The 57,671-nt window shown below is 40.8% G+C and carries 56 protein-coding genes, 1 rRNA gene and 3 pseudogenes (1 of these 60 running past the window's edge); 29 read left to right on the top strand and 31 right to left on the bottom strand.

The window, feature by feature from the left end; genetic code table 11:
* Together phoR and CDG59_RS03050 are read left to right on the top strand one after the other, a co-directional pair.
* Positions 1 to 695: the 3' portion of a phosphate regulon sensor histidine kinase PhoR gene (gene phoR / locus CDG59_RS03055; protein ID WP_004659791.1), read on the top strand. The gene continues 664 nt to the left of window position 1, outside the view; the window shows 695 of its 1,359 coding nt (coding positions 665–1,359); its start codon lies off the left edge, out of view; the stop codon is at positions 693 to 695.
* A 122-nt stretch (positions 696 to 817) separates the two neighbouring features.
* Positions 818 to 1,282, top strand: a complete 465-nt coding sequence (locus tag CDG59_RS03050; RefSeq protein WP_087543538.1) for a DUF2147 domain-containing protein — start codon at positions 818 to 820, stop codon at positions 1,280 to 1,282.
* Between the two features lie 141 nt (positions 1,283 to 1,423).
* On the opposite strand, the pseudogene CDG59_RS03045 reads toward CDG59_RS03050, so the two are convergent.
* A pseudogene (locus tag CDG59_RS03045) lies at positions 1,424 to 1,564 on the bottom strand (chlorhexidine efflux transporter); the annotation flags it as partial.
* On the opposite strand from CDG59_RS03045, the pseudogene CDG59_RS03040 reads away from it, so the two are divergent.
* Positions 1,559 to 1,888, top strand: a pseudogene (locus tag CDG59_RS03040) (LysR substrate-binding domain-containing protein); the annotation flags it as partial. The pseudogenes CDG59_RS03045 and CDG59_RS03040 overlap by 6 nt on opposite strands.
* Positions 1,889 to 2,706: 818 nt before the next feature.
* On the opposite strand, the gene asd reads toward CDG59_RS03040, so the two are convergent.
* The 3 genes from asd to pncB form a co-directional block, all read right to left on the bottom strand.
* Positions 2,707 to 3,558, bottom strand: coding sequence for an archaetidylserine decarboxylase (gene asd / locus CDG59_RS03030; protein WP_087543536.1), 852 nt, complete (start codon positions 3,556 to 3,558; stop codon positions 2,707 to 2,709).
* A complete protein-coding gene (locus CDG59_RS03025; RefSeq protein WP_087543534.1) occupies positions 3,555 to 4,403 on the bottom strand; it encodes a sulfurtransferase in 849 nt (282 codons plus the stop codon). Before CDG59_RS03025 ends, asd begins: the two co-directional genes overlap by 4 nt.
* Before the next feature lie 101 nt (positions 4,404 to 4,504).
* Positions 4,505 to 5,710: a nicotinate phosphoribosyltransferase gene (pncB, locus tag CDG59_RS03020; RefSeq protein ID WP_087543533.1), complete on the bottom strand. Its 1,206-nt coding sequence runs from the start codon at positions 5,708 to 5,710 to the stop codon at positions 4,505 to 4,507.
* Positions 5,711 to 5,861: 151 nt separating this feature from the next.
* Here pncB and dtd point away from each other — a divergent pair, with 151 nt between their 5' ends.
* Positions 5,862 to 6,302, top strand: a complete 441-nt coding sequence (gene dtd, locus CDG59_RS03015) for a D-aminoacyl-tRNA deacylase (RefSeq protein ID WP_087543531.1) — start codon at positions 5,862 to 5,864, stop codon at positions 6,300 to 6,302.
* A 47-nt stretch (positions 6,303 to 6,349) separates the two neighbouring features.
* Here dtd and CDG59_RS03010 read toward each other — a convergent pair whose 3' ends face one another.
* The 3 genes from CDG59_RS03010 to serB form a co-directional block, all read right to left on the bottom strand.
* A complete protein-coding gene (locus CDG59_RS03010) occupies positions 6,350 to 6,829 on the bottom strand; it encodes a hypothetical protein (protein ID WP_004659770.1) in 480 nt (159 codons plus the stop codon).
* 148 nt (positions 6,830 to 6,977) lie between these two features.
* Complete coding sequence (gene aciT, locus CDG59_RS03005; protein ID WP_005157022.1) at positions 6,978 to 7,313, bottom strand: ciprofloxacin tolerance protein AciT; 336 nt, start codon at positions 7,311 to 7,313, stop codon at positions 6,978 to 6,980.
* 426 nt (positions 7,314 to 7,739) lie between these two features.
* On the bottom strand, positions 7,740 to 8,960 hold the full coding sequence (gene serB, locus CDG59_RS03000; RefSeq protein WP_004659767.1) for a phosphoserine phosphatase SerB: 1,221 nt from the start codon (positions 8,958 to 8,960) through the stop codon (positions 7,740 to 7,742).
* A gap of 97 nt (positions 8,961 to 9,057) precedes the next feature.
* Here serB and CDG59_RS02995 point away from each other — a divergent pair, with 97 nt between their 5' ends.
* The 8 genes from CDG59_RS02995 to glmS all read left to right on the top strand — a co-directional run bounded on the left by CDG59_RS02995 (position 9,058) and on the right by glmS (position 17,274).
* The gene (locus CDG59_RS02995) at positions 9,058 to 10,338 is read left to right on the top strand and encodes a hypothetical protein (RefSeq protein WP_087543529.1); all 1,281 of its coding nucleotides are present in this window, start codon (positions 9,058 to 9,060) and stop codon (positions 10,336 to 10,338) included.
* A 210-nt stretch (positions 10,339 to 10,548) separates the two neighbouring features.
* Complete coding sequence (gene ribBA / locus CDG59_RS02990) at positions 10,549 to 11,670, top strand: bifunctional 3,4-dihydroxy-2-butanone-4-phosphate synthase/GTP cyclohydrolase II (protein ID WP_087543527.1); 1,122 nt, start codon at positions 10,549 to 10,551, stop codon at positions 11,668 to 11,670.
* 11 nt (positions 11,671 to 11,681) lie between these two features.
* Positions 11,682 to 12,152 (top strand): 6,7-dimethyl-8-ribityllumazine synthase, encoded by a 471-nt coding sequence (ribE, locus tag CDG59_RS02985; protein ID WP_004659764.1) that lies wholly within the window; start codon positions 11,682 to 11,684, stop codon positions 12,150 to 12,152.
* 3 nt (positions 12,153 to 12,155) lie between these two features.
* Entirely contained in the window at positions 12,156 to 12,605 is a 450-nt protein-coding gene (gene nusB, locus CDG59_RS02980) for a transcription antitermination factor NusB (protein ID WP_004659763.1), read from the top strand.
* Between the two features lie 15 nt (positions 12,606 to 12,620).
* The gene (thiL, locus tag CDG59_RS02975) at positions 12,621 to 13,538 is read left to right on the top strand and encodes a thiamine-phosphate kinase (RefSeq protein WP_087543525.1); all 918 of its coding nucleotides are present in this window, start codon (positions 12,621 to 12,623) and stop codon (positions 13,536 to 13,538) included.
* Positions 13,516 to 14,037, top strand: coding sequence for a phosphatidylglycerophosphatase A (locus CDG59_RS02970; protein WP_087543523.1), 522 nt, complete (start codon positions 13,516 to 13,518; stop codon positions 14,035 to 14,037). Before thiL ends, CDG59_RS02970 begins: the two co-directional genes overlap by 23 nt.
* Positions 14,038 to 14,058: 21 nt before the next feature.
* Positions 14,059 to 15,423 (top strand): bifunctional UDP-N-acetylglucosamine diphosphorylase/glucosamine-1-phosphate N-acetyltransferase GlmU, encoded by a 1,365-nt coding sequence (gene glmU, locus CDG59_RS02965; RefSeq protein ID WP_087543521.1) that lies wholly within the window; start codon positions 14,059 to 14,061, stop codon positions 15,421 to 15,423.
* Positions 15,424 to 15,435: 12 nt separating this feature from the next.
* On the top strand, positions 15,436 to 17,274 hold the full coding sequence (gene glmS / locus CDG59_RS02960; RefSeq protein ID WP_087543519.1) for a glutamine--fructose-6-phosphate transaminase (isomerizing): 1,839 nt from the start codon (positions 15,436 to 15,438) through the stop codon (positions 17,272 to 17,274).
* Between the two features lie 60 nt (positions 17,275 to 17,334).
* On the opposite strand, the gene CDG59_RS02955 is transcribed toward glmS, so the two are convergent.
* From CDG59_RS02955 to pncA, 3 genes are all read right to left on the bottom strand, one after another.
* Entirely contained in the window at positions 17,335 to 17,973 is a 639-nt protein-coding gene (locus tag CDG59_RS02955; protein ID WP_087543517.1) for a YitT family protein, read from the bottom strand.
* A 214-nt stretch (positions 17,974 to 18,187) separates the two neighbouring features.
* Positions 18,188 to 18,652: an Lrp/AsnC family transcriptional regulator gene (locus CDG59_RS02950; protein ID WP_087537270.1), complete on the bottom strand. Its 465-nt coding sequence runs from the start codon at positions 18,650 to 18,652 to the stop codon at positions 18,188 to 18,190.
* 91 nt (positions 18,653 to 18,743) lie between these two features.
* The gene (gene pncA, locus CDG59_RS02945; RefSeq protein ID WP_087543515.1) at positions 18,744 to 19,376 is read right to left on the bottom strand and encodes a bifunctional nicotinamidase/pyrazinamidase; all 633 of its coding nucleotides are present in this window, start codon (positions 19,374 to 19,376) and stop codon (positions 18,744 to 18,746) included.
* 290 nt (positions 19,377 to 19,666) lie between these two features.
* Here pncA and dapA point away from each other — a divergent pair, with 290 nt between their 5' ends.
* From dapA to purC, 3 genes are read left to right on the top strand one after another with little or no spacing between them, the layout of a single operon-like run.
* Positions 19,667 to 20,560 carry a 4-hydroxy-tetrahydrodipicolinate synthase gene (gene dapA / locus CDG59_RS02940; protein ID WP_087543514.1) on the top strand — a complete coding sequence of 298 codons (894 nt, stop codon included), beginning with the start codon at positions 19,667 to 19,669 and terminating at the stop codon, positions 20,558 to 20,560.
* Between the two features lie 15 nt (positions 20,561 to 20,575).
* On the top strand, positions 20,576 to 21,178 hold the full coding sequence (locus CDG59_RS02935; protein WP_087543512.1) for a lipoprotein-34 precursor (NlpB): 603 nt from the start codon (positions 20,576 to 20,578) through the stop codon (positions 21,176 to 21,178).
* A gap of 36 nt (positions 21,179 to 21,214) precedes the next feature.
* Positions 21,215 to 21,934: a phosphoribosylaminoimidazolesuccinocarboxamide synthase gene (gene purC / locus CDG59_RS02930; RefSeq protein ID WP_087543510.1), complete on the top strand. Its 720-nt coding sequence runs from the start codon at positions 21,215 to 21,217 to the stop codon at positions 21,932 to 21,934.
* Between the two features lie 98 nt (positions 21,935 to 22,032).
* Here purC and CDG59_RS02925 read toward each other — a convergent pair.
* From CDG59_RS02925 to CDG59_RS02905, 5 genes and pseudogenes are all read right to left on the bottom strand, one after another.
* A pseudogene (locus tag CDG59_RS02925) lies at positions 22,033 to 22,397 on the bottom strand (amidohydrolase family protein); the annotation flags it as partial.
* A gap of 23 nt (positions 22,398 to 22,420) precedes the next feature.
* Positions 22,421 to 23,539 (bottom strand): acyltransferase family protein, encoded by a 1,119-nt coding sequence (locus tag CDG59_RS02920; protein ID WP_087543508.1) that lies wholly within the window; start codon positions 23,537 to 23,539, stop codon positions 22,421 to 22,423.
* A gap of 131 nt (positions 23,540 to 23,670) precedes the next feature.
* Positions 23,671 to 24,945, bottom strand: coding sequence for a replication-associated recombination protein A (locus tag CDG59_RS02915; RefSeq protein WP_171294979.1), 1,275 nt, complete (start codon positions 24,943 to 24,945; stop codon positions 23,671 to 23,673).
* 82 nt (positions 24,946 to 25,027) lie between these two features.
* Positions 25,028 to 26,194 carry a class C beta-lactamase gene (gene ampC / locus CDG59_RS02910; protein WP_227519102.1) on the bottom strand — a complete coding sequence of 389 codons (1,167 nt, stop codon included), beginning with the start codon at positions 26,192 to 26,194 and terminating at the stop codon, positions 25,028 to 25,030.
* Between the two features lie 152 nt (positions 26,195 to 26,346).
* Positions 26,347 to 26,799 (bottom strand): YcgN family cysteine cluster protein, encoded by a 453-nt coding sequence (locus CDG59_RS02905; RefSeq protein ID WP_087543735.1) that lies wholly within the window; start codon positions 26,797 to 26,799, stop codon positions 26,347 to 26,349.
* 189 nt (positions 26,800 to 26,988) lie between these two features.
* Between CDG59_RS02905 and CDG59_RS02900 the strand changes: the two genes are divergently transcribed.
* The 7 genes from CDG59_RS02900 to ahr all read left to right on the top strand — a co-directional run bounded on the left by CDG59_RS02900 (position 26,989) and on the right by ahr (position 31,725).
* The gene (locus CDG59_RS02900; protein WP_004878181.1) at positions 26,989 to 27,147 is read left to right on the top strand and encodes a DUF1328 domain-containing protein; all 159 of its coding nucleotides are present in this window, start codon (positions 26,989 to 26,991) and stop codon (positions 27,145 to 27,147) included.
* Between the two features lie 169 nt (positions 27,148 to 27,316).
* A complete protein-coding gene (locus CDG59_RS02895; protein ID WP_087543503.1) occupies positions 27,317 to 28,054 on the top strand; it encodes a dienelactone hydrolase family protein in 738 nt (245 codons plus the stop codon).
* A 151-nt stretch (positions 28,055 to 28,205) separates the two neighbouring features.
* On the top strand, positions 28,206 to 29,252 hold the full coding sequence (gene mutY / locus CDG59_RS02890; RefSeq protein ID WP_087543501.1) for an A/G-specific adenine glycosylase: 1,047 nt from the start codon (positions 28,206 to 28,208) through the stop codon (positions 29,250 to 29,252).
* Positions 29,253 to 29,283: 31 nt separating this feature from the next.
* Positions 29,284 to 29,820, top strand: coding sequence for a M23 family metallopeptidase (locus CDG59_RS02885; RefSeq protein WP_087543499.1), 537 nt, complete (start codon positions 29,284 to 29,286; stop codon positions 29,818 to 29,820).
* 9 nt (positions 29,821 to 29,829) lie between these two features.
* Positions 29,830 to 30,078: a hypothetical protein gene (locus tag CDG59_RS02880; protein WP_087543497.1), complete on the top strand. Its 249-nt coding sequence runs from the start codon at positions 29,830 to 29,832 to the stop codon at positions 30,076 to 30,078.
* A gap of 32 nt (positions 30,079 to 30,110) precedes the next feature.
* Entirely contained in the window at positions 30,111 to 30,665 is a 555-nt protein-coding gene (locus tag CDG59_RS02875; RefSeq protein ID WP_087543495.1) for a DNA-3-methyladenine glycosylase I, read from the top strand.
* Positions 30,666 to 30,699: 34 nt separating this feature from the next.
* Positions 30,700 to 31,725, top strand: coding sequence for an NADPH-dependent aldehyde reductase Ahr (gene ahr / locus CDG59_RS02870; RefSeq protein ID WP_087543493.1), 1,026 nt, complete (start codon positions 30,700 to 30,702; stop codon positions 31,723 to 31,725).
* Here the strand turns inward: ahr and CDG59_RS15270 are convergent.
* The gene (locus CDG59_RS15270; RefSeq protein WP_171294975.1) at positions 31,722 to 31,913 is read right to left on the bottom strand and encodes a hypothetical protein; all 192 of its coding nucleotides are present in this window, start codon (positions 31,911 to 31,913) and stop codon (positions 31,722 to 31,724) included. The two genes, ahr and CDG59_RS15270, sit on opposite strands and share 4 nt — an antisense overlap.
* Between CDG59_RS15270 and CDG59_RS02865 the strand changes: the two genes are divergently transcribed.
* Positions 31,898 to 32,143 (top strand): hypothetical protein, encoded by a 246-nt coding sequence (locus CDG59_RS02865; RefSeq protein WP_227519101.1) that lies wholly within the window; start codon positions 31,898 to 31,900, stop codon positions 32,141 to 32,143. The two genes, CDG59_RS15270 and CDG59_RS02865, sit on opposite strands and share 16 nt — an antisense overlap.
* On the opposite strand, the gene CDG59_RS02860 is transcribed toward CDG59_RS02865, so the two are convergent.
* The 7 genes from CDG59_RS02860 to CDG59_RS02830 all read right to left on the bottom strand — a co-directional run bounded on the left by CDG59_RS02860 (position 32,091) and on the right by CDG59_RS02830 (position 40,973).
* A complete protein-coding gene (locus tag CDG59_RS02860) occupies positions 32,091 to 32,993 on the bottom strand; it encodes a LysR substrate-binding domain-containing protein (RefSeq protein ID WP_087543489.1) in 903 nt (300 codons plus the stop codon). The genes CDG59_RS02865 and CDG59_RS02860 overlap by 53 nt on opposite strands.
* Before the next feature lie 296 nt (positions 32,994 to 33,289).
* Complete coding sequence (locus CDG59_RS02855) at positions 33,290 to 33,937, bottom strand: START domain-containing protein (protein ID WP_087543487.1); 648 nt, start codon at positions 33,935 to 33,937, stop codon at positions 33,290 to 33,292.
* A gap of 97 nt (positions 33,938 to 34,034) precedes the next feature.
* Positions 34,035 to 34,856: a 4-hydroxy-tetrahydrodipicolinate reductase gene (gene dapB / locus CDG59_RS02850; protein ID WP_087543485.1), complete on the bottom strand. Its 822-nt coding sequence runs from the start codon at positions 34,854 to 34,856 to the stop codon at positions 34,035 to 34,037.
* A gap of 113 nt (positions 34,857 to 34,969) precedes the next feature.
* A complete protein-coding gene (gene dnaJ / locus CDG59_RS02845) occupies positions 34,970 to 36,088 on the bottom strand; it encodes a molecular chaperone DnaJ (protein ID WP_005157098.1) in 1,119 nt (372 codons plus the stop codon).
* A gap of 143 nt (positions 36,089 to 36,231) precedes the next feature.
* Positions 36,232 to 36,609 (bottom strand): hypothetical protein, encoded by a 378-nt coding sequence (locus CDG59_RS02840; RefSeq protein ID WP_087543483.1) that lies wholly within the window; start codon positions 36,607 to 36,609, stop codon positions 36,232 to 36,234.
* 132 nt (positions 36,610 to 36,741) lie between these two features.
* Positions 36,742 to 39,870: an efflux RND transporter permease subunit gene (locus CDG59_RS02835; protein WP_087543481.1), complete on the bottom strand. Its 3,129-nt coding sequence runs from the start codon at positions 39,868 to 39,870 to the stop codon at positions 36,742 to 36,744.
* A gap of 2 nt (positions 39,871 to 39,872) precedes the next feature.
* The gene (locus CDG59_RS02830) at positions 39,873 to 40,973 is read right to left on the bottom strand and encodes an efflux RND transporter periplasmic adaptor subunit (protein ID WP_087543479.1); all 1,101 of its coding nucleotides are present in this window, start codon (positions 40,971 to 40,973) and stop codon (positions 39,873 to 39,875) included.
* Between the two features lie 153 nt (positions 40,974 to 41,126).
* On the opposite strand from CDG59_RS02830, the gene CDG59_RS02825 reads away from it, so the two are divergent.
* The 3 genes from CDG59_RS02825 to CDG59_RS02815 all read left to right on the top strand — a co-directional run bounded on the left by CDG59_RS02825 (position 41,127) and on the right by CDG59_RS02815 (position 46,106).
* Positions 41,127 to 41,750, top strand: a complete 624-nt coding sequence (locus tag CDG59_RS02825; RefSeq protein ID WP_087543477.1) for a TetR/AcrR family transcriptional regulator — start codon at positions 41,127 to 41,129, stop codon at positions 41,748 to 41,750.
* A gap of 84 nt (positions 41,751 to 41,834) precedes the next feature.
* Positions 41,835 to 44,516, top strand: a complete 2,682-nt coding sequence (ppc, locus tag CDG59_RS02820) for a phosphoenolpyruvate carboxylase (protein WP_087543475.1) — start codon at positions 41,835 to 41,837, stop codon at positions 44,514 to 44,516.
* Positions 44,517 to 44,810: 294 nt separating this feature from the next.
* Positions 44,811 to 46,106, top strand: coding sequence for a solute carrier family 23 protein (locus tag CDG59_RS02815; RefSeq protein WP_087543473.1), 1,296 nt, complete (start codon positions 44,811 to 44,813; stop codon positions 46,104 to 46,106).
* Positions 46,107 to 46,136: 30 nt separating this feature from the next.
* Here the strand turns inward: CDG59_RS02815 and CDG59_RS02810 are convergent, their stop codons facing one another.
* Both CDG59_RS02810 and ilvD read right to left on the bottom strand, forming a co-directional pair.
* Entirely contained in the window at positions 46,137 to 47,423 is a 1,287-nt protein-coding gene (locus tag CDG59_RS02810; RefSeq protein WP_087543471.1) for a hypothetical protein, read from the bottom strand.
* 164 nt (positions 47,424 to 47,587) lie between these two features.
* A complete protein-coding gene (gene ilvD, locus CDG59_RS02805) occupies positions 47,588 to 49,417 on the bottom strand; it encodes a dihydroxy-acid dehydratase (RefSeq protein WP_087543469.1) in 1,830 nt (609 codons plus the stop codon).
* 210 nt (positions 49,418 to 49,627) lie between these two features.
* Between ilvD and fmt the strand changes: the two genes are divergently transcribed.
* Positions 49,628 to 50,590 (top strand): methionyl-tRNA formyltransferase, encoded by a 963-nt coding sequence (fmt, locus tag CDG59_RS02800; RefSeq protein ID WP_087543467.1) that lies wholly within the window; start codon positions 49,628 to 49,630, stop codon positions 50,588 to 50,590.
* Positions 50,587 to 51,894, top strand: a complete 1,308-nt coding sequence (gene rsmB, locus CDG59_RS02795; RefSeq protein ID WP_087543465.1) for a 16S rRNA (cytosine(967)-C(5))-methyltransferase RsmB — start codon at positions 50,587 to 50,589, stop codon at positions 51,892 to 51,894. Before fmt ends, rsmB begins: the two co-directional genes overlap by 4 nt.
* 46 nt (positions 51,895 to 51,940) lie before the next feature.
* Here the strand turns inward: rsmB and CDG59_RS02790 are convergent, their stop codons facing one another.
* The 3 genes from CDG59_RS02790 to CDG59_RS02780 all read right to left on the bottom strand — a co-directional run bounded on the left by CDG59_RS02790 (position 51,941) and on the right by CDG59_RS02780 (position 55,389).
* Positions 51,941 to 52,084, bottom strand: a complete 144-nt coding sequence (locus tag CDG59_RS02790) for a methionine/alanine import family NSS transporter small subunit (protein WP_004659683.1) — start codon at positions 52,082 to 52,084, stop codon at positions 51,941 to 51,943.
* 10 nt (positions 52,085 to 52,094) lie between these two features.
* Entirely contained in the window at positions 52,095 to 53,573 is a 1,479-nt protein-coding gene (locus CDG59_RS02785; protein WP_087537380.1) for a sodium-dependent transporter, read from the bottom strand.
* Positions 53,574 to 53,946: 373 nt separating this feature from the next.
* The gene (locus CDG59_RS02780; RefSeq protein ID WP_087543463.1) at positions 53,947 to 55,389 is read right to left on the bottom strand and encodes an aldehyde dehydrogenase family protein; all 1,443 of its coding nucleotides are present in this window, start codon (positions 55,387 to 55,389) and stop codon (positions 53,947 to 53,949) included.
* A 132-nt stretch (positions 55,390 to 55,521) separates the two neighbouring features.
* Here CDG59_RS02780 and CDG59_RS02775 point away from each other — a divergent pair, with 132 nt between their 5' ends.
* A complete protein-coding gene (locus tag CDG59_RS02775) occupies positions 55,522 to 56,217 on the top strand; it encodes a TIGR04219 family outer membrane beta-barrel protein (RefSeq protein ID WP_087543461.1) in 696 nt (231 codons plus the stop codon).
* A gap of 292 nt (positions 56,218 to 56,509) precedes the next feature.
* Here the strand turns inward: CDG59_RS02775 and CDG59_RS02770 are convergent, their stop codons facing one another.
* From CDG59_RS02770 to rrf, 3 genes are all read right to left on the bottom strand, one after another.
* Complete coding sequence (locus CDG59_RS02770; protein ID WP_087543459.1) at positions 56,510 to 56,821, bottom strand: ankyrin repeat domain-containing protein; 312 nt, start codon at positions 56,819 to 56,821, stop codon at positions 56,510 to 56,512.
* Between the two features lie 33 nt (positions 56,822 to 56,854).
* Complete coding sequence (locus tag CDG59_RS02765) at positions 56,855 to 57,244, bottom strand: hypothetical protein (protein WP_227519100.1); 390 nt, start codon at positions 57,242 to 57,244, stop codon at positions 56,855 to 56,857.
* A gap of 298 nt (positions 57,245 to 57,542) precedes the next feature.
* Positions 57,543 to 57,657: ribosomal RNA gene (rrf, locus tag CDG59_RS02760) — 5S ribosomal RNA — on the bottom strand.
* Positions 57,658 to 57,671 lie beyond the last annotated feature (14 nt).

The raw sequence follows: 57,671 nt of genomic DNA, 5'->3' as shown, positions 1-57,671 counted from the left end.
AACAAATGCGTAAAGACTTCGTGGACAACATTTCTCATGAATTACGTACACCACTCACCGTATTGAGTGGTTATATCGAAACATTTATCGATCAAGATGACATTACTCCTCGCTGGAAACGTGCTTTCACTCAAATGCAATCACAAACCAAACGCATGAATGCATTGGTGAATGATTTATTGCTTTTATCCAATTTAGAAAACAATAAAAAAGTTGCTAAAAATCAAATTATTGACATGGCAAATTTGATGAATCAATTATTTGATGATGCGCGTGCTTATAATCTCGATTATGGTCATACTTTAAATTTAGATATCGACAGTCATTGTGATTTAATCGGCTCTGATATGGAAATTGCCAGTGCGTTTAGTAATTTAATCACCAATGCAATTAAATACACACCGAAAGGCGGCATTATTACGATTGGCTGGCATGAAGATGGCGATCACGCTTACTTTACCGTACAAGATAATGGGATTGGCATTAATCCAAAACATCTACCCCGTTTAACTGAGCGCTTCTATCGTGTTGACAGCGCACGTAGCCGTCAGACAGGAGGGACAGGTTTAGGCTTAGCAATTGTCAAACATGTGTTAATGCAACATGGTGCGCATTTAGAAATTAGCTCCAAAGAAAACGAAGGCTCAACCTTTACCGCTGTCTTTCCCAAAGAACGTTTGTATCGTATAGGTTAAAATAGAGGGAGCTAAAATTGCTCCCTAAATATTTGATATTACAATTTAATTACAATAATAATATAATAATATTTTGATTAATTTCACCGCTCACACATTTCTCTTTAGACGTAATATATTTTATGAATTCTCATTTCTTTCGTAGTTTCGCCTTTCTCCTAGGCTTAAGTAGTTCATTTTCAGCGATCGCCATGCCTACTGATCCATTGATCGGTACTTGGAAAGTGGTAGATGAACGGAGTGGTTCTTATCTATCTGATATTGTGATCAGACGTAATTCTAAAACTGAACAATACAGTGCTGTCATTGTGAAAATGTATCCTCAAGGCAAAGATGCGATTCCTACACTATGCACCCCTTGTACTGGTGCTTTAAAAAATCAGCCGATTATTGGTATGGAAGTACTGAGTAATCTTAAAATGCTGAATTTAAATGAAGAATTTGGACAAGGTGTATGGATCAATCCTTATGATGGATATAAATATAGTTTGAATGCACGTTTAAGCAAAACAGGTAAAATGCTCACGGTAAATGCGAAAAACCCGAATAATAATACGTTTAGAAATATGACGTGGATTCGTCTCTAAATTAGAAATCTCTCTTTCAGAATTAGATTAAAAATCCATCAAAAAAAAGAGCGTATATAAATACGCTCTTTTTTCAAGTAATTCTATGATTTTGAGATCAATAACACATAGATAAAAATACATTTCAAATGAAGGAATGACTTAAACAGATACAGGTTTCGACTCTACCAAATGACTGGGTAAACCAAAAATATGGTCGAAAAGATAATTATAAACAAAGGTATAACAAGGTATCAGAACCATCAGGCTGAAATCTAACAAAAATGCTTTTATTAAACTGATCTACATGATCCTAGACAAATTATTGTCGCGAGTAAACATTATGCTTTACCCGATCCACGCATTCTGGTTTCTGAAACTGATTGGATGACTGATAATTTGTCGATGGCAATTCAGATGGTCGAGCAAGGATTGGGCTGGGGAAATTTTCCCCTTTCTGTTGTGAAAGCGCATTTTAACCAGCAAAGTTTAGCTCGTTTAGCATTTAGTGATACGACCAATCGGTTAGATATGCCAATTCATGCGATTTGGCCAAGCTACAAATCGCTCAGCCAATCTCTGCAATTTCTTATTGAGTTTTGGGCAAAACAAATTCAAATCGAATAAAAAAAAGCCCGACATCCTGTCGGGCTTTTTCGTATTTCGCACTTTAGGTATAACTCCTGTCCTACCTCACGTCCTGATGCTCAAACTTATCATTCTTGTTTTATGTTTTGGAACTTCCTGTTCCTGATGAGCCCATATTAGGTGATTTAGATGGGTACGGATATGGGTCATTGACTGGAATTGGTGTAAGAAAAAGCGTACATGGTTAATTTTATACTTGGTAAAAAATATCAAAACTGCTCAAAAAGAAGCCAACTTATTTCTGTGTCTGCTTTTTGGTGTTTTTTTAGGTTATGTTAAATTTATAAAAAAATTGATTTAATTAAAATAATTAAGATTTATTTCGGATACCGCCTATTATGTTAAATGGAGGGAGGAGGAGCAGAATAATTAAGCTTCTCTTTATGAAAGTACTTCTTTCCGTCAAAGGATAGATACGATGTGTAATCAGTATCAATCATCAGAATAAGTGGTTTTTCATCTACACGTATTTTATAGAAAAAATTCTGTTCTTTATGAGTTCTAGCCTGAATTATTATTCCATTGGATAGGATAGCTTTAGCAGCATCCAAATCTGTTTTATATTTATATATATCAATACTTTATTTATTTTCCCACCATGAAATTAAATCTTCAAGATCGTTAAAATCGCTGTACCAAAGAACTTCTATTGCCCCTTCATCAACCCATACAGGTATTATTAATGACATTCTGAGTACCTATTATTTATTTTCTCTAAAAATTAACATAATACGCCTTATGCGAAATACGTAAAACAAAAAGCCCCTATCTATAGGGGCTTTTTATAATTTTATCGATTAAATCGAATGACCTAAACGCTCACCCATCACCACAGTCGAGTTCGCTTTAAACTGCTCTTCCCATACCATTTTATCTTTTTCAAATAAAACCACAGCAGTAGAACCTAAGTAGAAACGACCTAACTCAGCACCTTTATCTAACTGCATTTGATGATGCTGTAATTCAACTTTACCTGAAGGTTTTACCTTACCTGTCGCAACAGTTTCAATCCCAGCCACAATCATCGCACCAACTAAAACCACCGCCATACGACCAAGTTCTGTATCAAACAAACATACCATACGCTCGTTACGTGCAAACAAACCTGGTACATTTTCAGCTGTAGTTTGGTTGACTGAGAACAACTCACCTGGAATATATAACGTTTCAGTCAACGTGCCCGCCAATGGCATATGTACACGATGATAATCTTTCGGTGACAAATAAACCGTTGCAAACTGACCATCAATAAATGGTTTTGCCAGTTGTGGATCGCCAATTAATTTCTCAACAGAAAAGCTTTGACCTTTGGCCTGAAAAATGTCACCTGCTTCAATTTTACCCAACTGTGAAATCGCACCATCCGCAGGGCAAACAATACTATCCGCTTGTTCATCTACACCACGCACGCCATCTTTAAGCGCACGAGTAAAAAATTCATTAAATGATTTATATTGATTTGGATTCGTTTGTTCGGCAATGCTCATATCAATGCCGTATTTTGCTTTGAACGCTTGAATCACAGCAGTTTTCACCAAAACGTTTTCACTTGCTGCAACTTTGCCAATAACACGGCTCAGTTGATGTTGCGGTACTAAATTTTGTGCTTTGATAAAAAGTTGTTTTTTTAAATCTGCTGAAAAACTCAAGACGGTGACTCCCCTGAAATAATAGGACTATCGAGGCGATTGCCCCATTCACTCCACGCACCATCGTAGGCTCTGACTTGCCAATTGAGCAATCTAGCCAATATATACGCCAAACCCGAACGATGATGTGACTGACAATACACCACCACAGGTTGTTGTAAATTAAAGCCTAATTGTTCTAAACGTTGTTGAGTGCGTTCAAGCGGGTGTAATTTTAGATGATTTTCACGGTTTAGGGCAGTACTCCATTCAAAATGCAATGCATTTGGGATGTGACCACCGCGTCGCGCAGCTAAACGTAGTCCAGTATATTCTTCATTAGTGCGGCAATCCCAGAGCTGAATATTCTGTTGTTGAACCTGCTGAAGCAATTCATTGTATTCAACTCGATACTGTTGCACGCTATTCAAATTAACTTGCACAAGCTCGCTCACAGGGATGACTTTATCTATATCTGCTGTGGTTGGTAAGCCTGCCCCCAGCCAAGCATGAATCCCACCATTAATCAAACTGGTGCGGTTAAAACCAAGACAATGTAAATTCCAGATTAAACGCCCTGCCCACGCCCCACCTTCATCGTCATAAACGACAATATGATGTTGAGATGAAATATTTAATTTTTCGATGAGAGCTTGTAAACCTGCTAGATCAGGTAATACCCCAGTGGCTTGTTCATGCTGTGCAACCAAGAATTTAGGCTGTAAATGAATGGCATGAGGAATATGCAATTGTTCATAAACCGATGCTCGGCTTAAATCAACGACACGAATCAGCTCATGTCCTAAATAAGGTATAAGTTCTTCAGGCTCAATCAGTAAACCCAGTTTAAAATCTACATCAGTCATTTTTATGCTATTTTCTATCCGCATTGAATCAATTTTAACATAGCCGACTTTTTATCTTTGTCTGATTTTTTGCATTCAATTAGCAGAAAATCAGCTATAGATTAGCTGACCTCTTCGATCTCAAACACCTGTCTTAAATATGCAAGGAAAGTTTCATTGTCAGTCATGGTTTTGCCCGAACTATCGGAAATTTTTGCCACCGATTGACCATTACACTCCACTAACTTCAATACAATATTCAGAGGCTTTTGCCCCATATCATTGGTCAGATTTGTCCCAATGCCAAAACTGACTTGAAAACGATCTTTAAAATATTGATGCAATAACCATGCTTTTTCTAAATTGAGACCATCACTAAAGGTCAGCATTTTAGTCTTGGTATCAATCTTTAATTTGCGGTAGTGCGCATAAGCCTTGTCCCCCCATGCATAAGGATCGCCACTGTCATGACGTAAGCCATCAAACAGCTTGGCAAAATACAGGTCAAAATCACGCAGGAACGCATCCATTCCAACCACATCGGTCAAAGCAATGCCTAAATCGCCACGATATTCTTGTACCCATGCTTCTAGAGCCGCTTTTTGAAAATTACGTAATCGGACATCTAAAGCTTGAAACGCTTGTAAAAACTCATGTGCCATCGTCCCGATTGGGCTAATACCCAGCTCTTTAGCAAGTAGAACATTACTGGTTCCACGAAACACTTGCGGTGCAGCCTCATGAAACGCCTGCACTACATGCTTTTGCCAGTCAAAACTATAACGGCGGCGAGTACCAAAATCCGAAACTAAAAATGGTGGATCACTCTCTTTTTGTTCTTTTGCATATTGTTCTAACTGAAGTAATTTCTGTTGTAAGCGACGCTCACCTTCCGCCAATACCTCATCGTTACGGATACGTCGGAAATACAACTCATTGACGATCGCCAATACAAAAATCTCAAACATCATGGCCTGAACCATCGGCCCTTCAATCCGAATATCCAACCGACCCGATTCATCAATACTGGCTTGGATAAAACGTCTTTTTAACTGGAATAATTCAAGGTAATCAACAAAATCACTTTTAATGAAACGTAAAGAACGAAGATATTGCAACTCATCTTCAGCAAAACGCAATTCACAGAGTAAATCAAGCTGATGATTTAGATCTTCTAGAATCTCAACCAAAGGATAAACCGTATCTTCTAAGTTTCGACAGCGAAATAAATACACGCTATGCGTCTGTGGAAATTGATGCAGCACCACTTGTAGCATGGTGAATTTATACAGGTCGGTGTCGAGTAAAGATTGAATAATGGCAGACATAGCGGATGGTTATAACCGATTCTTTTGCATAATAGCTATTGTTATACAATCAATTGACTCTTATTGAATAGTAGACTTTTGCTGCACAACTCATTTTTATATGCGGTGTCTGTTACACTGCCTCACTCTATTTCACCTATTTTTTAATCTTATGCGCGCATTAATTCAACGAGTTCTACAAGCTAAAGTCGTGGTTGAGGGCCAAACCACTGGCGAAATTCAGCACGGCTTACTCGTATTCTTAGGTCTAGGTAAAAGCGATACTTTAGAGCAAGGACAAAAGCTCATTGATAAGATTCTAAAATATCGAATATTTGATGATGAACAAGGCAAAATGGGGTGGAATCTAAGCCAAGCTCAGGGTGGACTCTTATTGGTTTCACAATTTACTTTGATGGCGCAAACACAAAAAGGCTTACGCCCTGACTTTGGACCTGCCATGCCGCCAGCCGAAGCGAAAGCTTTGTATGAGCAATTGGTTGAGTATGCACGTCAACAATTTGCTCATGTCCAAACAGGTATTTTTGCTGCTGATATGAAAGTTCATTTAATTAATGATGGGCCTGTGACTTTTAATTTAGAAATTGAATAAATGAGACATAAAAAAACTCCCTTTTAGGGAGTTTTTTTCAGGTTGGTTTATTTACCTGTTTTTTCTTTAATAAATGCACGTGCTTGGCGAATTTTTTCTTTTACTGGTTTTGGCACTTTCGGTGGAATCAATTTAGCTGCTTGGTTAAACCAAACTAACAAGCTGAAGTCACCTTCCATTTTAATGCTGCCATCTTGCATACCTGTCATAAATGCAGTTGGATCACCCTTCACCAAAGTTTTTACGCCTTGCTCACTTGAAGCAAATTGCAAAATAAAATCAGCTTTTTCAGGACTACCCGCAACCGTATCAATTTTGCCACGGTTCACAATAATCTGACGTGCCAAACCTAAATCTGTACCAATTTGAATACGAAATTCACGATCATGGACCAATTCAATAAACTTTGGGCTCGTACGTGCCAATTGCTTCATACGTAACGCCAAACCTGCCACTAATAGATCAAGTGGGTCAGTGCTTACATCAACGATCGGTAACTGAATCACAGGTAAAGAAGAAAGCTTCATGACATTTATGCCTACAGTATAATGATGAAAATTAAGACAACCGTATCCTAGCACAATTGTCGATAGGTCTGTAAAAGCTTTGTTGCAGAAAGTTAGCACAAAAAAGGCATGCTGAGCATGCCTTTGATGTAGTTCAAATTATTATAAATTATCGGCTAGAACATTGTTGTTGGTCGTCCTTATAGACTGGCGTATGTTCAATATACTGACGTTTCGCCAATTGCTTTTGTGTTTGTTTGTCTTCACGTAAAAGTATGAATGTAACCGTTACCATCGCAAGGCTTAAGGCTGTCAAATAACTATAGGCGACCGACATTTCGAACATGGTTTGCATACCAAAGCGCACCGCTTCTAATAATCCCCAACTCAACATACCCGCTAGCATAAAGCCTAACCAACGACGATAAGGAGAAAAGAAAACAGCAATAACTGCGACAGCGATTAAGCCAAATCCAACCCACATGGTGAAATTCGCTGCTTCCATAGAAACCTCCGTCTTTAAAAGGTGGTTTGGATCGTGTCCAAACCTCATATTTGTTCTGTAATCTCTAAACAATATTCAGTGTTGCATTAACGTCTTTATGCATTATGGAGGGTTTTTTATAGAAAAAAAGAGCTTGAAATTAACCATACGACACAAGGTGTCGCAATATGCTTTTGTCATTACATTTTTTAAAATTACAAAAGTCTCAAAGTGCTATATAGCATCAATTACGGCGTGTCATTACAAAAAAATATCGATCTTTTTAATCATTCAGAAACTTTTTTCAGAATTTTTTTATTGTTGTTTTTCTATACATTTAGACATAAATATGACGGAATTGTGACGTATTTAAAATAAAAAATGCCGCTTGAAAAACGGCATTGGATAAAGCTCAAACAATTTGGGCATTTTTAGAACAATCCGTCTTTAAGCACGGTTCAGGTCCTTGTCATGCATTCCCAGCAAGTACAGGACACCATCCAGACCGACACTTGAAATTGCCTGATTGGCATTTTGACGCACCAGTGGTTTAGCGCGGAACGCCACGCCTAAACCTGCGATTGATAGCATTGGTAGATCATTAGCACCATCACCAACAGCCATCGCCTGCTCTAATGAGATTCCCATTTTGTCTGCCAATTGACGCAATAATTCAGCCTTACGTGCGCCATCCACGATCGCACCTTTGACTTCACCTGTCACCAACCCGTCTTGTACATCTAAAATATTGGCATGTACCTCATCAATACCGAGCTTTGCTTGTAAATATTCAGCAAAATACTGGAAACCACCCGATAAGATTGCCGTTTTATATCCCAATGCTTTCAGAGTCGAGATTAAACGTTCCGCCCCTTCCGTCACGGTTAAACGTTCTGCAATTTTAGGTAATACAGAAGCATCCAAGCCTTTTAATAATGCAACACGTGCACGAAAACTTTGTTGGAAATCGAGTTCACCTTGCATGGCACGCTCAGTAATTTCAGCGACCTGTTCACCGACACCTGCTTCTAGCGCCAACTCATCAATCACCTCTTGTTCAATCAAGGTTGAGTCCATATCGAAACAAACCAAACGACGATTACGCCGGTAAGCATTATCTTCTTGTACCGCCACATCAATATTCAGTTCACCTGACAAACTCAAACATGCAGCTCGCATCGCTTGTGCATCCAACATTTGTCCACTTAAACCAAACTGAACACAGGCACGACGTGGAAATTGGCTTTCTGCATCGAGATCTAAACGACCAGATAAGCGTGTTACTGTTTCAATATTGAAGCCCTGACTCGATACAATTTTAGTGACTGCCTGCAAATGCGCAGCGGTAAGCTCTGGTGCAAGTGCCGTCACGATATAACGGGTACGCCCACCTTCACTCACCCATTGATCATATTCTGCGTTGGAGATTGGTTTAAATCGCACAGTTAAGCCAATATCATGTGCTAAAATCAAAATCTCTTTCATTGCTAATGCTGTTGCAGTCTCATTATCCGAAGCAACAACAATTCCTAAAGTGAGTTGATTATGGATAACAGCCTGACCCACATCGAGTATTTGCAAAGAATGCACGGAAAGTACCTGCATTAATCGAGTAAACTGATTCGGTTGATCTGGTCCTAAAAAGGATATAAGAATGATTTCACGCATGAATTGACTCGTGTTTGAGCGACAACTATTGTATGTAAGAATCATAACATAACCTGACCTGAATCTATTTGACTCTTATTTATCTTGGAAGTTTAACTTGAATGCGCCACGCCAAGGGCTATTTGCTAGCCTGCTGATCGTAAGTTTTGCACTGCATACCTTTTTACTGGTGATTGCAACGACACATCAACTCAATGAAAACCGCACCAGTCAGGGACAACTGATGACCAGTCAGCTTGTGGCAGATAGCCTTTCAGAACTGGAACCTGCCAACACGGTCTCATTGGCACTGGTGGCCAACCGTTATGCAACCAACCCAAGTGTCGCATCCATTCGTATCCTCGATGCCAATAAACAAGTCCTTGCAACCAGTGGTATGGCAAAGACGCGTCAAGGTGAAGTCTTTGTTCGAGATGCGCTACAAAATGAAAAGAAAGTTGGAACGGTTGAAATTACGCTTATCCAACCAAGTATTGGTGAAATCTTACGCACGCAGTGGCTGGCGATTTTGGCATCTTTATTTATTCATGGGTTGATCTGGTTGGCGTATCGTGCCATTGCACGTCCAACACGTAGTGAATATTTAGCTCGTATTAACCAAGAAAATCATCTTAAACATGAAATTCAACGTTTAACTCAGGCTCTCGCACTTGAGAAGCAAAATACGGTCACGTTAGTTGCACAAGCACAGCAACAGGCAAAAGCTCAACCAAAATCACGTATTGAAAAAGCTTCAACAACAGATCAACAAGTCAATTTAGATCATCAAACCGTCGCACTGAATATCCAGTTTTATGATCCAAAACAACTGTTGAGCAGTGTCAACCAATCCGTTTCTGTGCCTTATTTTAAACTCTGTCAATTATTCTTGGATAAAAGCATTGATCTCTGTGCGAAGCATTACCAACTCGACGCTGCACAAATGAACGTCGTTCAAGAATTTAATGCTGAAGGCGCAACCTTGTCGACGACATCAGAACATCCCCATGCATTAGAATGTCTGATGATGATTGGTGCTGTTTTCCAGTTATTGGCAGATGTTTTATATAAGCGTTATCGTGAAGATAAACGTTTTGCACTACAAACACGCGGTGCTGTGGCTAGTGCTGTAGAAGCGATGCAACTAGATGCGATTGAGGCAGCCAAGCGCTTAACTCAACACTTACATGCCAAGGAAGCAGCTTTACACCTCAATCATGAGCAACTCAAAACGGTTCAAAACAGTTATGAATTAGTTGTGATGCCAAATCCGAGTAGTATTATGACTCGTCATGCCTTTATGATTAATGGGATGAATGAGCAATGTGCCACCGTAGCACAAAACCTGCGCACTGAAATTTTGATGGGTAAAAAAGTAAAAGCCCCGACTGAATCTTAGCTCGATCGAATGTATCGATTCAAATTCAAAATGCAACGCTCCCTTACAGAGCTATAAATGCCCATTAGGATAAAGCGTTGCTTTATTATTTGCTTGATTCACTTTTTTAATTGATAAAGAAGCACAGGCGAAATTTATTAAAATACGGTAAACTACACCAGATTTATCGAATACTAGTGCCCTAAAAGGCAGCATAAAAGGTGAAAGCGAATGCCGCTGAGTCGTGTTGAAGAGCTTGTCGCAGATATTCGTGCAGGCAAAATGGTCATCCTAATGGATGATGAAGATCGTGAAAATGAAGGTGACTTAGTCATCGCTGCAACGCATGTTCGCCCTGAAGATATTAACTTCATGATTACGCATGCGCGCGGCCTAGTTTGCCTAACTTTGAGCCGTGATCGCTGTAAACAGCTTAATTTACCATTAATGGTAGATCAAAACGGTGCACAACATGCCACTAACTTCACGCTGTCGATTGAAGCAGCTGAAGGGATCAGTACCGGTATCTCCGCTGCTGAACGCGCGCATACAATTCGCACCGCAGTTGCAGCACATGCTAAACCAAGCGATATCGTTCAACCTGGTCATATTTTTCCATTGATGGCTCAACCAGGCGGTGTATTGCACCGTGCAGGTCATACGGAAGCAGGGTGCGACCTCACCCGTTTAGCAGGTCTAGAGCCTGCCTCTGTTATCTGTGAAATTATTAATGAAGACGGTACCATGGCACGCCGTCCAGACTTAGAAGTTTTTGCAGAAAAACATGGTTTAAAAATCGGTACAATTGCGGATCTGATCCATTACCGCATGACCAATGAACAAACTGTTGAACGTTTGTCTCAAGAAACCATTGATACTGAATACGGTACATTTGAACTGTATAAATATCGTGAAATTGGTAATCCAGATATCCATTTAGCTTTAGTAAAAGGCGAACCGAAACAAGGCGTGACCACTGTTCGTGTCCATGGTTTCAACCCTGTTCGTGATCTTTTAAAGCTTAATAAAGCCGATGGTTCTCCAGCATGGAATCTTGATCTTGCAATGAAAACGATTGCTGCAAGTGACCGTGGTGTATTGGTTTGGATTGGACAAGATCACTTGGAAGATTTAGGTCATGCCATTCATCATTTGAACCAACCAAAACCACTGAAATCAAATGCAGCTCTATCGCAGCAATATCAAACAATTGGTGTCGGTGCACAGATTCTACGTGATCTTGGTGTTGAGAAAATGAAGTTGTTGAGTTCTCCACTTCGTTTCAATGCTTTATCAGGATTTCATTTAGAGGTAGTGGAATATATCACTGCCGATCAAATCACAGCAAAATAATCGAGGTTGCTATGGCAATTCGCCGAATTGAAGGTTTATTACATCTCGCAAGCGAAGGTCGTTATGCGATCTTAGTAGGACGTTTCAACAGCTTCGTAGTTGAACATTTACTTGAAGGCGCGATCGACACTTTAAAACGTCATGGCGTTTCAGAAGATGCGATTACTGTTATTCACGCACCAGGTGCGTGGGAACTTCCTATCGTTGCAAAAAAATTAGCGGCTTCAAACAAATTTGATGCCATCATTGCACTCGGTGCAGTGATCCGTGGTAGTACACCACATTTTGATTTTGTTGCAGGTGAATGTGCGAAAGGTTTAGGTGTAGTTGCACTTGAAAGCACAATGCCTGTGATCAATGGTGTCTTAACCACAGACAGCATTGAACAGGCAATCGAACGTTCAGGTACGAAAGCAGGAAACAAAGGTAGCGAAGCTGCATTGACTGCAATCGAAATGGTTAACTTATTAAAGGCAATTTAAAGCATGTCGCAAACACTTCAGGCCGCTTATGCAGCGAAACGCAAAGCACGTCGTTTTGCTGTACAAGGGATTTATGAATGGCAAATGAGTCATAACCCTGTCCATGAAATTGAAGCACGTACACGTGTAGAAAATGCGATGCACAAAGTTGACCTTAACTATTACCATGAATTACTCACTCAAGTGGTTGCTCAACATGAAGCTTTAGATGAGTTACTCATCCCTGTACTTGATCGTGAGTTAACTGCACTAGATGGTGTAGAACTTGCAACCTTACGACTTGGTGCTTATGAATTACGAGATCATCTCGAAGTTCCATACCGCGTTGTACTTGATGAAGCAATTGAGCTAGCAAAACACTTTGGTGGTGCAGACAGCCATAAATACATCAATGGTGTATTAGACCGTCTTTCATCAAAGCTTCGTGAAGCTGAAAAACAACAAGCAAAATAATAGGCTTGATGTTGCATGGCTGAGTTTTCAATTATTGAGCGGTACTTTAAACGTACATCAAAATCTGATGTCAGTTTAGGTATCGGTGATGACTCAGCCATTGTTACCCCTCCTCCCTCACAACAACTGGTGATCTGTGCAGATACATTGGTTGCTGGTCGACATTTTCCCTTAGATACCTCTGCCCATGCCATTGGCTGGAAAAGTGTCGCGGTCAATTTATCTGATCTCGCCGCCATGGGTGCAAAACCCCATAGTATTTTACTCGCACTCAGCCTCCCTACCGTTGATCATGACTGGTTGGCTGGATTTAGTCAGGGTCTTTTTGATTGTTGCGATCAATTTGGTGTTAGCCTAATCGGTGGCGATACCACTCAAAGTACCCAACTCACTATAAGTGTCACCGCTTTAGGCTGGATTAAACAAGGTCAAGCCATCACGCGTGCTGGTGCACAAGTCGGCGACTATGTCTGTATTAGTGGACAGATTGGTGATGCCGCGTTTGGATTACAACACTTAGGACATCCTCTACAACAACGCTTAGATTATCCAACACCTCGTTGTAATTTGGGGCAACAGCTAAAAGGTTTAGCCTCAAGTATGATTGATGTTTCAGATGGACTCGCACAAGATTTAGGACATATTCTGAACGCCTCAAAAGTAGGTGCAACATTACAGCTTGAGCAACTTCCGATAGATCAGTCACTAAAAGAATTAGATTTGAGACAAGCTTGGCATTATGCGCTTGCAGGTGGTGATGATTACGAATTATGTTTTACAATATCACCGCAAAATTTTGAAAAACTGTCGCGACAACAATTAGATGTTCCGCTTACAATAATCGGCAAAATTACCCAACAAACTGGATTGTTATTTGAGTATATGGGTGAAAATTGCCCACTACAAATTCATGGATACCAACATTTTGCATAAGCCTCCCATTCACTTCAAACAGATGACTTGGTTCGATCGCTGCATCGTTTTCTGCGGGGTTGGATTTGGTTCTGGTCTTAGTCCTAAAGCACCTGGAACATTTGGTTCTGCATTTGCATTGTTATTTACACCATTATGGTTATATCTCGGTTTTAATTTGAGTGTTTTAGCAATTCTTATCATGTCTTTGGTGGGCATATACATCTGTGGGCAAACAGCGAAAGTCATTCATGTACACGATGATGGTCGAATTGTGTGGGATGAATTTGCAGGACAATCTATTACGCTCCTACCCTTGCTCTATCTACAGCAATTAAATTGGTTATGGGTCATTGTCGGTTTTATTTTTTTCCGTATATTTGACATCTGGAAACCATTTCCGATTAGTTGGGCAGACCAAAAAGTTACTGGTGGTCTAGGGATTATGCTTGATGACATCATTGCAGGTCTTTGGGCTGCGCTTTGTATTTTTATTATTCTTTTTTATTTTTTGACTTAAGCCATTGAATTAGAGTTAGTTATGTCAACAACTGTTATTATTCTTGCAGCGGGGAAAGGAACGCGAATGCGTTCACAACTACCAAAAGTATTACAACCACTTGCAGGCCGCCCCCTCCTCGGTCACGTCATTCAAACGGCGAAAAAATTACATGCCCAAAATATTATTACGATTTATGGTCATGGTGGTGAACTCGTTAAGCAAAGCTTTGCTGCTGAACAAATAGAGTGGGTGGAACAAGCAGAACAGTTAGGAACAGGTCATGCTGTTCAAATGACTCTCCCTGTATTACCTCAAGATGGTATTTCTTTGATTCTATACGGTGATGTTCCACTCGTTCGCCAAAGTACGCTGGAGCAATTACTTGAAGCCTCTAGCCAATCTGGTATTGGTATGATCACCCTAAATGTTGAAAATCCAACAGGCTATGGTCGTATCGTTCGTCAAGCAGATAAAATTCAAGCGATTGTTGAGCATAAAGATGCCACTGACGAACAGCGTCTAATACAAGAAATTAATACTGGCATTTATTGTGTAAGTAATGCCAAATTGCATCAATGGTTGCCAAAGCTTTCGAACAACAATGTTCAAGGTGAATATTACCTTACGGATATCGTGGCAATGGCCGTTGCGGATGGCTTAGAAATTGCTTCAATTCAACCTGAGCTTGAATTTGAAGTTGAAGGTGTGAATGACCGCCTACAACTTGCAACTTTGGAACGTCAATTTCAGCAACAACAAGCAAAAGAATTGATGCAACAAGGCGTACATTTAATTGATCCAAATCGTTTTGACCTACGTGGAACTGTGAAATGTGGTCAAGATGTACAAATTGATATCAATGTCATTATTGAAGGTGATTGCGAATTAGGTGACAACGTTCAACTTGGCGCAGGCTGTATTTTAAAAAATACTCGTATTGCGGCAGGCACTAAAGTTCAAGCCTATAGCATTTTTGAGAATGCGATCGTTGGAGAAAACACTCAAATCGGTCCTTTCGCCCGTCTTCGCCCAGGAGCAAATCTTGCGAATGATGTGCATATTGGCAACTTCGTCGAAGTTAAAAATTCTAATATTGGTGTAGGCTCTAAAGCCAATCACTTTACTTATCTAGGTGATGCAGATATAGGTGCTGATTGTAATATTGGTGCAGGAACCATCACTTGTAATTATGATGGCGCAAATAAACATCGTACTGTGATTGAAGACAATGTATTTATTGGTACCAATAACTCATTGGTTGCACCAATTAAAATTGCTCAAGGTGCAACCACAGGTGCAGGCTCAACTTTAACTCGAGATGTGGCAGAGCATAGTTTAGCTGTTGAACGATCAAAACAGTTTGAAAAAGCAAATTATCAGCGCCCCCAAAAACTGAAAAAATAAGAGGATAAAATTATGTGTGGTATTGTTGGTGGCGTTGCTGAACGATGTGTAACTGATATTCTGATTGAAGGATTAAAACGTCTGGAATATCGCGGTTATGACTCTGCGGGTTTAGCGTTATTGAATAATCAACAAATCTTACGCGAACGTCGTGTAGGTAAAGTCGCAAATTTAGCTGAAGCAGTATCTGAGCAGCATTTGACTGGTAATGTAGGTATTGCACATACCCGTTGGGCAACCCATGGTAAACCAACTGAAAATAATGCTCATCCACATGTTTCAGGTGATGTCGCTGTTGTACATAACGGTATTATTGAAAACTATCAAGAGCTTAAAGATGAATTACAAGCGCTAGGTTATATCTTTACCTCACAAACAGATACTGAAGTTGTTGCTCATCTTGTCAACGATGCTTTAAAGCAAACTGATAGCTTACTTGAAGCTGTACAAGAAGTTATTCCTCGCCTAAAAGGCGCTTTTGCACTGGGTATTGTGCATACCGCACATCCTGATGAACTGATCACTGTGCGTGAAGGTTCACCATTGGTGATTGGTGTAGGTATTGGCGAGAACTTTATTAGTTCAGACCAATTGGCTTTATTACCTGTTACTAATCGCTTCGTTTATTTGGAAGAAGGCGATATTGCCCGCTTAACCCGTAACAGCATTGAAGTTTTTGTCAATGGAACCCGTGTTGAACGTCCAATCAAAGAATTGGATGCAACCGTCAGCAATGCATCAAAAGGCGAATATAAGCATTTCATGCTCAAAGAGATTTATGAGCAACCAGAAGCGATTCAACAAACGATTTCACAAGCATTGAATGGCAATAATTTGCGTGAAGATTTTCTTCAACATGCCAATGCGGATTTTGACAAAATTCAGCAAGTACAAATCATTGCCTGCGGTACCAGCTACCACGCAGGTATGATTGCAAAATACTGGTTCGAGCAATTGATTGGTGTACCTTGCCAAGTTGAGATTGCAAGTGAATTCCGTTATCGCACGCCTGTCATTGTTGCTCATACACTGTATATCTGTATTTCTCAGTCTGGAGAAACTGCGGATACCTTGGCTGCATTACGCGAAACACAAAAACGTGCTCAAGCTCAGAACATCGACATTAGTACCATGACCATTTGTAACGTTGCCACTTCATCAATGGTTCGCGAAACAGATCATCATTTACTCACGCTTGCAGGTCCTGAAATCGGTGTTGCCTCAACCAAAGCCTTTACCACTCAACTTGCAGCATTGATGTTGTTGATCTTAAAAATTGGTCAAGTTAAACAACGTCTTGCAGATGCTCAATTGAAGGAAATTACAGAAGCGCTATGGCATTGCCCGAAAGTAATTTTAGATACTTTACAAGGCAATACTGAGATTCTGCGTCTATCAGCACTTTTCGTTGAGAAAAACCACTGCTTGTTCTTAGGACGTGGCACACACTTCCCTATCGCTCTAGAAGGCGCATTGAAACTGAAAGAAATTTCATACATTCATGCTGAAGGATATGCGGCTGGCGAGTTGAAGCATGGTCCATTGGCTTTAGTAGACAATGAGATGCCTGTCGTGATCTTGGCTCCACAAGATGAAATGCTCGATAAGTTAAAATCGAATATGGAAGAAGTTCAAGCTCGTGGTGGGGAATTGTTTGTTTTTGCTGATGAAAACAGTGGTATTCATGGTAAAGATCGCCAACATGTCGTTCATGTTCCAGCTGTCAATGAATGGCTGGCACCAATTATTTACAGTATTCCTGTACAGTTGCTGTCCTACCATGTTGCAGTATTACGTGGTACTGATGTGGATCAGCCACGTAACCTTGCAAAAAGTGTAACGGTCGAATAATAAAAAAATGGAAGAAAGGTTCGCCTTTCTTCCATTTCTTTTTAGAAACTTTTAATCGTATTAAGCAATATAACGACTGCTTTTATGATTCAAAAGAATAATTGAATTTAAAATAACAGCCCCTAAAATTGAAATTAGAATCAATTTCCAATCTACGAAAAACAACGAAACTAATAAGATGGTAACATCAATTCCCATCTGTACTTTACCTGCTGGAATGTTAAAGCGTTCTTGTAAATATAGAACTAAGAGGTTGATGCCTCCTAAGCTTGAGCGATGGCGAAATAAAATCAGAAAGCTTACCCCCATCAACACATTCGCAAAAATCGCAGCATAAATTGGATTTACACTAGATAAATGAAAAAAATGAGGAATAATTTCGGTAAAACCAGCTAATAATCCAACGGCAATAAATGTCTTGACGACCAATGCCATGCCCATTTTTTTATAAGCAAAATAATAAAATGGAATATTGATCAGGAAAAATAAGATGCCAAACTTCAGGTCGGTAATATAGTGGATCAACAACGATAAGCCCGCTGTACCACCTGTCATAATCCCTGCTTGCTGCAATAAATTCATGGCAAACGATAAAATGAATGTACCAATTAACATGGCCAATCCATCTTCAATCTTAGAGTGTTGGTCAATCACGGGCATGACTGGACTGACCAAAGATATATTCTGATCGGTATTCATAAGGATACAACTCAATAGGAGAACAGCAGCAGGGAGAAAGATCTTTCAAAGAAAGACATGGTATATTTGATCATTTTTATTAAAATTTCGCAATTTATTCTTATATTTTTATCATAAATGCAATTTATAATCAAAATATCCTTTTTTGAATAATCTTTATGCAACAACGTCGAATGCTTCAGTTTGAACGGTATTCATCTAAGAGAAAGATTTTTTACTTAATCGCGATCCCATTTTCTTTTAATTTTTCCAGCACAATCGATGTATTTAAATTACTGACGCCAAAGTTACTAGATGACAAAATCCCAATCAATTTGACCATTTCATCTAAATTTTTCACTGCAACCTTCAGTGCAAAATCATAACTTCCTGTGAGTTTATGAATATCTTTCACCGCAGGTTCATTTAAAAGAAAGTCAACAAAGCGATCGTGTGTCGCATCATTGTAGTTTTGCAATTTCACTTCAATAATGCCCATGATCGGTGTTGGATCTGCGCTTAATGCGATTTGCGCATAGTAACCCGTAATAATTTTATTTTGTTCAAGCTGAATACGACGACGTGAACATTGAGAAGTTGATAATCCCACCAATTCTGCTAATTCTTGATTAGCTAATCTTCCATTCATTTGTAAATAATGAATAATTTTCTGATCAAAATCATCAAGTTCAACTGACATAAAATGCTCAATTCTGTCTGAAGTTAGAGTTTATCTGATATTGATTTATCAGTTTTATAAGTTTAACGCCTTTGGATCAAGCGGCTCAAGCTTATGACAAAATTGTAGTCGATTGAATACGCTCAATCCCTTGCTCTAACATTCTTTGCCATGCGCTTTGTAGTGAACCATCCAAATCAATCGCTTTACAGGCATCTTCAATGACATAAGTTTTAAAGCCCATCTGTGCAGCATCTAAGGCGGTCCACGCCACGCAAAAGTCTGTGGCAATCCCTACGATATATACTGTATCAATTTGATGTTCTGTTAAATAACCCTTTAAACCTGTTGGAGTTTTACGATCTGCTTCCATAAAAGCAGAATAACTATCAATATCGGCATGAAAGCCTTTACGAATTATCAGTTGTGCAGTTGGAACATCCAGATCAGGATGAAATTCCGCATCGTGAGTGCCTTGAACACAATGTTTCGGCCATAACACTTGGGTACCATACGGCAATTCAATGATTTCAAACGGTACTTTATTGTCGTGATTATCTGCAAAAGAAATATGTTGCTCAGGATGCCAGTCCTGTGTCAGTACGATATGCTCAAACTTTTTTGCAAGTTGATTAATAATCGGAATAATTTGATCTGCTTTTGCAACGGCCAAATTCCCCCCAGGAGTAAATCCATTTTGGACATCAACAACAATTAATGCGACATGATGAGTTTGTGTCTGCATAGCATGCTCCAGTTTTAAGCTTGTATTTTTACAATACCCTGCTGATTATGTTCTGGCTACTCATGTTTGCACTTTTACAAAAGATGAAAACGATTCAAGATAAAGATGAATTAAAGTTTTCCACAGTTTGACTAAAGCATATTGTTCTTATGCCTCCGATCAGTCATAATTTGCGTAATTGTCATTCAACCCGATCGAATTGTTGGATGACCAATCAAAATACTGCAACCATCCAATATTTCGTTTCAACTAATTCAATCTCGGATGGGAAAATAGGATAGTTTTTTAAAATGACTCAGCTAGCACAGAATATTCAAGGCTCAATTGTCGCAATCGTCACCCCTATGTTTGAAGATGGCAGCGTAGATTGGAAGAGTCTTGAGAAGCTCGTTGAGTGGCATATCCAACAAGGTACACATAGTATTGTTGCGGTCGGCACGACGGGCGAAGCGTCTACATTAAGCATGGAAGAACACACACAAGTCATCAAAGAAGTGATTCGTGTAGCCAACAAACGTATTCCAATTATCGCAGGCACAGGTGCAAATTCAACGCGTGAAGCGATTGAATTGACTAAAGCTGCAAAAGAATTAGGTGCTGATGCAGCCTTACTCGTTACGCCATATTATAATAAACCAACACAAGAAGGCCTATATCAACACTACAAAGCAATTGCTGAAGCCGTTGATATTCCACAAATTCTTTATAATGTACCAGGTCGTACTGGTGTCGATATGCAAAACGAAACCGTTATTCGTCTTGCTGATGTTAAAAACATTGTTGGTATTAAAGATGCAACAGGCGATGTACCACGTGGTCAAGCCCTCATCGAAGGTTTAAATAATAAAATCGCTGTTTATTCAGGTGATGATGAAACTGCTTGGGAACTGATTTTACTGGGTGCAAAAGGTAATATCTCTGTAACAGCCAATGTTGCACCAAAGCAAATGAGCGAAATTTGTGAAGCTGCGTTAGCTAGAGATAAAGCAAAAGCACAAAGCTTGAATCAACAAATTGCAAATCTACACAATATTTTGTTTTGCGAATCAAACCCAATTCCTGTGAAATGGGCATTGCATGAGATGGGCTCAATTGGTACGGGTATTCGCCTACCATTAACCGCTCTAGCACAACAATATCGTGAACCGCTCCGCACAGATTTAAAAGCTGCGGGAATTATTTAATACGAGCAATTTATGATGCAATTACGTCTTGGTGTTGTCCTAGTCATTTCAGCTTTAAGTTTGGCTGGTTGTGGTCGTTTTGCCCTCAATAATCATTCTTTAGATTATAAAAAAGCACAAGCACTTGAACCACTCAAATTTCCTGAGGGCATAACGGCAAGACCATTTACGCCATTGTATCCAGCGCCTACGGTTGATCCACTTGCAATTGAGCATGCACCAAAGCTTGAAAATGAAAGTGGCAACCGTTATGCATTGCCTCGTCCAAAAGCGATGCAAAATTCAGCCGATAATACTTCAGCAACCGCTTCAACAGTGGGTCGCCCACAGCTTGTCACTGATGGGAATAAAAACCCATTACTCAAAGTTGATGGCCCGACAGCAAGTGCATGGCAATATACTTTTGCAACCTTGAGCAGCCTCAACTACAAAGTTATTTCACAAGCAGAAAATGGCTATGAAGCAACGATTAAAGTAGGTGATCAAAATTACCTAGTTAAATTATCGGCTGTAGGCTCAAGCAATACAGTTGCGCTATTCAAACTTGATACAACATTTGCAGACCCTGCCGTTGCAGCTGAAGTGTTAACCCAGATTTACCAAAATTGGCCAGCCTAGTCGTTTACTAGGCATACTTTTTCAAAAGGTTCCCCCATGTTAAAACAAACCTTGCTCTATACTGGTAAAGCAAAATCTGTCTATGAAACAGATCATGCTGACCACCTGATTTTAGTCTTTCGTGATGATGCATCAGCATTCAATGGCGAAAAAATTGAGCAACTAGATCGTAAAGGCAAGGTGAACAACCGTTTTAATGCCTTCATCATGGAAAAGTTGGCTGAAGCGGGTATCGAAACTCATTTTGAAAAGTTACTTTCTCCAACAGAAGTGCTTGTGAAGAAATTACAAATGATCCCTGTTGAATGTGTTATTCGTAACTACGCAGCAGGTTCATTATGCCGCCGTTTAGGTGTTGAAGAAGGTAAAGAGTTAACACCACCAACATTTGAATTGTTCTTCAAAGATGATGCGCTTGGCGACCCAATGGTCAATGAATCTCAAGCAATTGCTTTAGGTTGGGCAACAGCACCTCAACTTGAAAAAATGAAAGAACTGACTTACCAAGTGAATGATGTACTGAAAGCATTATTCGATGCAGGTAATATGATTCTTGTTGATTTCAAACTTGAATTCGGTGTATTCCACGATCGTATCGTATTGGGTGATGAATTCTCTCCAGACGGTTGCCGTTTATGGGATAAAGACACCAAGAAAAAATTAGACAAAGACCGTTTCCGCCAAGGTTTAGGTGGTGTGGTTGAGGCTTATGAAGAAGTTGCTGCACGTTTAGGCATTAACTTAGATAATATCTAAGCCTTAAGCCGCCGTTCTTAATAAAAAACCAGCCTGACTAGGCTGGTTTTTTATTGGTTTATCTAATTTCCCAGTTTCTGATCAATCAGATTCCCTTAAGTTATCGTGCCCTTATGTTCATCTTCAAAATATTGATAAGCTGCCCAATCCGTCATCGATTTTAAAGCCATATAGGGACTCACGCACTCATCTGCACCTAATACATAATTACTGCGTGTCACTCGATTTACAGTTGCATCTAACATCATCAAACTATTCGGCGGCACAACAGGGGCATCATGATGCTCTGTAAAAATAAGCTGTTTCTTCAAAGCACTTGCCGTTGGTGAAATGCGTGCTGCTCTCGCCTCACCTAAGGTTTGTTGACGATGCCAATCCCCCAATAGAACGTATGCAATGAGAAGAAAGATGGAATAATATCCAAGGCTTTCAGTTGATCCAGTTGATCGTCACGAATCGTTTGAGGACGAAATGAATACTGTGAAATTAAAATATCTTTGTAAGCCTACTAGAGACTTTAATTGCAATATCATCCACATAGCGACTATAGGGAGTAGCTAAAACAATACTTATCATCACTGTAAACAAACTCGCCCACAGACCCGCTACCCAATACGAAAAACCCAATTGAATATGAAATAGATTAAAACAAGGAATTGCTAAAGCATAAATCACAGCAAGATGAATTAAATAAATAGAAAATGAGATCTTGCCTAAGAAAACTAAAAATGGTGAATCAAAAAATTGTGCTAACCATTTGCCTTTTAATACCGCATACACGATACAAAAACCGCCAATAAAATTCAGATAATCGTAGGTTTGCTCACCTAAAAATTGAGCAAAAATCCGATAACTCAAACTCTCGTTATGCGCACCACAGAAATATAGCCCCAGCGTGAATAGCAACACAGATAGGCCTGTTGCTAATTCTGATGCATATAGAAGTAAACCCATACCTAAAATAAAACTCAGGATACCGAGTAATACTGTTTGTGAAATCGTATAGGCTGTCGCAATACTCAACAGCAAGAACAGACCTGCAAGCATCGGTCGTTTGCTATAAAAATAACTGGCGAAATAAATTACCAATGAACCGAGCAGCTCAATCTGCATCGTCCACAACACCCAGTTATAGCTTGAGTCCCCAAATAAAAAGGCTCCGATACTGCCCTCATACAAAGCTATACTTAATTTTGGATGTGGATTTGCCAAAGCGGCCCCCCATTCAGAAACATGCGAAACATCAACAGGAAGGAAACACACGAGGTAGGCAATAATACAAGAGATAAACGCGGGAATAGCCAAACGTGGATAACGTTTCAACAATGACTTTTTTAATCGTTCAGTTGCATTTGGCTTGTTTAAACTGGAAAGGCTCAAGACATAGCCGCTCAGGACAAAGAACACAAAAACCGCGCCTGTTCCTGAATAGAAAAATGCCAGTGGTGAGTTATGCAACTGGGCGAAAAAAGCATATTGCGGAACCGCACTTTCTCCAAAATTATGCAGTTGTGGAAAGAATGTCAGCGACAGGTGCGATAACACCACTGCAAGGCAGGCCAGACCCCGAATACTTTCCGCAGCATTAATTTTTTGGGTGGACATTGATGGAACTTTATCATCCGTGATAAACGGCGATAATGCGACCTTTTTCCCTGACCTGTCTAGGGGCGCTTACAAAAAAAAGAATGCCCAAGCTATCCTTTCAAATCAGAGATTGGAACAAGATCGTCATATCATTGCTGCTGTTGTTCCTGCTGCCAACGGCGTTGCTGCAAACGTTCGGCTTCAACTTCACGTTTATTTAAGGCTCGCTCATACAGCTTCGTACCCCGCAACTGAGGCGGCAAATATTCCTGTAAAACAAAATGCTCAGGATAATGATGCGGATAGAGATAATCCACGCCATAACCTTGTTGCTTCATCAATTTGGTTGGCGCATTACGTAGATGCAACGGCACAGGTAAATTCGCAGTTTTTTCGGCAAGCTCCAAAGCTCGGTTAATGGCGAGATAGGTACTATTACTTTTCGGGCTGGTTGCGAGATATACGGCACATTGACCTAAGATAATCCGTGCTTCAGGCATACCGACCGCTTGTACTGAACGGAAACACTCACCTGCCAACAACAAGGCATTCGGATTCGAGTTGCCAATATCTTCCGATGCTGCAATCAACATTCGACGTGCAATAAAAACAGGGTCTTCACCACCTTTGAGCATGCGTGCCATCCAATATAGGGTCGCATCCGCATCGCTACCACGAATCGATTTGATAAATGCCGAAACCAAATCATAATGCTGCTCACCTGATTTGTCATAACGTGCAATATTCTGCTGTGCGACTTTAACCACAATTGCATTGGTCACGATATTTTCAACGTCTGCCTCAAAAGTACTGGCAATTAAATCAATCAAATTAAGCGCTTTACGTGCATCACCCGCAGCAAATTGAATCAGCGCATCATATTCTTCAATCTGAATAAAACGCTCTTTCAAAAACTTATCACTTTGAATGGCTTTATTGATCAGGGTTTGAATCGCATCAGCATCCAAACTATTTAAGGTATAAACCTGACAACGAGAAAGCAGTGCACTATTCACTTCAAAGGATGGATTCTCTGTGGTGGCCCCAATCAGGGTAATTTTGCCTTTCTCCACCGCACCCAGTAAGGCATCTTGCTGCGACTTATTAAAACGGTGGATCTCGTCAATAAACACTACTGGCGTAAGCAGATCACCACTTTCCGCAATCACTTCGCGCAGCTCTTTTACGCCCGTATTTAATGCAGATAAACTAATAAAAGGGCGATCAACTGCCTGTGCCAATAACAAAGCAATTGTAGTCTTACCCACCCCTGGCGGCCCCCAAAAGATAATCGAAGGCAAATGCCCCTGATCAATCATTTGGCGTAACGGTGCATGCTCACCGAGCAAATGATCTTGCCCGATGATTTCGGACAAATCACGAGGGCGTAAGCGTTCAGGTAAAGGAATATGCGTATCTGACATCATCACGGACTTTATACTGTTTTATCCTAGTCTATTGCGTCTGGTTCAAATCTACAATTTGAATCTGCAACCACGCGACATTCTATTGCGCAGTATTCTTTTGAAGTAACTGCTGCATGACATGGTAGCTTGCAGTAATTCGAGCTTCATTCGGAAAATTAGTGTTAGCGAGCATCACAATCACAATTTTCTGCTGTGGTATAAATGCAGCATAGGCACCAAAGCCATTACTTGAACCAGTTTTATTAAACAATGTTGCTGCTGGAGCACGCTTTGGTTGTTTGATCGGGGTGACGATATGACTTTCTAAAGCCATTTTGCTGGAGTTACCTTGTACAAGTGTTTCAAGCTTAACAGGATAAGCATATTGCTCCCAGCCTAGCCCTTGGGTCATCGCACCAACTTTAAAATATCCCACATGCGTTGTTTCAACCGCTGCTCTTAAGGACTGTTTTAGCTTTTGTGGGTGAATTTGAATATCTAAAAATTTCAGCATATCGGAACTACTACTTTTCACTCCGTAAGCTTCAGCATCCAACATCCCCGCAGAAACGCGAATGGGTTGATCATTTTTATAACCCCACGCATATTGTGACATCTGCTGTTCGGGTACTCGAATAAAACTTTGTGTCATTCCCAATTGTGGTAGCAATGTTTTTTCAATCAGTTCGCTATAGGGTCTTTTCAATGCTAATGCCGTGATATACCCCATCAAACCAATGCTTGGATTTGAATATTGTCGTGCCGTACCAACGTTGGTCTTTGGCTGCCATCTTTGAAAATATTGAAGCATGTCCTGCTGACTAACAACTTCATCTGGAAATTGCAGCGGAAAGCCACCTGCAGTATATGTACCTAAATTTAAAATCGTAGCTTTATTCACTGCGGTATTTTTTAATTCTGGGAAATACTTGGCGGGATGATCCGACAATAATAACTGCCCTTTCGCCTGCGCATAACCTGCCAAAGTTGCATTAAAGGTCTTACTGACTGAGCCAAGTTCAAATAAAGTATGGTTACTTACGGGTTGTTGGTTTGATTTTGATGCCAAGCCATAATTGATAAAATAATGCTTACCATCGAATGTGACACCGACCGCTAATCCAGGAATCTTATATTGATCTAATAATGGTTTAAATTGTTGATCTACAATTTCCCTAACTTGCTGCTCACTGAGCGGTTTTGCCCAAATCGAAGAATTACAGGATAAAAGCCCTGCAAGTAAAAAAAGCATTCTTGATGCGATCATGTCTATTTCCCAAACCCATTTCATTCAAACAAAGAGGCTCTCAAACCACATCGACCTCTCAGTGTTCATCATATGGGAATGTATAGATAAAATACTGCAAAAGTATTGTTTTTTATTGATAAAAAACACAGTTATAAGAAATATATCAAGATCTAACGCACCCAGCGTACAATATAGTCCTCTATCTGTTCCTGATCGACTTCATCTTCGGGAATACAGCGGCCGGCTGCTGATTTCTTCGCTTTAATCACACTCTGACGTGAGCCCGTATTTAAATAATGCCATGACGGTAAATTTTTACCTTCATTCAAACGACGATAAGCACAACTAGGAGGTAACCATGTAATTGTTTGCAATCGTTCAGGTGTTAATTGAATACAATCTACAACATACTGTTGACGATTCGGATAATCAGAACAACGTGCAGTTTTACAGTCTAATAATTTACATGCAACTTTGGTATATGCGACTTCTGCCGTTTCTTCATCTTCAAGCTTAACCAAACAACATAAACCGCAACCATCACACAATGCCTCCCACTCAGTATTATTCAACTGATCAAGTGGATATAGTTTCCAAAAGTTAGCGCGCAATTCGGTAGACATGACAAATGTTTTAGGCTTTAAAAATTTGTGTTGATTATAACATTTATTCTCAATCAAGCTGTTTTCCAAGCGACTTAAGCGATTAACAATACTTAAGTTATTGAACATTTCAACCACAGAAACACCACATTTGGGTCAAAAAATACACGCTATAGTAATCTCATAACGATAAATTTAGGAGTAAGTAATATGTTCCGTTGGGCTATTATCTTTGCAGTGATTGCATTAATCGCCAGTTTATTAGGTTTTGGTGGTGTTGCTGGTTTGTCCAAAGACTTTGCCGTCATTTTATTAGTGGTCGCGGCTATTCTTGCTGTAGTGGGTTTCTTATCACGCGGTAAAGTTTAGTTTAAAGAGAAATAAAAATTCAGAAAGAAAAAAGAAGAATCGCCGTATTCTTCTTTTTTTATTATCATCATTTCAGCCGAATAAAAATTTGTCTTTCCGCTAGCATCATCAATTTTTTGCTTTTTTATGCTTTAATCAAAGCATTGAAAATATAGATCAGGATTAAAAAATGAGATTTCCAATTACAACGCGTGAAATTGAATATACCGCACCAGATGGTCAACGCCTTATTGGATATTTTGCGACACCTATCCGAGATGTACCAGTTGCAGGAGTTATTGTTGCTCCAGAATGGTGGGGACGTACCGAATATACCGAGCAACGTGCGCGTGAACTTGCAGAACACGGTTTTGCCGCTCTCGCGATTGATATGTATGGAGACAAAAAAGTTACCTCTGATGTTCCTCAAGCATCTGCATGGATGATGCAAACATTTGATCATGTAGACACCGTGGTTGAGCGTGCTCAAGCAGGCTTAGATGCTTTAAAAGCACAACCAGAGGTCAATACTGAAAAATTGGCAGCAATTGGTTTTTGTTATGGTGGTAAAGTTGTTCTGGATTTGGCGCGATCTGGTGCCGATTTGAAAGCTGTGGTGACCTTCCACGCGAATTTAAGCCCGAAAGCACCTGCACAAAAAGGAAAGATTCAGGCTGAAATTCTTGTATTACACGGTGAGATCGACACCATGGTTTCTTTAGATGATGTCGCAAGCTTCCGTCAGGAAATGCACGATGCAGAAGTCGATCATGAAGTGATTATTTTTGAAAATGCCAAACATGGCTTTAGTAATCCCCTCGCAGATGAGCGAGCTAAAGCAAATAATGTTGACTTAGGCTATAACGCCGAAGCTGAACATCAAGGATTAGAAGCCATGTATGAATTACTAGATAAACATTTAACCTGATTCAAAATATTGGCATAAACTTTCACAAAGACTTCATTCTGTGTAGGTGGCATTTATGTCTCCTACACACGAACAAATGTTTTTATCATTTAAATGAGTCCACGATTATATTTTCATTATACTAAGCCTCTGCTTTTGATTGTTCTGATTCATGTCTGATTTCTCATTTTCTGATGCACTACTCACGTGGTTCGACCAACATGGCCGCCACGATTTACCATGGCAAGTCGCTGATGATCCCTACAAAGTGTGGGTGTCAGAAATCATGCTACAACAGACTCAAGTTAAAACTGTTCTGCAATATTTTGATCGCTTTATCGAAAGATTTCCAACCGTAGACGATCTTGGTCAGGCCAGTTGGGATGAGGTTGCCCCTTATTGGGCTGGTTTAGGCTACTATGCCCGTGCACGCAATCTGCACAAAGCCGCTGTTATCGTAAAGCAGAAAGGAACGTTTCCTGAAACATTAGAACAATGGATTGAATTACCAGGCATTGGCCGTTCAACCGCTGGTGCATTAATGTCTCTTGGCTTACGACAATATGGCGTCATTATGGATGGCAATGTGAAACGAGTTTTAGCACGTTTTTTTGCGATTAAAGATGATTTATCCAAGCCACAAAATGAACGCAAGCTCTGGGAGATTGCCGAGCAGCTTTGTCCTGAACAGCGCAACCATGACTATACCCAGGCAATCATGGATTTGGGTGCAACGATTTGTACCCCGAAAAACCCCCTATGCCTATACTGCCCGATGCAGCAACACTGTCAGGCCTATCAACAAGGTTTAGAACAAGAACTACCATTTAAAAAAGCAAAAAAACCTGTCCCTGTTAAAGCGGCGAATGTGCTCCTAATTCAATCAGGTCATGAGTGGCTTTGGCAACAACGTGAAGCCCACGGTCTATGGGGAGGTTTGTATTGTCTGCCTATCATTGAACAGGCAACCGAATTACAACAGATTGAACAGCAATTTAAGCTCCAAGCTCAAGTATCATCACTACAGATTAGTCATAGTTTTACTCACTTTACATGGATACTGCATGAACAACTGTTCCACGTGGAACATGATCAAAAAGAACAGCTCAGTATCGAATTAAATGGAGTGTGGCTAAGTCCAGAGGCTGCGATTGCCAAAGGCATTCCAACCGCCATGAAAAAATTGATTACAGCAAAACAAAAGACCTCCTCTACTTAATTGCTGTAAATCGAAATCACAAGGAGTTTGTGTGCGTCTTTCGATTCCATTTATCGTGATTAGTCTGTTGGCTATTCTAATTTCTGCATGTACGACAACACCTAACAAGCCTACGCCCCTACCAGCCACTCAAATCAATAAACTTAAAAATCTGCGTTTAGACAGCCGTTTGCCAGTCCCAGTCAAAGGTGTCAATCGAAGTGAATTACGGGATACTTGGGGAGCTGCACGTAGCCAAGGACGTAACCACGAAGGGATTGATATCATGGCGGAGCGTGGGACGAAAGTGTATAGTGCTACCGAAGGGTTAGTCGCTGATTTACGTAATAATAATTTAGGTGGCAAAATCATTTGGATTCTAGGACCATCTGGTTCTTGGCACTACTATGCCCATTTAGATGGTCATAAACGTGGTCTTAATGTGGGAGACTATGTTCATAAGGGCGACCTGATTGGCTATGTGGGCAATACAGGCAATGCTCGTACGACTGCCCCACATTTACATTATGGTATTTATTTAAATGGCAAAGGGCGTGGAGCAGTCAATCCATACTCATATTTACGTTAGGAACATAGAATGTCAGAAGCATTGATTGAACGACTGGTTAAATTTGCAGAGTCTGGAAATCAGCAAAAAATCATCATCAATGGTACAAGCTATCAAGGCTGGATTATGGAGATTACCGAAGATGCTCTGCTGATTAGCACAGGATTTGCAGATAAATCTGGTAAAGACTTTTGGCTTAAATTTACTGATTTAAATACAGCTGAACTGTATTATTGGGATACTCGCCCAAATGAATGGGTGACATTCACACTTTCATGATTTTATATGAATAACAATAGGAAGCATCAAATATGACGATTCAACGCTGTGGCTGGTGCTCCAATGATCCACTCTATATTAGCTACCACGATGAAGAATGGGGCAAAGTAGAACAAGATGAAAATCGATTATTTGAGATGCTTTGTCTTGAAGGTCAACAAGCTGGATTATCATGGATTACGGTGCTAAAAAAGCGTGAGAATTACCGTTCACACTTCTTTCACTATCCAATTACTAAGATTGCAGAGTTTACTGATGATCAACTCGAAGACAAACTGAGTGATGCAGGATTAATTCGTCATCTAGGTAAACTTAAAGCGATTCGAGACAATGCAATTGCATGGCAGCAACTCAAAAATGAAGTTGGTGATGTATCTGATTGGCTATGGGCCTTTGTTGACCATCAGACTTCAAATAACGATGTCATTCCTTATCGTGATGCACCTGCACAAACCGAAATCAGTCAAAAACTTTCAAAAACACTGAAAAAACGTGGTTTTAAATTTGTTGGTCCCACAACGTGTTATGCGTTCATGCAAGCGGTAGGAATGGTCAACGATCACGAAAATCACTGTCATTTTAAATAATACGAATTTATTTTGCTTTCCAAGGAGTTATCGAATGAGCAATAACCAAATTCGTGCTTATGCTGCAATGAAAGCAGGAGAGCAATTGGTTCCTTATCAATTTGATGCAGGTGAATTAAAGCCACATCAGGTTGAAGTTAAAGTTGAATACTGCGGTTTATGTCACTCAGATTTGTCTGTGATCAATAATGAATGGCATTCATCGGTTTATCCTGCTGTCGCTGGACATGAAATTATTGGCACAATTATCGCACTCGGTTCAGAAGCCAAAGGACTGAAACTTGGTCAACGTGTTGGCATTGGTTGGACAGCTGAAAGTTGCCAAGCATGCGATCCTTGTATTGGTGGTCATCAAGTTTTATGTACCGGTGGCAGCGTTGCGACTATCGTTGGTCATGCGGGTGGCTTTGCAGAAAAAGTTCGCGCAGGTTGGCAATGGGTCATTCCTCTACCAGAGGGTTTGGATCCTGAGAGTGCAGGACCATTGCTTTGTGGCGGCATTACCGTGTTTGATCCTTTACTTAAACATCAGATCCAAGCAACACATCACGTCGGTGTCATTGGGATTGGTGGTTTAGGGCATATGGCCATCAAGCTACTTAAAGCTTGGGGTTGTGAGATTACTGCATTTAGTTCAAATCCAGACAAAACTGAAGAACTCAAAGCCATGGGCGCTGACCATGTGGTGAATAGTCGTGATGCTCAAGCGATCAAAGCGCAACGTGGCAAATTTGATCTATTGCTTAGCACCGTCAATGTAACTCTGAATTGGCAAGCCTATCTCAATACCTTGGCACCGAATGGTAGTATGCATTTCTTGGGTATTACCTTAGAGCCTATTCCAGTTTCTGTAGGTACTATCATGAGTGGTGCCAAATCGATTACAGCTTCACCAACTGGGTCACCTTTAGCACTGCGTCAACTACTACAATTTGCCGCACGTAAAAATATTGCGCCACAAATTGAGCTATTTCCAATGTCTCAACTCAATGAAGCCATTGAACGACTGCATTCAGGTCAAGTACGTTATCGGATCGTACTTAAAGCAGACTTTGATTAATTTAAAACCGACGACATACGCTCTCTCACCCAATCCGCCAACTGTTGAATTGCTTGGCGGATTTCGGTGGTCAACGCATGCCCCGCATTTAAACGCAGAAAATGCTGATTTGGCACAGGGTTATTTAAAAACCCAGAATCAACAGACTTATGAATTTTGGCGGCTGGAAAAAGTGCAGACGCAGGCACAGCAAAGTACACTCAGGCTGACCTATAAACAACCGACCGAAAATGGCGTGATCATGCCGAATTTGCTACTCCCGACAGTGGAGTTTGTATGTCAGCAACAACAGCATATCGCGCTGGCAATCAAGCAGCCGACAGGACAAATTGTTCAGATGCTGGAATTACAATTACCTGAGCAAACTATTGGCAAACCGAAAATCCATGACTTAACTGCTCAGTCAAAAACTCAATAAATAAGCGAACCCGTTTCGGCAAATGCGCTTGTTGATAATACACAGCATGGATGCTTTGATAAGAGTGCTCAATCTGATCTTCAAATAGCGCTTCAAGGCGCCCTTCTTTCATATCCTGCCAGATTTCAAATTCTGATAATCGGGCAATGCCCTGCCCACGCAAACAGAGTTGTCGAACAGTTTCGCCACTCGATGCTTTTATTTTCGGTTGGGCTTGAAAATACTCACCATCAATTTTAATGGGCCAAGTATTGATATAAGTGGGACGGGTGAAGCCAATCACATCATGCTCAATTAATGTCTGAGCTTGTACAGGTCTCCCCTTACGCTGTAAATATTCAGGACTGGCAACAATATAAATTCGGCTTTTACACACCAATTTCGCATGCAGACTGGAATCATGTAATTCACCAAAACGAAACGCCACATCAGTCTTATGTTCTAATAAATCTATCACTAAATCATTACTATTCAGCTCAATCTCAATATTGGGATAACTTTGTCTGAACTTATGTACCAATGGTGTAATGACATGCAGAATAAACGGCGTGGCTGAGTCAATCCGAATCACACCCGAGGTATCCTGACCCGATTTTTCTAGAGCTTCTTCAGCTGCACTTAAATCACTGAGAATTTTACGCGCATGTTGTAAAAATTGTTGTCCTTCTTGGGTCATTTTTAACTTTCGAGTCGTGCGCTCTAGCAAGGTGACTCCAAGCTTTGACTCTAGACGACTGAGAGAGCGGCTCATTCCCGATGCCGTCTGTCCAAGCCGCTCAGCAGCAGCAATAAACGATCCTGTATCGACAATGGTCATAAAAGCAAGTAGTTCTTCTACCGTAGATTTCATTGCCACCTCGTTAATTATTGATAATTAGTCAACTATATTTTGCAGATTCATCTATTTTTTAGCAACAATAATCATCGCAAAATGGCAGCCATCAACAGAATAGTGAAAAAGATTAAGTGAACAATCTGTGTATCGCTCAATTTGGTTGAGTTTAATCCTGCTCACCGATCTTTATCACCCTGATGCTGGTCTGGATAGGGATGGTTTTTCGAGTTTGCTCATCCCTTCGGTGGCAAGCTGGCTAATGTATCAGTGCATAAAAAAGCCTGATTGAATCAGGCTTTTTACTCTTAGATTTATTTAAGCAATTCAGGCAAATGTGGTTGTGCATAGAATGGATTATTCACTTCTTTCCTCATCTTCATCAGCATTTGATACGGTTGCTGCTGCACAAACATATTCACAAAACTCAATGGAATCGAACCTGCTGGGTCGGCATAACCACTAGTCATAACTTTAACCTTATTATTGGCAAGTCTTTGGAACGTCCAATCTCCTGTATATTGATTCAAACGAATCACATCAGGTTGTTCAGGGTAACTATTTTTAATCGCGTTATTCTTAATACTAATGCTGCCATCAGCATTTTTATTCATTTTGCCTTTAATAACCAAGTCACGGTCTTTCAAAGGAAATGGGAAATCTAACAGCATATACAGGGTAAATTCGCCTTTCTTTTCATCCCGAGACAAAAGCTGTGCCTTAGCAACATAAGGTACCCATTGGGGTGTGCGTTCAACATCAAGTACTACCGCAACTGCCCGTTCCAAAGGTACATCAAAAGTCGTTTCTGCTTTGTACTGAAAGACCGGATTATTCTCTGTTTGGTAGGTCCAAACTTTAATATTATTGCGATGTAAACTCAGTTTAGGTGCTTCTGCGGCACTGACGACTAAACTTGTCGCACTTAGCAGTGTAGCAAGAACAATATGCTTTTTATTCATGTCATGCTCAATTGTTGTAATGATGGCGAGAGCTTGTTGTATCTCTATCAGAAAGAAAACTCAACAAGCTCTTTTATTAGTACAAAAAAAGTACCTTTTAAACTTCAATCTCGTTAAAGCCTAAAACATCTTTCATATCATATTTACGAGCTTCGCGACCGACGACCCATGCAGCCGCACGAACAGCGCCTGAAGCAAAATTCATTCGATTGGTCGCTTTATGTGTGACTTCAACACGTTCACCTTCACCAATAAACATCACGGTATGTTCACCGACGATGTCGCCACCACGAATGGTTTGAAAGCCAATACTTTGACGCTCACGAGCACCTGTATGACCTTCACGGCAATACACAGCATCCGTTTTCAAGTCACGACCTAAAGTATCTGCAATCGCCTCGCCCATCATAAATGCAGTACCAGATGGCGCATCCACTTTATGACGGTGGTGTGATTCGATGATTTCGATATCAACGCTATCACCAAACACTTTCGCTGCAAGCTCTAATAATTTGATTGAAACATTCACACCAACTGAATAGTTAGCAGCATAAACGACTGGAGTCTGTGTTGCGGTTTCATCTAAGTAAGCCTTTTGTTCATCCGACATCCCTGTGGTGCCAATCACCATTGCAACACCTGCCTCACTACATAACTTTAAGTGTTGTTCAGTGGCAACAGGCGCAGTGAAATCAATCACGACATCACAGTCTTTTAAAACTTCACTTAAACTTCCCACAATCTTGACGCCGATGTTGCCAATCCCTGCAAGTTCCCCTGCATCTGCACCCACCAAACTGCTTTCTGGACGTTCAACAGCTGCTGCCAGTTGGTAGCCTGCTTGTTGTACTGCTTGAATCAGAATACGCCCCATGCGTCCGCCTGCACCCAAGATTCCAATGCGTGGAGAAGTCGACATAATTTTTCCTAGTCTTTTATTTAAACAATTGAGCTACTATAGCAAAACTCTGTGTCTACGCTAAAAAAATCCCATAAAAAAACCTGCCGCAGCAGGTTTTTTATTGATGCTAATTAATCAAACAAGCGATCAAAGAAAGATTTTTTCTTTGGTGATGCAGCATGACCATCACCATCTAACGACGCTTGTAATTCTTTCAACAATTCACGTTGGCGACTGTTTAAATTCACAGGTGTTTCTACCACGATACGGCACAATAAGTCACCGACCATGCTGCTACGTACAGGACGAACACCTTTACCACGTAAGCGGAATAGCTTACCTGTTTGAGTACCTTCTGGGATTTTTAAGCTGACACGACCATCAAGCGTCGGGATTTCAATTTCTTTGCCCAATGCAGCATCAGCAATACTGACTGGCACATCCATATAGAGATCTGCACCGTCACGTTGGAAGACTTCGTGTTCACGAACTACGACTTCAACGTATAAATCGCCCGCTTGACCATCACGAATCGCTTCACCTTTACCTGTTAAGCGAACACGATCGCCGTTGTCCACACCTGCAGGAATAGTGACTTCAAGCGTTTGTTGACGATCGGCAACGCCCGAACCATGACAAGTATTACAAGGGTTTTTGATAATTTTGCCTTGACCGCGGCAAGTACTACAAGTTTGTTGAACCGAGAAGAAACCTTGCTGCATACGTACTTGACCAGCACCATGGCAGGTACGACACGTCTCAACATCATTTGGATTCTTAGAACCTTTACCATCACAGCTTTCACACGGCGCTGGTGCAGTAAAAGTAATCGTTTTTTTCACGCCTTTGACTGCTTCTTCAAGCGTCAATTCCATCACATAGCGAAGATCAGAGCCACGACGTTGGCGTTGTTGTTGGCGACCACCGCCACCACCGAAAGCACCACCAAAAATATCACCAAACTGGCTAAAGATGTCTTCTGCACTAAAACCACCACCGAAGCCACCGCCGCCACCAAAACCGCCCTCAAAAGCGCTATGGCCAGCACGATCATACATGCTGCGTTTTTCGCCATCAGAAAGTACTTCGTAAGCCTCTGCTGCTTCTTTAAACTTTTCTTCCGCTTCAGCATTGTCTGGGTTACGATCTGGATGATATTTCATCGCCAACTTACGATAGGCTTTTTTAATCTCATCATCACTTGCGGTTTTCGAAACGCCTAAAACCTCATAATAATCACGTTTAGCCATGGTTGGCGATGCTCCTCACGGAATTGGTTCAATCTCTACAAATAAATAAGCTCTGTTGACATTTTATTAACAAAGTCAACAGAGCCTTAATATGGGCACTACTATAAATTTACAAGGTCTAGCACAATAAAAAAGCGATAAAATTAGAATACCGCTTTATTTTTAAAATACTTAGCAACACCTTTGATCCATGCATTTAATAAAAACAACCATGCGATTGCACTGAAAATCACACCTGCAACGGTCATTCCTGTCACCCACAATGCACTATCCCATGCAAAAAAGAACAGTGGAATAAACCACAGGGCAGCAAAGAAAGCCATTAGAATAAACAGCAGCACATTACGCATAATCCACAGTGCATGCGCGTGTATCCATACTTCAGCATTATTCGCAGTCGCAACTTTTCGTGCCAGCAGATACGCAAACACTGCAAACACGATTGTAAATAATGCAAGAAACATGAACACGTAGGAAATCGCCACATAGCGGCGATGCTGCGCAATATTGTCTTGCCCCATGCTCTAGATCACCTCATTCATCGCATTTTGCCAAACCAATCATGCAATGAAATTCAATTATTTTTTGGTCTTTAAATATAGGTGCTACTATATTGAAATTTTCAATATTTCGCACCTTTATTCATAAAATAATTACGATAATTGTGTTGTTTTCTTTACTCTAAACCAAGCGGCATAGAGTGCAGGTAAGAAAAATAAGGTCAACAAGGTGGCAACAATCAAGCCTCCCATAATCGCAACAGCCATCGGACCAAAGAAAATACTGCGTGATAATGGAATCATCGCAAGTACTGCGGCAAGTGCGGTTAACACAATCGGGCGGAAACGGCGCATGGTGGCACCAATCACCGCATCCCATGGCGTATGTCCAGCCTGAATATCTTGTTCAATCTGATCAATCAGGATCAATGAATTCCGCATAATCATTCCAGATAAAGCAATTGTCCCTAACATCGCGACAAAACCAAAAGGCTTATTAAACAGGAGTAAGAATGCAACAACGCCAATCAAACCAAGAGGTGCTGTCAATAAAACAATCGTTGCGCGTGACATACTACGTAATTGAATCATCAGCAAAGTCATCACCACAGCCAAGAATAATGGCATGCCTGCATTCACCGAATTTTGACCTTTTGCAGACTCTTCAACCGTACCACCGACTTCCACTAAGTAACCATTGGGTAAATCAGCACGTAAAGCTTGCATTTTGTCTGCCAATTGCTGAACCACTGTTGCAGGTTGTAAATTGGTTCGAATATCCGCGCGAACTGTAATCGTTGGTAGACGATTCCGATGCCAAATCAGACCTTCTTCAAAACGTGACTCAATTTTTGCTATTTGCGCTAGAGGTACAGTGGTGCCTTTGGTGGTTGGCACAGCTAAACTTGCTAACGAAGCCACTTCGACACGTTCTGACTTATCACCACGTAAACGAATTTCAATGAGTTCACGTTTTTCACGATATTGATTCATCACCGCCCCTGTCACAGAAGCGTTTAGGAAATTAGCTAAATCAACACTGGAAACACCCATTTGACGAGCACGGTCCTGATCAATGTCAATGGCGATGATCTTGCTTGGTTCACCCCAGTCCAGATGCACATTGGTGGTATTTGGGTCTTCACTCAGCACCTTAGCCACTTTTTGTGCCTCTGCCCGAACCGTTGCCAGATCTTCACCTGAGACCCGATACTGCAATGGATAACCCACAGGCGGACCATTTTCGAGTAAAGACACACGAGTACGAACCTGTGGCAATAATTGCTTAATCTGCTTGTCTAAAGAGCGACGGATTTCATCACGATCATCAAGAGAAGAAGCCAAGACTACAAATTGAGCAAAACTGGCTTGTGGGAGTTGTTGGTCTAAAGGTAAATAAAAACGTGGTGAACCTGTTCCAACATAAGCGACATAATTATCAATCCCTTTTTGTTTGGATAGGAATTGTTCTACCTTATGTACTGCTTGTTCTGTCGCCGTTAGTGAAGCCCCCTCCTCCAGTTTTAAGTCCACCAGAATTTCTGCACGATTCGATGGTGGGAAGAATTGTTGCGGTACCAACTTAAACATCGCAACAGACAATACAAAGATACCGACCGTAATAGCAATCACCGTTTTACGATAGGTAATACAGATTTCGACGATATGCCTGAAGGATTGATAGAACTTGGATTGGTAAGGATCATGATGCTGACCATGCGACTCAACCACTGGTGTAGGTTGCTTGCGTAACCTTGCCCATAAACGTAAATACCATGCCGCTTGTTGATTCTGTTTGGTGAAATCAGGTAATAATTTTTCACCTAAATAAGGAACAAATAAAACAGCAGCAATCCATGAAACGATCAATGCAATCGTCACGACTTGGAAAATAGAACGTGTGTATTCACCTGTTCCAGATTGTGCCGTGGCAATTGGCAAGAAACCTGCTGCGGTAATCAATGTACCTGTGAGCATTGGAAAAGCGGTGGTTTGCCATGCAAAACCTGCCGCTTTTAATCGGCTGTAACCCTGTTCCATTTTAATCGCCATCATTTCCACGGCGATAATGGCATCATCGACCAACAAACCCAGCGCAAGAATTAATGCGCCTAATGAGATCTTATGTAAGCCGACATCAAATAAACTCATTCCAGCAAAGGTCATTGCTAAAACCAATGGAATCGACAATGCAACAACAAGCCCTGTACGAAAACCGAGTGAGAAGAAACTGACCAATAAAACGATAATGACCGCTTCAGCTAAAACTTTTAAGAACTCTTGAATACTACGTTGTACTGCAACAGGTTGGTCTGAAACTTTTTGCAGTTTCATACCCAAAGGTAAGCTTTTTTGTAGACTGTTAAATTCGGTTTCTAAATTTTTACCCAATGCAATGATGTCTCCACCTTTACGCATGGACACCGCAATACCAATCCCATTCTCACCCATAAAACGCATACGTGGTTGAGCAGGTTCACTAAAGCCGCGATAGACCTCAGCAACATCCCCCAATTGAATGGTTTTATCGCCCACCAACAACGGCATTTTTTTCAGGTCATCGACACTATGTAAGTGTCCGCTAACTCTGATTTGAATACGGTCTGTACCTGTTTCAAAGAAACCTGCACCTGCCATATCATTTTGCTTCTGAATCGCTTCCTGAATGGCTGTGACAGGGACACCGAGCTGAACAGCTTTGGTATTGGATAATTCGATCCAGATCTTCTGATCTTGTAGACCCACCAAATTAACCTTGCTGACATCTTTGACCCGTTGCAGTTGTAGTTGCAAACGATCGGCATATTCTTTCATTACCGCATAGTCAAAATCTTTACCCGTTAAAACATAGATATTGCCGAAGGTATCACCAAATTCATCATTAAAAAATGGGCCTTGTACACCGCTTGGAAGTTGTGAACGGACATCATTGACCTTTTTACGCACGTTATACCAAACGTCAGGAATCTGCTCAGAACGATAGGAATCCTTAGCAATAAACGTGACCATAGATTCCCCAGGCCGTGAATATGCCCGAATATTTTCATATTGCCCTGTGGTCATCAGTTCTTTTTCAATACGATCTGTCACCAGCGTTGCAACTTCCTGTGCGGTTGCGCCTGGCCAATAGGTCTGTACTACCATCACTTTGAAAGTAAAGGGTGGGTCTTCACTCTGTGACAGCTTGGAATACGACATCACCCCGACAATGCCCAGCAACAGCATAAAGTAGAGAATGATGCCCTTATTCTTAAGCGCCCATTCTGAAAGGTTAAATTTCATGCTTAACCTCCTGTTTTAACCGTGACTGCGCGATTATCACGATCTACAGGATGAATTTTTTGCTGGTCACGTAATAGATGCACACCACCAACCACAACCCAATCTGAAGCTTTTAGACCTGACAGAATAGGCACACTGTCACGCCCATAAGTACCCAACGTCACTGGGACTTTACGTAAAGTTTGATTACTATTCACGACCCAGACATAGGCTTGTTGATCATTGGCAGTGACACTGGATAGAGGCACACTCAATACATTATTTTCATTTGCGACAAAGAATACCCGAGCGCTTTGCCCCAGTTGGATACTCGATTGCCCTTCAAGCAATGAAACTTTCACGGTGAATGTTCGCGATTGGTCTGCAGCGGGTGACACTTCACGGACTTTTGCCGCAAAACGTGCTTCTGGCTGAGACCACAAAGTGACCCAAGCAGGTTGCCCGACTTTAATGGTACTGACGGCCTGCTCAGGTACGCCAAACACGACTTCTCGCTCACCTTCAATTGCGAGTTGATAGGCAGGTTGACCTGCCGCAATTACTTGTCCAATTTCAATTTGACGTTGAGTAATCACGCCATTTTTATTCGAAATAAGTTGGTTATAACCGGTTTGATTTGAAGACACTTCATAATTAGAACGCGCTTGCTGTAACCCTGCTTGAGCAGATTCATACTGATTTTTCACCGCATCAAATTGTGAGCGACTCACTGCATTGACAGGTAATAACTGTTGATAACGCTGATATTCTTGAGCCGCAATTTTTGCTGCTGCTTCAGCACTTTGCAATTGCGCTTTGGCAGCGTTCATTTGCAATTGTGCGTCTTTGACATCTAGTTTAGCCAAAACCTGTCCGACTTTGACCCGATCCCCGACCTCAACATAACGTTCGGTAATTTGCCCCCCAACACGAAATGCCAATGCGGTTTGTTGCTTGGCTTGAACATCACCTGCATAACTTTTTTGATCGATATGATTCGTATTCGGCTGCGTCACCATGACATAAGGTATTTCCTCAGTCTTGGGAACCTCTTTTTGACATGCTGTTAAAGTGACACTGCTGAGTACGAGCAACCCCACAATTACATGATTTAGCAGATTCATCTCTGTTTCGCTCTTATTCAAATTGATTTTTTAAGGCACAATATGAACATTATGATAGATTGTTTATTTTTTAATTAATATACTCATGAGTACACTAATTAAAAATTAAATCTAGCATTTTGATTTTGAATTGAATTAAATGAGACAGCTAACGTGCAAATTCACAGTGGTCGCCCTAAAGATTTAGAAAAAAGAGCCAAAATCTTACAGGCTGCAAAATCTATTTTTTTAAAAATGGGTTACCACGCCACCAATATGAATCAGATTGCCAAACAAGCAGGCGTGACTAAACTCACGGTGTACAACCATTTTCAGGACAAGGCTAACCTGTTTATCTGCGCCATTGAAGAAAGCTGTGAAGAATCGATTCGGGCGAAACAGTTTGAACTCACACCTGAGTCCGACTTTAGGCAGGCACTATATTTAATGTGTCAGCGTGCCTTAAGCATTATTTACCTGCCTGAAGCGATGAAGCTGGATCGGGTGCTGTTTGAACTCGCGGCTGAACAAAGCCCCCTCACCCAACAGTTTTTTGATGCCTCACATACCCGCATGTGTCATGTCTGGTGTGATTTTTTTGAGCAAGCTATCGCCTTTAAATTTATTCAGGCAGACGCGCCACTCAAGCAAACAGAGTTAATCATCTCGCTGATGTTAGGTATCCGTCATCAACAGGTGTTACTGGGTCTAGCCCCAGTGCCCACGGCGAATGAAATCGATCAGATTATTCAACATGCCATCGAGATTTTTTTGCTTAAATATCAACCGACAATTTAGAGAAAATTCACATTTTTTTACGTTCTGCTCTTGGAATGTCTCCTAATCGCGCTATAGTCGAGTGAGAACAACAGGAGAATTAGAATGATTCAGCAAATCACTGCTCCATTACGTGAAGATGTCCGCTTACTCGGCAATTTACTTGGAGAGACCTTAAAGCAACATGCTGGGCAAGATTTGTTTAATCAGATTGAACAAATTCGCGCATTAGCCAAAGGTGCACGTGACGGCCAGATCGAAGCAGAAAAACAGCTCGAACAATTGTTTCTCGGTTTAAAAGATGAAGAGATTTTGCCGCTGACTCGCGCATTCTCACATTTTCTGAACTTCGCCAACATTGCGGAACAATATCATGTGGTGCGTAATCGTCGTCAGGCTGAGTTTGACGAACAAGCCCCTAATCCAAATCCTTTGTCACATTTATTTGAAAAATTCAAAACTGAGCAGATCAACTCAAAACAATTATTCGAACAAATCTGCGATTTAAAAATTGAATTGGTACTTACAGCGCATCCAACCGAAGTCAGTCGTCGTACCTTGATTCAAAAATATGATGATATTACCGATTGCCTATCTCAACTGGATCAGCAAAAACTAACACCTCGTGAACGCCAACAAACCATCGCCACCCTGAAACAATTGGTCAGTTCAGCTTGGCAGACAGACGAAATTCGCCAACATCGCCCGACCCCTGTCGATGAAGCAAAGTGGGGCTTTGCAACAATTGAACAAACTTTGTGGAATGCCGTACCTAAGTTTATTCGTGAGCTGAATGAACTGACTCAACAGCATTGTGAACAAAATTTACCGCTCAATATCGCACCAATTCGCTTTGCCTCATGGATGGGCGGTGATCGTGATGGCAATCCCAATGTCACCCATCAAGTCACCCAAGAAGTATTATGGTTATCACGTTGGCAAGCTGCTGATTTGTATTTGCGTGATATTGAAAATCTGCGTTGGGAACTGTCCATTCAAAGTTGTTCTGAGGAACTGACTCAAGCATTAGGCTATGAACACCCTGAACCATATCGTGAATATCTGCGCGACACCCGTGAACGTTTAAAAGCCACCCGCTATTGGTTGGGGCAACGCTTACAAGGCCATGAAGCTGATGACAGCCAAATCATCAAAACTAAAGATGAACTATTACAGCCTTTATTGCTGTGCTATCGCTCCCTGATTGATAGCAATCTAGCCGAAATTGCCAATGGCCAGTTACTGGATTTCATTTACCGAATCAATTGCTTTGGAATTGAGTTACTCAAACTCGATATTCGCCAAGAATCAGGGCGGCATCGTCAAGCCATTTCAGCGATCACTGAATATCTAGGTCTAGGCAATTTTGAATCATGGACTGAACAGGCTCGTCAAAACTTCCTTATTCAGGAACTACAAAGTAAACGCCCTTTACTGCCTAAATATTTTAATGAACCCGAAGGCAGCTTGATTCAACATCCTGATGTGCTTGAAGTCTTTGCGACCATGCGCACTTTGGCTGAACAACCAGCTGAGAGCTTGGGTGCCTATATTATTTCGATGGCAGAATATCCAAGTGACGTCTTAGCTGTTTTACTCTTACAAAAAGAAGCTGGTATCCAACATCCTCTTCGAGTGGTGCCTTTATTTGAAACTTTAAAAGATCTTGATGGCGCAGCCAAAACCATGAATACCTTATTCAATATGCATTGGTATAAACAGCATATTCAGGGTAAACATGAAGTGATGATCGGCTATTCAGACTCGGCAAAGGATGCGGGCTTTATGTCGGCCAACTGGGCGCAATATCGTGCGCAAGAAGAACTCACCGCTGTCGCTCGAGAACATGGGGTGCAATTGACTCTATTTCATGGTCGTGGCGGTTCAATCAGTCGTGGCGGTGCACCAACACAACAAGCCTTATTCTCACAACCACCAGGCTCAATCTCTGGCGCAATTCGTGTCACTGAACAGGGTGAAATGATTCGCTTTAAATTTGGTTTAGAAGGCATCGCGCTACAAAATTTGGAAATCTATACAGCGGCAACTTTAGAAGCAACGTTATTGCCACCGCCAGAGCCAAAGAAACAATGGCGAGACTTAATGAATCAAATGACTGATTTATCGGTACAGGTTTATCGACAAACTGTGCGTGAAAATCCGAATTTTGTCAGTTATCTACGCACGGTCACGCCTGAGTTAGAATTACAAATGCTACCGCTTGGTTCACGCCCAGCCAAACGCAAAGTCAGCGGTGGCATAGAATCTCTTCGAGCGATTCCTTGGGTATTTGCATGGACACAAATCCGCTTGATGCTGCCCGCTTGGTTGGGTACAGGCACGGCGATCAATCAGGTACATGGACAACACCAAAACACCTTAAATGAAATGCTTGAACAGTGGCCGTATTTCCAAACTTTAATTGATATGCTAGAAATGGTTTTATCCAAATCTGATGCAGATATTGCGTTGTACTATGAATCTCATCTCACCCAAGATCAGGACTTAAAAAACTTGGGGGTTGAATTACGCCAACGTCTACAAAATGCCGTAGATACCTTGCTCAGTCTTAAAGGGGAGTCTAAGCTTTTGAGTAATAATGAAGTGCTTGACCAATCTATGCAGGTGCGTAAACCGTATTTATTACCCTTACATTTACTGCAAGCAGAGTTAATGAAACGTCGTCGTCTGTATTTAGCGGAACATCAAACTGAGCATAGCCCTGTCGATCATGCCTTAATGGTCAGTATTGCAGGCATTGCGGCAGGTTTGCGCAATACCGGCTAAATAAAGACCTTGCCATCAACATAAATCAAACATGTTGATGGCAAGATTGGCAAAATATTCCATTTTTAGAAAAAAAATTTAGAAATTTTTTTTAAATATTAGGCGTAGGTTTTTTAAATTAGGCGAATAAAATAAATAATAAATACGATAGTTTATTTTTAAATATATTTTACCAAAAGGTAAAAATACAGACTTAAAAAACATGTTCTGGCAATATTCTCAATGACTTATAGGTGAAAGCTCGTTTTAAGACAGGGTATCATACCCGCTGATATCACATAATGAGTCTCATCTATGTCAAATTGGTTTCCAAAATGGCAGCCGTATCAGGGAAAGATTGATCATCGCCCTGTCGCGACAAATGAATATTTACCGCCCTTACAAAGTGCGGTGTTAGGGGTACAACACGCATTTGCAATGTTTGGTGCAACTGTTCTTGCACCCCTTCTGATGGGCTTTAGCCCCAACCTTGCCATCTTAATGTCAGGGATTTGTACTATTATTTTCTTCTTGATCACGGGTGGTCGTGTTCCAAGTTATTTAGGCTCAAGCTTTGCATTTATTGGTGTCGTTGCAGCCGCAACTGGTCACATTACTGGGTCAGGAGCCAATCCAAACCTTGCAGTTGCACTTGGTGGAATTGTTGCCTGTGGTATTTTTTATGCCTTGATCGGTTTTGCGGTCATGCTCACAGGCACACGTTGGATTGAGAAACTCATGCCACCTGTTGTCACAGGTGCTGTGGTGATGATTATTGGTCTCAACCTTGCACCTGTCACCATTAAAGGCGTTGCTGGACAGCCTTTTGAAATGTGGATGGCACTTATCACTGTATTAAGCATGGGCATTATTGCGGTATTTACCAAGGGCTTATTACAACGTTTATTACTGTTAGTGGGTTTATTGATTGCTTATGCCGTATATGTGGTTGCAACAAATATTCTAGGATTTGGTAAACCGATTGATTTCTCCCAAATCGCAGCAGCACCATGGTTTGGTATCCCAACTTTTTCACACCCGACTTTTGATTTAAATGCAATTTTAATTATTGCTCCCGTTGCATTGATTTTAGTCGCTGAAAATCTAGGCCACATCAAAGCAGTCGGTTCAATGACAGGCGAAGATCTTACACCTCAACTGGGTAAAGCTTTTGTTGCGGATGGTTTGGCCACAACGTTATCGGGTAGTGTTGGCGCACCGGGTATGACCACCTATGGTGAAAATATTGGTGTGATGGCAGTCACCCGTGTTTATTCTACGATTGTATTTGTAATCGCTGGCGTATTTGCAATTTTCTTGGGGTTGTCTCCTAAATTTGGCGCAGTGATTAGTACGATCCCGACAGCAGTCCTTACGGGTGCTTCAATCGTAGTATTTGGTTTAATTACCATTGCAGGTGCAAAAATCTGGATCGAAAATAAAGTCGATTTTTCTAATAATAAAAACCTCATTGTTGCATCTGTCACTATTATTTTAGGTGCAGGTAACTTTGAATTACTGTTTGGTAGCTTTAATTTAGGGGGAATTGGAACCGCAACTTTTGCTGCGATTTTCCTGCACCTGTTATTCAGTTTAAAAGATAAACATTAGCATCGTGGGCAGCTTCGGCTGCCTTTTTATTTATTCCCGACTTTCCTGCTTATATTTATCCTCCAAAACATTGCTGATAATACTTTCAATCATCCAAACTCGATACAAACTATTAAAAGCATAGCTCTGTCCATCTATACGTAATTCCAGTACAGGAAAGTCGGGTTGGTGCTTCTGCTGGCATAGCTCATCATTCTGTTTTAACAGGGCCTCAACATCCTGTTCGGTGACCTGCTCAATCTGCAAGCGCTTTTGCATTCGCTGAAAATGCGCCTTGAAGGATAAATCCCTACCCCGTGTCCAGACACTTTCCAGAATCTGGTGGATCACATCCACCTGCTGTTCCTCTGCAACACTATAAAACAGCTTCGCCATTTCATAAGTTGCTTCTTTAGTAGGCCGACAGAATGGGGTGAATGCCACCTGTGTACGTTTGGAAACACGGGTCGCCAAACTCCAGTCAAACCAATCTCGCCCATGATAGCTCAGCGGATAAACGCTCAATTGAATATTATAATAATTGGCCAGTTCTTCTTTGATATAAGCCAATAATAGCCAACTCATCGGGTCTTCAAGTGCAATATACAGATCTAATTCTGGATGTAAGCTTTGGACTTCTGTCAGTGACTCACCATCATTAATGAGATGCTCACGCCATTCAATATGATTAATCAGAAAAATTGGATTTCCGGTGAGTAATTTTTGTTGTTTCAAACGGCGTGTAAGGCGTAATAAATCATCAACGGCCTGATATTTACGCTCACCAAATTCGAAGTAACTGGCTGCAACAGGCACATCTTTAAAAATACGTTCAGGATAATCTTGAGGTGTTTGATGCTGACTTGCCATCGCATAAAGAGTACGTAATTTCCCATATTGTTGTTGCCATAACATGTGGAATACATCTTCGAGTAAATGTAAAAAATTATGTTCTCTCAGAGGGGTATTTTTTAGAATTATTTCTGCTTGTTGTAATGCTTCTGGACTAGGTATTTCAGGGGTTTCATCGAAACCAAACCGATGTTGTTTGGCGAGAATTTTAGCATCATTCAAACAATAACTCTGCCAATATTGTTGTGACATACCATTAGGAGGCTCAGCACCCTGTCTTGAAATAATCACTTTTAAAGGTTTTAGTTCATCACTCAAAATTTCATTGAGCTGATCAAGCTGTTGTACTGCAAGATAGCTATAAACATCGTCTAAACGCAGGTAAATACTTAAACCCTGTTCCGTGGGCAACACCGCCTGACGAGAAGGTTTTTGATAGAACCAACTCGATCGGATGGGATCAAACCAACGACGTAACAAAGACATGTCGATCGCCTCTAATGATTATAAAGTGATGAATGGATAAGCTTTCTCTAACTTGAATTCAAACAAGTGAGCAAATAAGTATCATGAGTATCTTATAAAATCAGAAAAAAGTCCCTCTTTATCGTAATAAAGAGGGATGATAAACATTGTCGCTTAGCAATAGTTTACAGAACGCGTACTGCACCTTTCGCAGCACTGGTTGAATGCAAAGCATAAATTTTCAAAGATTTTGAAACTTTACGCTTACGCTCTTCCGCTGGATGCCAACCTTTGGCTTCTTGAGCTGTACGGCGATGTGCCATGGTTGCATCATCAACATCAAGGTGAATGGTACGATTCGGAATATCAATTTGGATAGTATCACCATCTTCAACCAGACCAATTGCACCACCTTCCGCTGCTTCTGGAGACACGTGACCAATTGATAAACCTGAAGAACCACCAGAGAAGCGACCATCAGTAATCAACGCACAGTCCTTACCCAAACCTTTCGACTTCAAGTAACTGGTTGGGTACAACATTTCCTGCATGCCTGGACCACCACGTGGGCCTTCATAACGAATGACAACGATGTCACCTGCCACGATCTTATGATCTAAAATCGCTTCAACCGCTGAATCTTGGCTTTCAAAAACACGCGCTGTACCCGTGAATTTAAGAATCGATTCATCCACACCCGCAGTTTTGACGATACAGCCATCTAAAGCGATGTTGCCATAAAGGACTGCCAAACCACCGTCTTTAGAGAAAGCATGTTCAGCATTACGGATCACACCTTTCTCACGGTCACCATCCAAAGTTGAATAATAACGGTTTTGTGAGAATGCCACTTGAGTTGGAACACCACCCGGTGATGAGCGATAGAACTCATAAACATCTGCATCTTCAGTGCGGATAATATCCCACTTATCTAAAGCATCTTTCAGTGTTTTTTCATGTACGGTTGGACATGAAGTATTCAGTAGATTGGCACGATCAAGCTCACCTAAGATCGCCATAATACCCCCAGCACGGTGTACATCTTCCATATGCACATCCGACTTTGCAGGTGCAACTTTAGACAATACAGGTACTTTACGAGATAAATTGTCGATATCATCCATAGTGAAATCAACTTCTGCTTCATGTGCAGCAGCAAGCAAATGCAATACGGTGTTGGTTGAACCACCCATTGCAATATCAAGCGTCATTGCATTTTCAAACGCAGCTTTGGTTGCAATTGAACGTGGCAGAATGCTGTCGTCATTTTGTTCATAATAACGTTTCGCTAGTTCAACCACTAAACGACCCGCTTTTAAGAACAATTTTTCACGGTTAGCGTGAGTTGCAACAATAGAACCATTACCCGGCAATGATAAACCCAAAGCTTCAGTTAGACAGTTCATTGAGTTTGCAGTAAACATACCCGAACATGAACCACACGTCGGACATGCCGAACGCTCAAATGCTGCAACTTCTTCATCGGTATAGCTTTCATCTGCTGCAACGACCATGGCATCAACTAAGTCGATTGCCTTTTCATCACCACGGAATTTGACTTTACCTGCTTCCATTGGACCACCAGACACGAACACCACTGGGATATTCAAGCGCATTGCAGCCATCAGCATTCCCGGTGTGATCTTGTCACAGTTCGAGATACACACCATTGCATCGGCACAATGGGCATTGACCATGTATTCAACTGAGTCCGCAATCAAATCACGTGATGGCAATGAATACAGCATCCCGTCATGCCCCATGGCAATCCCGTCATCCACGGCAATGGTATTAAATTCTTTTGCGACACCACCAGAAGCTTCAATTTCTCGTGCAACCAGTTGCCCTAAATCTTTAAGATGCACGTGACCTGGAACGAACTGGGTAAATGAGTTGACCACCGCAATAATTGGTTTGCCAAAATCTTCATCTTTCATACCAGTCGCACGCCATAAACCGCGCGCGCCCGCCATATTTCTTCCATGTGTTGATGTTTTCGAACGATAATCAGGCATTTTGTATTCCCAACAAGTGTGTGCTCGAGATGAATAAGACATTCTCTCTGGCGAAATGATACTGAGCTTTTCCCATCATACTACAAGTTATCGTTTAACTGATGACCAACGAACCTATCTTTTTTGTTCAAAGACAATTCCTTTCACCTAATTAGGGGCTAGTGGCTTTTTGGCTTATAATTTGGGGCAAATTTTCTGTGGATTATCTTTGTGAAGATCATTTTTGCTGGTACGCCTGAATTTGCGGCAACCGCATTGGCGGCATTATTAAAAACATCACACCAGATCATTGCGGTTTATACCCAGCCTGACCGTAAGGCAGGTCGTGGGCAAAAACTCACTCCCTCTCCTGTCAAGCAACTGGCACTTGAACATGGTTTACCCGTTTATCAACCACTGCATTTTAAAGCGTCGACTGAAGAAGGTTTAGCTGCTCAGCAAGAGTTAGCAACTTTGGGTGCTGATGTCATGGTAGTCGCTGCTTACGGTCTGATCTTGCCACAAGCCGTTTTAGATACCCCAAAGTACGGCTGTTTGAATATTCACGGCTCATTGCTGCCTCGCTGGCGTGGTGCTGCGCCAATTCAACGTGCAATCGCGACTGGAGATGCTGAAACAGGTATCACCATCATGCAAATGGCGGCAGGTTTAGATACGGGCGATATGATGTATAAAACCTATTGCCCAATCACAGCCGAAGATACCTCTGCCACATTGCATGACAAATTGGCGCTTCAAGGTGCAGAGGCGATTTGTACCGTGCTTGAATCAGAGCAAAGCTTGCAGGATTTTATCGAAAAACGTGAAGTACAAGATGAAGCACTCACTGTCTATGCACATAAATTGATTAAAGCAGAAGCTCGGATTAATTGGAGTGTGAATGCTAATCAAATCGATCGTAATATTCGGGCTTTTAATCCTTGGCCAGTGGCTTTTATCCAACTGGATGAAAACAATGCTTTAAGGGTTTGGAATTCGATCCTATCTGAACACAGTAAAACGGATGCTCAATTGGGCGAAATCATAGCAATTGATAAACAAGGCGTACATGTCGCTTGTGGTGAAAACAGTGTCGTGTGCTTAACCAGTTTGCAATGGCCAGGTGCTAAAGCCCTCAATCCAGTTCAAATAGCTCAAACCCAGAAACTGCATATCGGACAAATCCTGCCATGAGCCAATCGAATCAATCATCTGCAAAAAATTTGAACCTGCGTGCGCAAGTGATCAAAACACTTTTGGCTGTTCAAAATGGGCAATCTTTGTCTTCCGTTTTAAATCAACATATCAATCTCGTTTCTGAACGTGACCGTGGTTTATATCATGAGCTTACTTTAGGTTGTTTACGCCAATGGTATTCGTTAAAAGCCATTACCTTACCATTGCTCACAAAGCCATTAGACAATGAAGCACTCGAAAGTTGTTTATATCTAGGTTTATATCAAATTTTATGTACCCGTATTCCTGTACATGCTTCAATCTCGGAAACTGTAAATGCTGCTAAGCAATTAGGTTTCGAACCCATGAGTGGTTTGGTGAATGCGATTCTGCGTCGTGTTTCACGTGAAACAGATGAATTTCAAACAGCTTTGAATAGTACGCATGGTTTACCAAGCTGGTTATTCAAGCGACTTAAAAAAGATTGGCCTGAGCAAGCAGAGACTCTATGCCAAGCCTTAAAACAAGTCGCTCCACTAACTCTACGCATCAATCAACGCCAAGTCAGTCGTAACGAATATTTAGAGATTTTGGACGAAGAGCAGATTGATGCTCGTGCTTGCACGCTTTCAGATGTTGGTATTGTTTTGGAGCAAACGGGCAATATTACCCATTTACCGGGTTTTGAAGAAGGTGGCTTTTCTGTTCAGGATGAACATGCCCAATTGTGCGCGATGCTTTTACCGAACTTAGATAATAAAGTTGTTGTCGATGCCTGTGCTGCACCAGGTGGCAAAACTGCGCATATTCTTGAGCGCTTTAATCCTCAAAAACTGATTGCGCTGGATCATGATGCCAAACGTTTATTGCGTGTTTCTGAAAATTTAGAACGTCTTGCCTTAAATGACAACAATGTCGAGATTATTACCGCTGATGCCACCACTTGGCAGACACCAGAACCCGTCGATTGTATCGTGCTGGATGCGCCTTGTTCTGCAACAGGTGTGATTCGTCGCCACCCCGATATTCGTCTGTTAAGACAATCAACCGATATCGCACAAACGGTTGAATTACAAAAACAGATTCTTCAACAAATGTGGCAACAACTCAAAGTTGGTGGAACGCTGTTGTATATCACCTGCTCCATTCTAAAAGCTGAGAATGAACAGCAAATGGCGACATTCTTCGCTGCACATGCCAATGCCGAAGAAATTAAAATCAATGCGGATTGGGGTATTGAACAGACTTATGGTCGTCAATTATTACCGTCTGCTCACTCTGGCGATGGTTTCTATTATTGCCGAATTAAAAAATTGGCATAATCAAAATAAAAAAGCAGGCTTTAAAGCCTGCTTTTTTGAATCTATTTTAAAGCGTATGATGATCTTTAACTTCTTCTAAAACATCATCTAACTCTTCTGGATGTTTCATTAAGTGCAGAATCGACAAAGCGAGTCCACCCCATAAAAACACCATTGAAATGATCATCATCACGATTGCTGAAGTATTCATAACTGCGTTCCTAGCGATCTTTCATTTTGCTGAGTATAACTGCAACGACAGCACAGAAAATCACACTGCCCCACCCAAAGATACCTTGCAAGCTCATGCTATACGTATCGTAACCATTTTTGACCAAGTTAAACACAGTCATGCTCAATGTGGTTAATAAGATCAAAGAGGTGATCACAGTTAAAGTGAAATCCCAACCTTTACCCAATTGAATCGTCGAAATACGGTTCACATGATCACGAAGTTCGATTAAAGCTGAACGCTTAAACCAAGCCACACTGATGATGGATAATAATGCACCACCAATAATCCCGATGTTATTGATAAAGTGATCCACAATATCAACCAGTTTAATCGCATTTACGCTTGAAAATAAGATAACTGAAACGAGTGCGCTACCACCACCGATGATGGTTACTGCTTTCTTGCGGCTCCATTTTAACTTATCTTGCATGGCTGCAATCGGTACTTCCAAGATACTGACCATGGAAGAAATACCAGCGACAAAAAGCGAAGAGAAGAACAATAGACCAAATAAATCTGCACCTGCACCCAAGCTTGAAATGATTTTTGGAAAGGCAATAAATGCCAGACCAATACCACCACTGACGACATCTTGTACTTCTTTACCCGCGGTATGAGCCATAAAACCCAATGCTGCAAAAATACCAATACCGGCCAAGATCTCAGTTGAAGCATTGGCAAAACCAACGATCAACCCCGAACCTGTTAAATTGGTTTTCGGCTTTAAGTAAGAGGAGTATGTCACCATGATCCCGAAGCCAACAGATAATGAGAAGAAAGTGTGCCCATAAGCAGCTAACCACACTTTATAGTCCATCATCGCAGACCAGTTCGGCGTGAAGAATGCATTTAAGCCTTCAGCCGCACCAGGTAAACGTAATGATTGAATTACCAGAACTGTGAACAGGACGAATAACAAAGGCATGAAAATCTTATTTGATAATTCAACACCTTTTTTAACACCACCATACAAAATCACTAAGGTCAGTGCCCAAATCCCAACAATTGGCCAAAATAAATGGCTGACAAACTGCAAATCAAAGCCAGTTGCTTTCGAGGTCTGTAAGTACGTATTAAAGAAGAAACTTTCTGGGTCACTGCCCCACGCCTGACCAATCGAGAAATACACATAACTTCCCGCCCACGTCAGTACGCTGGCATAGTACAAACCAATAATGATACAGACACAGACTTGCCACCAACCTAGTGTTTCACCACCTTTAAATAAAGCACGATATGCTTTAGGGGGTGAGCCTGTACTACGATGTCCAGTCGCATAATCTAAAAATAAAAGAGGTAAACCAGCCGTAATTAGTGCGAGTAAATACGGAATAAGAAACGCACCACCACCATTTTCGTAGGCAACATAAGGAAAGCGCCAAATATTACCTAAACCTACAGCCGAACCAACGGCTGCAATAATAAAACCAGATCGTGATGTCCAGTTTTCACGAGAATCTGCCATATGACACCTAAATATATACCGCTGGCATTTTTCATACTGCGTTAGGTTTTATTATCCAACAGACATGAAAAGTGCCATAAAAAATATTGTTTTGCTTGCATGAAATTCCAACCTTGTGGGCCTCTCATTTTCATGAACAAACAAGCAAAAACCAAACCATCTTCCTTAAAGATTGGATTTTGTTTTTCTGCTTTTTAATAGCCGAACAATACCTGTTTTTATTTCTTTTTACTGTAATTTCTGTCTGAAAAATTATGTTTTTTAAATAACTGATTATTTTTTAACTGAATGAAATTTTGACCTTACAGTCAATTTATAAAATGAAGTATACAACCTAATCAAGCGAAGCCAGAACTCCGCTTGAACTTCTATTTTATTGTTTAATTGCGAGCAAGCGTTCTTCTTGCATATCACGAATCGCTGAGTGAATTCCTTCGCGACCTAAGCCTGAGTCTTTCACACCGCCATACGGCATGTTATCGACACGGAATGTAGGCACATCATTAATGATGACTCCACCAACATGCAAATGATCCCATGCATACAGCATTTTATTCAGATTTTGCGTATATACCCCTGCCTGTAAACCAAAACGACTTTGATTAATTGTATTAATACCCTGCTCAAACTCTTTAAATTTTTCTAAAATGGCAACAGGGCCAAATGCTTCATCCTTATAGATTTCTAGTTTGGCATCAACATTCTCCAGTAAAGTCGGTTCAAATAATACGCCTTGTAAATGCCCTCCCGTCAGAACCTTTGCCCCTTTTTTCTCGGCTTTATCAACCCATTTTTTCAGGCGAACAGCTTCAGCTTCCTTAATCATCGGACCTACCAATGTGGTATTGAGCTTTGGATCATCTACTTTAATTTTTTTCAGTTTCGCAATCAGTTTCTTTTTCACTTCCACATAAAGATCAGCATGTACTAAAATCCGCTGCACACTGATACAAACTTGCCCTGCATGCCCATAAGCGGCACTGATCAAACGATCAATCAGCGCCTCATCAATCACGGTATCTGCATCGATCAGAACCGCAGCGTTGCCACCCAGTTCCAAAGTAACTTTCTTGCGCCCTGCACGCGCTTTCATGTCCCAACCAACCTGATCTGATCCCGTAAAGCTGAGTAATTTAAAACGATCATCTGTTACCAAAATATCCGCTGCTTGGCGATCACAAGGCAACACTGACCATGAGCCTTTTGGTAAATCAGTTTCCGCCAAAACCTTGGCAATCATTAATGCACTGATCGGTGTCAAACTCGCAGGCTTCAATACAAATGGACAACCTGCTGCAATTGCAGGTGCGATCTTGTGTGCAACCAGATTTAAAGGGAAATTAAATGGGCTAATCAGCGAAACTGCACCAATTGGCACATGCTTAACCATACCTCGAAAACGAGCAGCCGCAGGCGTTACTGCCAAAGGCAACATTCGACCATCATCAAGTTGTGTGACCGCATCTGCAGCCAATTGGAACGTATTTATCAGACGTTCCACTTCGGCACTTGCGGCACCTCGCGGCTTACCCCCCTCAATAATCAATATTTCTGTCAATTCTTCACGTAATTCATTAAAACGTTTAACACAATGTAATAGAACTTTTTGTTTTTCAAATGGCTTAAGCGTCGCCATATCTACCTCAGCTTTGACTGATGCAGAAATTGCTTTTTCCAACACTTTTTCATCTGCTAACGCAACTCGAGCATAGACCATATTACTATATTTATCATGAACTTCTAACCATTCACCTGTCGTTACTGCTTTCCCTGCAACATACAACGGATAATCCACAACATTTTGTACATCAGTCATTATTCTTCATACCATAATTAAAATTTAAAATTAGACTACTGTATATTTTCAAATATCACTATATGATTCGCCCAATCACTGATGAATTCACAACAATTCATTACGGTTTTTGATATGAATTAGGACAATCGAATGAAAATATTAAAAATATCAATCTTAGCTTTAGGGACAAGTCTGTGTGGTCTAGCACAAGCAGATATGATTGGTGTAAAAGGCGATCTCAGCTACTGGAATTACAACGGTGAAGCCAATATAGCTGCACAAACATCTGCACCAGATCAAGACCTTGATCGTAAGGGATCTGCACAGGTTTCGCTTGCATTTGAGCACCCAATTCCACTCATTCCAAATGCAAAAATTCGCTATGTGAATTTAAAATCACAAACTGAAAATGAAGTTGCAGGTCAGCCAGTTTATGACTTGAACATAGACCATACCGATTTCATTTTATATTATGAAATCTTGGATACTATCGTAAATACAGATATTGGTTTAGGCGCAACCAGTTTAAATGGTGATGTTAAAACACTCGGTTTAAGCAAAACGGATATCGATAAAACTGTTCCTGTGATCTATGGATCAGCAGGGGTAAAATTACCATTTACAGGCTTGAGTGCTAAAGCTGAATTGTTATATAGCAACATCAATGATACCAAAATTACTGACGCACAAGCCGAATTACAATACAACTTTATCGACAATCTACTGGTCGATGTTGGCTTGACAGCTGGCTACCGTATCTTAGACATTAAATTAGATGACTACGAAAAAAACGATCTTAAATTTAATTTTAAAGGTCCTTATATCGGTTTAGATGTTCATTTCTAAATCCTAATAAGCTGAGAAACGGAATCTATGGATTCCGTTTTTTATCGCTTATCATTTCATCATTCCCGATTGATGTACGCCAAAACCTACAACAATCTCAGCGATTGGCGAATATCCCATTCTAAAGTTTTCACATATCATATAAATCATAGAGAGACAGGAAGTCTCATTGAAAATAACAAGATACGCAGGAAGCGGTCGTTCATAAGGAATATAAACGACAAGAAGCTGAATACTAAGAAGCCCCGTCAGGATGATGGGGCTTCTTTTTATTTATCATTTTATGCGTGATTTAAAGAGTTTTTAGATAGACAACCACTTCGTCATGCTCTGCCATTTCTGCAAGCTGCAGCGCAGTATATTCGCCTTTATAAGCAACATTTGCTCCTTTACTCACTAGTAGTTTCACCACAGCTAAATAATCATTCTCGGCAGCAGCTTGAAGCGCGCTATAACCTTCATCATCGGTCTGGTTTGGATCTATTCCCGCTAACAATAATTGCTCGACTTGTTCCACATCACCAAGGGATGCCCAATACACTAGCTCAGGGAGATGCAGTTCTTCATCATCTTCAGGCAGTGGAGAAAAAGAGTTGAGTTTCATAATCATTTTCCTAAAACTATAAATTGACTCAATTTAACTCATAGTAAATGATTTTTCAGTAGAGGTATCATATATAAAAATCTCTTTGAAATTATGTTCAATATTTAAAGCTCTAACTTTTTCTTCTAAAATATTCCATTCTTTTGAAAAATAGCCTATATCTAACTCGCAACAAATAACTAAAATTGTGTTTTCTGGATAATTTTTACTCATTTTCTTATGGATTCTTAGAGCAATTAAATCTACAAAATGTTCAATAAAACTAGGATTATCACAGCTAATACATTCTGTATTTATATCCTTACCAATCTTCTTAACTCCATCAGCTGCATAACAATACCCCTGCTTATTTAATAATTCTCTTACCAAATATTCTTTAGGGTGTACAGCACAAGTTACTTCTAGGAAATAACTTTCCTCCATTACTTTAATTTCAGCATCAAAACATGCTGTACGTGATGTCCAACATACTTGAATATAATTTCCTAATCTATATTTAGTTCTTACATATACTGAAATTGGAAGAATTTCTTCTATTAATTCTTTTATATTACGAGGTCTTTTGCTTAACTCATAACCATCTTGGAAAAATTCAGCCTCATCTTTTCAATCTAATTGTTTCATAGAATTTGAATAATAATTTTAATAAAAGAGCAGTATATAAAACTCTTTGCCATAAAAAACACCCCTAACCATTAGGTTAGGGGTGTTTAGATTTAAAAGCTGGCGATGACTTACTCTCACATGGCAAGTGCCACACTACCATCAGCGCTAAGAGGTTTCACTTCTGAGTTCGGGAAGGGATCAGGTGGTTCACTCTTGCTATTGTCGCCAGCAAACTGTTGTGGTG

The sequence above is a fragment of the Acinetobacter sp. WCHA29 genome, assembly GCF_002165335.1.
In the GTDB taxonomy this organism is placed as follows: domain Bacteria; phylum Pseudomonadota; class Gammaproteobacteria; order Pseudomonadales; family Moraxellaceae; genus Acinetobacter.
This window is presented reverse-complemented; position numbering and strand designations above follow the sequence as displayed.

Excerpts from the sequence above, each read along its gene's own strand:
- CDG59_RS03050 (WP_087543538.1), top strand. The coding sequence starts at position 818 with ATGAATTCTCATTTCTTTCGTAGTTTCGCCTTTCTCCTAGGCTTAAGT.
- CDG59_RS03025 (WP_087543534.1), bottom strand. The coding sequence starts at position 4,403 with ATGACTGATGTAGATTTTAAACTGGGTTTACTGATTGAGCCTGAAGAA.
- pncB (WP_087543533.1), bottom strand. The coding sequence starts at position 5,710 with ATGTCTGCCATTATTCAATCTTTACTCGACACCGACCTGTATAAATTC.
- dtd (WP_087543531.1), top strand. The coding sequence starts at position 5,862 with ATGCGCGCATTAATTCAACGAGTTCTACAAGCTAAAGTCGTGGTTGAG.
- CDG59_RS03010 (WP_004659770.1), bottom strand. The coding sequence starts at position 6,829 with ATGAAGCTTTCTTCTTTACCTGTGATTCAGTTACCGATCGTTGATGTA.
- aciT (WP_005157022.1), bottom strand. The coding sequence starts at position 7,313 with ATGGAAGCAGCGAATTTCACCATGTGGGTTGGATTTGGCTTAATCGCT.
- serB (WP_004659767.1), bottom strand. The coding sequence starts at position 8,960 with ATGCGTGAAATCATTCTTATATCCTTTTTAGGACCAGATCAACCGAAT.
- ribBA (WP_087543527.1), top strand. The coding sequence starts at position 10,549 with ATGCCGCTGAGTCGTGTTGAAGAGCTTGTCGCAGATATTCGTGCAGGC.
- ribE (WP_004659764.1), top strand. The coding sequence starts at position 11,682 with ATGGCAATTCGCCGAATTGAAGGTTTATTACATCTCGCAAGCGAAGGT.
- nusB (WP_004659763.1), top strand. The coding sequence starts at position 12,156 with ATGTCGCAAACACTTCAGGCCGCTTATGCAGCGAAACGCAAAGCACGT.
- thiL (WP_087543525.1), top strand. The coding sequence starts at position 12,621 with ATGGCTGAGTTTTCAATTATTGAGCGGTACTTTAAACGTACATCAAAA.
- CDG59_RS02970 (WP_087543523.1), top strand. The coding sequence starts at position 13,516 with ATGGATACCAACATTTTGCATAAGCCTCCCATTCACTTCAAACAGATG.
- glmU (WP_087543521.1), top strand. The coding sequence starts at position 14,059 with ATGTCAACAACTGTTATTATTCTTGCAGCGGGGAAAGGAACGCGAATG.
- glmS (WP_087543519.1), top strand. The coding sequence starts at position 15,436 with ATGTGTGGTATTGTTGGTGGCGTTGCTGAACGATGTGTAACTGATATT.
- CDG59_RS02955 (WP_087543517.1), bottom strand. The coding sequence starts at position 17,973 with ATGAATACCGATCAGAATATATCTTTGGTCAGTCCAGTCATGCCCGTG.
- CDG59_RS02950 (WP_087537270.1), bottom strand. The coding sequence starts at position 18,652 with ATGTCAGTTGAACTTGATGATTTTGATCAGAAAATTATTCATTATTTA.
- pncA (WP_087543515.1), bottom strand. The coding sequence starts at position 19,376 with ATGCAGACACAAACTCATCATGTCGCATTAATTGTTGTTGATGTCCAA.
- dapA (WP_087543514.1), top strand. The coding sequence starts at position 19,667 with ATGACTCAGCTAGCACAGAATATTCAAGGCTCAATTGTCGCAATCGTC.
- CDG59_RS02935 (WP_087543512.1), top strand. The coding sequence starts at position 20,576 with ATGCAATTACGTCTTGGTGTTGTCCTAGTCATTTCAGCTTTAAGTTTG.
- purC (WP_087543510.1), top strand. The coding sequence starts at position 21,215 with ATGTTAAAACAAACCTTGCTCTATACTGGTAAAGCAAAATCTGTCTAT.
- CDG59_RS02920 (WP_087543508.1), bottom strand. The coding sequence starts at position 23,539 with ATGTCCACCCAAAAAATTAATGCTGCGGAAAGTATTCGGGGTCTGGCC.
- CDG59_RS02915 (WP_171294979.1), bottom strand. The coding sequence starts at position 24,945 with ATGTCAGATACGCATATTCCTTTACCTGAACGCTTACGCCCTCGTGAT.
- ampC (WP_227519102.1), bottom strand. The coding sequence starts at position 26,194 with ATGATCGCATCAAGAATGCTTTTTTTACTTGCAGGGCTTTTATCCTGT.
- CDG59_RS02905 (WP_087543735.1), bottom strand. The coding sequence starts at position 26,799 with ATGTCTACCGAATTGCGCGCTAACTTTTGGAAACTATATCCACTTGAT.
- CDG59_RS02900 (WP_004878181.1), top strand. The coding sequence starts at position 26,989 with ATGTTCCGTTGGGCTATTATCTTTGCAGTGATTGCATTAATCGCCAGT.
- CDG59_RS02895 (WP_087543503.1), top strand. The coding sequence starts at position 27,317 with ATGAGATTTCCAATTACAACGCGTGAAATTGAATATACCGCACCAGAT.
- mutY (WP_087543501.1), top strand. The coding sequence starts at position 28,206 with ATGTCTGATTTCTCATTTTCTGATGCACTACTCACGTGGTTCGACCAA.
- CDG59_RS02880 (WP_087543497.1), top strand. The coding sequence starts at position 29,830 with ATGTCAGAAGCATTGATTGAACGACTGGTTAAATTTGCAGAGTCTGGA.
- CDG59_RS02875 (WP_087543495.1), top strand. The coding sequence starts at position 30,111 with ATGACGATTCAACGCTGTGGCTGGTGCTCCAATGATCCACTCTATATT.
- ahr (WP_087543493.1), top strand. The coding sequence starts at position 30,700 with ATGAGCAATAACCAAATTCGTGCTTATGCTGCAATGAAAGCAGGAGAG.
- CDG59_RS02860 (WP_087543489.1), bottom strand. The coding sequence starts at position 32,993 with ATGAAATCTACGGTAGAAGAACTACTTGCTTTTATGACCATTGTCGAT.
- CDG59_RS02855 (WP_087543487.1), bottom strand. The coding sequence starts at position 33,937 with ATGAATAAAAAGCATATTGTTCTTGCTACACTGCTAAGTGCGACAAGT.
- dapB (WP_087543485.1), bottom strand. The coding sequence starts at position 34,856 with ATGTCGACTTCTCCACGCATTGGAATCTTGGGTGCAGGCGGACGCATG.
- dnaJ (WP_005157098.1), bottom strand. The coding sequence starts at position 36,088 with ATGGCTAAACGTGATTATTATGAGGTTTTAGGCGTTTCGAAAACCGCA.
- CDG59_RS02840 (WP_087543483.1), bottom strand. The coding sequence starts at position 36,609 with ATGGGGCAAGACAATATTGCGCAGCATCGCCGCTATGTGGCGATTTCC.
- CDG59_RS02835 (WP_087543481.1), bottom strand. The coding sequence starts at position 39,870 with ATGAAATTTAACCTTTCAGAATGGGCGCTTAAGAATAAGGGCATCATT.
- CDG59_RS02830 (WP_087543479.1), bottom strand. The coding sequence starts at position 40,973 with ATGAATCTGCTAAATCATGTAATTGTGGGGTTGCTCGTACTCAGCAGT.
- ppc (WP_087543475.1), top strand. The coding sequence starts at position 41,835 with ATGATTCAGCAAATCACTGCTCCATTACGTGAAGATGTCCGCTTACTC.
- CDG59_RS02815 (WP_087543473.1), top strand. The coding sequence starts at position 44,811 with ATGTCAAATTGGTTTCCAAAATGGCAGCCGTATCAGGGAAAGATTGAT.
- CDG59_RS02810 (WP_087543471.1), bottom strand. The coding sequence starts at position 47,423 with ATGTCTTTGTTACGTCGTTGGTTTGATCCCATCCGATCGAGTTGGTTC.
- ilvD (WP_087543469.1), bottom strand. The coding sequence starts at position 49,417 with ATGCCTGATTATCGTTCGAAAACATCAACACATGGAAGAAATATGGCG.
- rsmB (WP_087543465.1), top strand. The coding sequence starts at position 50,587 with ATGAGCCAATCGAATCAATCATCTGCAAAAAATTTGAACCTGCGTGCG.
- CDG59_RS02790 (WP_004659683.1), bottom strand. The coding sequence starts at position 52,084 with ATGAATACTTCAGCAATCGTGATGATGATCATTTCAATGGTGTTTTTA.
- CDG59_RS02785 (WP_087537380.1), bottom strand. The coding sequence starts at position 53,573 with ATGGCAGATTCTCGTGAAAACTGGACATCACGATCTGGTTTTATTATT.
- CDG59_RS02780 (WP_087543463.1), bottom strand. The coding sequence starts at position 55,389 with ATGACTGATGTACAAAATGTTGTGGATTATCCGTTGTATGTTGCAGGG.
- CDG59_RS02775 (WP_087543461.1), top strand. The coding sequence starts at position 55,522 with ATGAAAATATTAAAAATATCAATCTTAGCTTTAGGGACAAGTCTGTGT.
- CDG59_RS02770 (WP_087543459.1), bottom strand. The coding sequence starts at position 56,821 with ATGAAACTCAACTCTTTTTCTCCACTGCCTGAAGATGATGAAGAACTG.
- CDG59_RS02765 (WP_227519100.1), bottom strand. The coding sequence starts at position 57,244 with ATGGAGGAAAGTTATTTCCTAGAAGTAACTTGTGCTGTACACCCTAAA.